A 57671-nucleotide genomic window follows, 5' to 3' on the forward strand; every position below is an offset into this window, starting at 1 on the left:
CCCCGGGGGACCCCGGGCACCGCCCCCCCACCCCCCGGGGGCGGGCGCGGCCGGGGGGGGGGGGGGGGGCCCCCCGGGGGGGGGCCCCCCCGGCCCCCCCCGCCCCCCCGCCCCCATCCCTCCACGGTCAGTCCCGCCGGATGAGCTCCGGGTCGATGCGGCGGCCTACGAGCGGGAGAGATCCCACTGCGGCCAGACCCACGACGCCCACGGCACAGGCGAGCAGCAGCGGAACTCCGTCCCCGTCCCAGAAGATGGCGCCGCCGCCGGTGACCAGATAGCTCGACTCGGCCGCCTTCCCGAAGACCACAGCCAACAAGAGCCCCGCAGCCAACGGCACGACCACCTGCGCCACCTGCACGGCCCGAAGCGTTCGGGGACGCGCACCGATCAACGCGAGCGCGGTGACCTGGGGACGGCGCTCGACGGCACGGTCGGTAGCGGCGACGAGGTAGGCGGCTACGCCGATGACGAGGCCGAGGACCATGCCCGCGCCTAGGAGCGTTTTGACGATCGTGACTTGTTTCAGGGCGTCGACATTGATGCCGGGGGTCCAGACCTTCACGGTCGGGTCGACACCTCCGATGCCGTCCATGACAGTCCGAAACGCCTCGGGGGCGGAGTTGCTCACCAGGGTGAGATTGGCATCCTCAGGCCGGAAGCCGGCAGGCACCAGGTCCGGAGGCAGGAGCACATCGCCACTTTGAACGCGAGACAAGCCGGTGTCGTCCCGAAAGGTCACGGTCTCGCGTGGCACCTTCACGGTCATCATGCGGCGTTGTCCCTCCTCATTCCTCAAGCGGAAGGGGAAGCCCGCACCCGGTTTGACTTCCTCATCCATGGCGGCATTAGCCGAATTCACCAGGAGGCTGGGTCGCCCGTCCAAGCAACGGCCGAGGTCGGGCACCAAGGCCCGAAGTTGGCCACAGGTAGCAACCACTGCGTCGATGGAAGGCGTCCACAAATCGGCATCTGTGAGATCCGTCCATGAGGTCGCCACAACTGCGTGTCCACTGACTTCCGGCACCTTTTCGAAAGCCCTCTGCTGCTCGTACGTGACGGTGCCCAGCCCGATGCGGTACGCCTGGGTGGGTCCAGTGTTCCTGGTCACTTGATCGAGTTCGATGAGCACGCCCTGCACAAGGGAGGCTCCGAAGATCAGGAGGACCAAGCCGGTTGCCACACGGAACGCACCGCCGGGCTCGACCTCGTTGCGCCGCATGGCGAGGCCGAGGGAGAGTGAACGGGTCGACTGAGCCACACGTCGCGCGAGCACCCCGGACAACAGCGGCAGCGCCATGACGAGACCGACGCCGACCAGTACGACGGCGATCGGCATGAGGACCGACGAGAGGCTCGTATCGCGCGGGGCATGGCCCGTCGCACCAGCCACACAGTATCCGGCCACGATGCCCAGGCCGGGCACCAGCGGAAGCAGCCCCCACTTGGCCGGGGCCTTGGGCACGGCCCCACGCCGGACGGCCAGCGGGTTGTCAGCCGCCCGTCGGCCACCGAAGCGTCCCACGAACCAGGCCAGCGCAGGGCATCCGACCAGACAGACGGCAACGGTGGACGCGGACAGTGAACCGTCGGACGGGTACCAGGTGAAGCCCGGCAGCCCCACTCGTGCGACGACCTGGTTGACGAGCCAGTACCCGCCGAGACCCAGGACCGCGCCGAGAAACGCGGCAGCCACGGTCTCCGCGGCGTTGACCCGCTGGACGCCCTTCCTGCTCAGTCCCAGGAGCCGCAGTGCGGCCAGCCGTCGGTCCCGTGCGGCGGCGGATAGCCGGGCGCACACGGCCAGGAAGACCGCGAGAGGGAGCAGGACCACGCCGGCGAGGGTGAAACGCACGATGTCGAGGGCGGAGTCCTCCACCGTGGGCGTGCGCACGTACTTCCCGCCAAAGCCCGTCATACGCTCGCCCTGAGCGAGGTCCTTCCGGTCGACGCCGATGTAGGCGTAGAGCTCGTCGGGGCGGGCCAGCCCTGGGGCGGCGATCCGTCCGGCCTCCTTGCCCGGGAGGAGCTGCGAGACCCCCGGCTCGTCCCGGAGGATGTCGTGGAGTCGAGGCGACACGAACACCTGACCGGCCGCGGGGAACACGTCCAGACCCGGCGGGGGTTCGACCGGAGTGCTTCCCTTCGCGAGAAAGACACGGGTCAAGGGGCGTGAGCCGTACGGATCCGTGTGGATGAGCTGGAGGGGCGCTCGGTCACCGGAATCGCAGAGTTTCCGGCCGTCTCCCACACAGATCGGCTCGCGCGCCATTTGCCGTGCGTCCTGTGTCGCGAGGATGCCAGGGATGGCCAGCACCAAGGCGAGGCAGCACACGCCGACGGCGGCGCCGAGAGTCATGAGCAGGAACCGCGCACGACTGCCCCGGCCGCTGCCCAGCAACAGGCGCAGGCCCAGTAGCAGTTCCCTCACGACGCCTCCCTGGCCCGACAGGCCAGCACACCGTCACGCATGGTGTAGTGCGTGTCCGCACGTGCGGCCACGTCGGCGTCGTGGGTGACGAGGACGACGGCGGTCCCCCGGGAGCGGGCCAGCGACAGGAACTCGTCCAGTACGGCGGCGGCGTTGGCGCTGTCCAGCGATCCCGTCGGCTCGTCGGCGAACACCACGGCCGGCCGGTGGACCAGCGCACGGGCCACGGCCACGCGTTGGCTCTGCCCACCCGAGACCTGCGAGGGCCTCCGTGTGCGCAGGTCAGCCAGACCGAGCCTGCCCAGCACCTCACCCGCGGCGGCCAGCGCCTCTGCTTTGCGCCGGCCGGCCAGACGCAGAGGCAGGGCCGTGTTCTCCTCGATCGTCAGCTCAGGCAGCAGTTCCCCGTACTGGAAGACGAACCCGAACCGTTCCCTGCGTAGCGCACTGAGTTCTTCGTCGTCCAGCTCCGAGAGAGAGCGCCCCTCGAAACGCACCTCACCTCGGGCCACGGGCAACACCCCGGCGAGGCAGTACAGCAACGAGGATTTACCCGAGCCACTCTGTCCGGTGATGGCCGCGACCTCGCCGCGACGTACCGTCAATTGCGCTCCCCTGACGGCTGGGGTCTCGCCGTAACAGAGCTCGACGCCCTCGGCCGACAGGACTTCTGACGTATTGATCTTGTTCCCCTATGGCGAGCGCAGGCCCGGGCACCCGCCCGGGCCTGAGGTTTCGAACCGGTGTCAGTTCCACTTGGGGCCGTGATAGGCCAGCGTCGGGGAACAGTTGTCGGGCCGCAGGCTGCCACGGTCACGGCACGCCCTGATCTCCGCGTCGTTGGTGTAGCGCTGCGCGCCGTCCCAGTTGGACTGGTGCATGTAGACCGTGCGCCGCTGCTTGCCGTTGTAGCGCGACCAGCCGTGCCCTTCAGCGCGCGCCAGCATGTACACGTTGTGACCGTCGTTCGGCAGGGCGTCGGTGAGCTGCCCCTTCCACTCGAAGGCGCCATGATTACGCTCCGGCGGATTGAACTGGTACTTCCCATCAGAGAAGTACACGCCTTGTGGGGCCATAGCCGGCAGATGATGCCACGCATCAGCGGCAGCAGTCCCCACCCCGGCGAAGAACAACACCGCCGCGCCCGCACCGACCAAAACCTTCTTCATCCCGCACCTCTCGGTCACCCGGAGGCTCCGTCACCCCCGGCGTGACAGAAGGTAACGGATCGACCGCAAGGAGAAACCTTAAGTCGCTGACCAGCCATCACATCAGGGGACTCGACTTCCAGCCACCCCGCCACCCCGCCACTCAGCCGCAACACAAGAGGGCGGCACCCCCGCACAGGGTGTCGCCCTCTCCTTGCGTGCCGGAGCCGCCGCGATCGGTACTGAGGGTCGGGGACCGCAGCGGCTCCGGGGTCACAGGGGGACCGGCGCCCCGGCGCCGATCACCGGAGGATCACGCGCTCACGCTCAGCGGTGATCGCTCCCCTCGGACTGCGTGGCAGCCCGCCCCGCCTCCAGTCGCGCCACCGGGATCCGGAACGGCGAGCAGGAGACGTAGTCGAGACCGACCTCGTGGAAGAAGTGCACGGACTCGGGATCGCCGCCGTGCTCGCCGCACACGCCGAGCTTCAGGTCGGGGCGGGTCCGGCGGCCGGCCTCGGCCGCGGACTTCACCAGCGAGCCGACGCCGTCCTTGTCGATCGTCTCGAAGGGGGAGACGCCGAAGATGCCCTTCTCCAGGTACGCGGTGAAGAAGGAGGCCTCCACGTCGTCCCGGCTGAAGCCCCACACCGTCTGCGTCAGGTCGTTCGTGCCGAAGGAGAAGAACTCCGCCGCCTCGGCGATCTGACCGGCGGTCAGCGCGGCCCGCGGGAGCTCGATCATCGTGCCGATCGACAGCTTCAGGGAGACGCCCGTCGCCGCCTCGACCTCCGCGACGACCTGGTCGGCCTCCTCGCGGACGATCTCCAGTTCCTGGACCGTGCCGACGAGCGGGATCATGATCTCGGGGCGCGGGTCGCCCTTGGCGTTCCTGCGCTCGGCCGCCGCCTCGGCGATGGCGCGGACCTGCATCGTGAACAGACCGGGGATCACCAGACCGAGGCGTACGCCCCGCAGACCCAGCATGGGGTTCTGCTCGTGCAGGCGGTGCACCGCCTGCAGCAGCCGCAGCTCGTTCTCGTGCGGCTCCTGCCGGGACTCCGCCAGGGCGACGCGGACGGAGAGTTCCGTGATGTCGGGGAGGAACTCGTGCAGCGGCGGGTCGAGGAGCCGGATCGTCACCGGGAGGCCGTCCATCGCCTCGAACAGCTCGACGAAGTCCTGCTTCTGGAGGGGGAGCAGTTCCTTCAGGGACTCCTCGCGCTCGGTCTCCGTGTCCGCGAGGATCAGTCGCTCGACCAGTTCCCGGCGGTCGCCGAGGAACATGTGCTCGGTGCGGCACAGGCCGATGCCCTGGGCGCCGAAGCGGCGGGCGCGCAGCGCGTCCTCGGCGTTGTCCGCGTTGGCCCGCACCCGCAGCCGGCGCTTGCGGTCCGCGAAGGCCATGATGCGGTGGACGGCCTCGACGAGCTCGTCGGCGTCGTCGGCGCCCGCGTGCATCCGGCCCTCGAAGTACTCCACCACCGGGGAGGGGACCACCGGGACCTCGCCCAGGTAGACCTTGCCGGTGGAGCCGTCGATGGAGATGAGGTCGCCCTCCTCCACCACATGGCCGCCGGGGACCGTCATCCGGCGGCGCTTGGTGTCGACCTCGAGCTCCTCCGCGCCGCAGACACAGGTCTTGCCCATGCCGCGGGCCACGACGGCGGCGTGCGAGGTCTTGCCGCCCCGGCTGGTCAGGATGCCCTCGGCCGCGATCATGCCGTCGAGGTCGTCGGGGTTGGTCTCGCGGCGGACCAGGATGACCTTCTCGCCCGAGCGCGACCACTTCACGGCCGTGTAGGAGTCGAAGACCGCCTTGCCGACGGCCGCGCCCGGCGAGGCCGCGATGCCCCGGCCGATCTGCTGGGTCTTCGCGTGCTCGTCGAAGCGGGGGAACATCAGCTGGGCGAGCTGGGCGCCGGTGACACGCTGGAGGGCCTCGGTCTCGTCGATCAGACCCTGGTCGACGAGCTGCGTGGCGATGCGGAAGGCGGCACCGGCCGTCCGCTTGCCGACGCGCGTCTGGAGCATCCACAGCTGACCGCGCTCGATCGTGAACTCGATGTCGCAGAGGTCCTTGTAGTGGTTCTCCAGCGTCTCCATGATCTGCATCAGCTGGTCGTACGACTTCTTGTCGATCTGCTCCAGCTCGGCGAGCGGGACGGTGTTGCGGATGCCCGCCACGACGTCCTCGCCCTGGGCGTTCTGGAGGTAGTCGCCGTAGACGCCCTGGTGGCCGGAGGCGGGGTCGCGCGTGAAGGCGACGCCGGTGCCCGAGTCGGGGCCGAGGTTGCCGAAGACCATCGAGCAGACGTTCACCGCCGTGCCGAGGTCGTGCGGGATGCGCTCCTGGCGGCGGTACAGCTTGGCGCGGTCGCCGTTCCAGGAGTCGAAGACGGCCTTGATCGCGAGGTCCATCTGCTCGCGCGGGTCCTGCGGGAAGTCCCGGCCGGCCTCGGTCTTGACGATCTTCTTGAACTTGGTGACCAGCTTCTTGAGGTCCGCGGCCTCCAGCTCGGTGTCGACCGTGACCTTCTTGGCGGCCTTGGCCGCCTCGAGGGCCTCCTCGAAGAGGTCGCCGTCGACGCCGAGGACCGTCTTGCCGAACATCTGGATCAGCCGGCGGTAGGAGTCCCAGGCGAAGCGGTCGTCGCCGGCCTGCTGGGCCAGGCCCTGGACCGACTTGTCGGACAGGCCGATGTTCAGGACGGTGTCCATCATGCCGGGCATCGAGAACTTGGCGCCGGAGCGGACCGAGACGAGCAGGGGGTTGTCGGCCTGGCCGAGCTTCTTGCCCATCTTCTCTTCGAGGGCGACGAGGTGCGCACTCACCTCGTCACGCAGTGCCGCCGGCTCCTCGCCGCTGTCGAGGTAGACCTTGCAGGCCTCGGTGGTGATGGTGAAGCCGGGAGGGACCGGAAGGCCGAGGTTGGTCATCTCGGCGAGGTTCGCGCCCTTGCCGCCGAGGAGGTCCTTGAGGTCCTTGTTGCCCTCGGTGAAGTCGTAAACGAACTTCACACCCTCAACGCTCGCTGTCGGCTCAGCTACGTGGGGATCTTTGTTTTCCGACACGGGTCTCGACTCCTCGAGGACGCGGTGGCTGCCCTGACGGCGAGGAACATACCCAGATCGAAGGCGTCTGGGTACGTCCACTTGTGCGTCATGCGCCTGTAACCAGTCGTCCGCCACGGGATCGAAAGTCAAGGCTTGGCAAGCGCCGAGCAGCTGATGTTTTCATTTCTTGAACACAAGGTCCCACACAAGCGTTCTTTTCCGCTCAGATGAGCGACTGTCAGCCCGTCTGATTTCGGTCGATGAACGATCAAGGGGTGGCACTGAGTGCCACCCCTTGAGGAAGTGCAGTCGCTCGCAATCCGCTCATCTGAGCGCTACCCCTATCAAGGGTGGCGAGAATCACGCTTCCACGAACGAGCCGATTTCACCATTCGGACGCGGCTCCGGGACGGGACCGAAGACGGAAACACCCTCGTCACACGCCGAGTGCCCGCAACCGCTCCTCCACCCGCTCCGGCGCGTACAGGTGCTCCACGACCAGCGCTCCGGCGCCCACCAGACCCGCCCGCTCCCCGAGCCGCGAGGTGACCACCTCGAGGCGGGCGGTCGAGCGCGGCAGCGCCCGCTGGTAGAGCAGTTCGCGCACGCCGGTGAGGAAGGAGGTGCCGGCCAGGTCCCCGGCGATCATCAGCACCCCGGGGTTGAGCAGCGTCACGACCGTCGCCAGCACGTCGCCCACCTGGCGTCCGGCCTCCCGGGCCAGCGCGGCCGCCCCCGGGTGCCCGGCGGCGAGCAGGTCGCGCACGTCCGAGCCCGACGCCGCCGGCACCCCCGTCCCGGCCAGCTTGCGGGCCACGGCGCCACCGCTCGCGACCGCCGCGAGACAGCCCTGCGACCCGCACCGGCACAGCGCCTCCGCGCCCACCCGGATGTGCCCGATGTCGCCGGCTCCGCCGTCGACGCCCCGGTAGATCGCGCCGTCGACCACGACGCCCGCGCCGATCCCGGTCGACACCTTCACCAGCACGAACGCCGAGCAGTCCGGGTGGGCGGTGCGCTGTTCGCCGTACGCCATGAGGTTGGCGTCGTTGTCGACGAGGACCGGGACGGGCGGCGCGCCGGTGTGTTCCGTGAACGCCCTGGCGAGGCGGCCGCGTATGTCGTAGCCGTCCCAGCCGGGCATCATCGGCGGCTGGACGACCCGGCCGGTCTCGCTGTCGACCGGGCCGGGGACGGCCAGGCCGATGCCGCAGGCCTCGTCCGCGGTGTGGCCGGCCTTCTCCAGCAGCTCGGCGAACCAGCGCCCCAGCTCGCCGAGGACGGCGTCCGGGCCGTCCTCGACGACCAGCGTGCCCGAGTGTTCGGCGAGGAGCTCACCGGTCAGGGAGAGCACGGCGGCGCGCGCGTGCCGGGTGTCGAGGTCGGCGGCGAGGACGACCGCGTGCGCGTCGTCGAACTCCAGTGTGATCGAGGGGCGTCCGCCCAGCGGGGAGTCGACCGGCCCGCCGGCGCCCTCGCGCAGCCAGCCCGCGCGGAACAGACGGTCCAGACGCTGGCCGACGGTGGCCCGGGAGAGGCCGGTGGCCTGCTGGAGGGCACCGCGTGTCGTCGCCCGCCCCGTGCGTACCAGTGCGAGCAGATCCCCGGCGCCGGCCTGACCGCCGCTCCTGCCGGTCCGCCCCGGCCTTCCGGTCATGCGCACCCCCTTGTGTTTCCCAACCCTGCATTACATATTGGGTTTTGCGTGTTAAATAGACGTAACCCTACGGTAGCCACTGCCGAACCGGGTCGACTGTGCCGTCGTCGTCGCTCTTCGGGGAGCCCCGCGTGGATCGCACCGCCCAGCTCATCGCCCGTCCCACGGAGTGCACCGCCGTATACGATCCCGCCACACCGGCGGGGTCGCTGCACCTCAGGGCGGTGCAGGTGCTCGAGGGCAACTGGACGGGGACGTCGACGGTGCCCTCGCGCGGGCTGTACCCCCACCAGTGGTCCTGGGACTCGGCCTTCGTCGCGATCGGGCTGCGGCACGTCTCGCCGCGCCGGGCGCAGACGGAGCTGGAGACCCTGCTGGAGGCGCAGTGGGGCGACGGGCGGATCCCGCACATCGTCTTCAACCCCTCCGTGCCGCTCGACGCGTACTTCCCGAGCCCCGACTTCTGGCGCTCCTCGACCGCGGGGCGCGCTGCGGGCGCCCCGCGCACCGTACAGACCTCCGGCATCGTGCAGCCACCGGTGCACGCGCTGGCGGCCTGGCTGGTGCACCGCGCCGACCCGGGGCTGTCCCGGGCGCGCGGCTTCCTCGCCCGGGTGTACCCCCGGCTGGCCGCCTGGCACCGCTATCTGCTGCACCGGCGGGACCTGGGCGCAGGCGGGCTGGTGTCCGTCGTCCACCCGTGGGAGCAGGGCATGGACAACGCGCCCTCCTGGGACGCCCCGCTCGCCCGGATCACCCCCGCCCCGGCCCGCTCCTTCCGCCGCGCCGACCTCGACCACGGGGCCGCCGAGGACCGGCCGACGGACCTGGACTACGGGCGGTACGTGCGGCTGGCGTCGGACTACCGGGACGGCGGGTACGCCGACGGCGCAGGTGACTTCGCCGTCGAGGACCCCGCCTTCAACGCCCTGCTCATCGCCTCCGAGCACGCGCTGGCGCGCATCGCGCAGGAGCTGGGCGCCACGGGCACCGCCCGGCACGCGCGCGCGCAGCGGCTGACGGCGGCGCTCGTCGACCGGCTGTGGGACCCGGCGGAGGGCCTGTTCCTCTGCCGGGACGTGCGCGGCGCGGGTCCGATCCCGGAGCGCGGGGTCTCCGGCCTGGTCCCGCTGCTGCTGCCCGGCCTGCCGCCCGAGGTCGCCGCCGCCCTCGTACGGACCCTGTGCGGCCCGCACTTCGGGCTGGGCACCACCACCCGTCTCGTCCCCAGCTACGACCTGCTCGGCGAGGCCTTCGACCCGCACCGCTACTGGCGCGGCCCGGCCTGGTTCAACACGAGCTGGCTGCTGGAGCGGGGGCTGCGGGCGCACGGCGAGCGGGCGCGGGCGGACGCGCTGCGCCAGGCCGTGCTGGAGGTCGCGGACACGTCGGGGTTCGCCGAGTACGTCGATCCGTACACCGGCGAGGCCTGCGGGGCGACCGGCTTCAGCTGGACCGCCGCGCTCACGCTCGACCTGCTGCACGACCCGCACGGCCCGCGCCACCCGGAGGACCCGCGCCACCGGGACGACCCGCGCCACCCGGAGGACCCGCGCCACCGGGACGACCCGCGCCCCGCGCACGTCCCGCACGACACGGACGACCCGCACGACCCGCACCACCGGGACGACCGGCACCACCCGAACGACCGGCACCCGGCGCACGACCTGCACGGCCTGCACGACTCGGACGACACCGCACTCAAGGGAGGGGACCGGGGATGACGGACCGGCATCATCTGCTCGTGTACGGCGGGACGTTCGCCGCCGTCGGTGACCGCGGGGACATCAGCGGCGTACGCGGCGCCGGCTCGCCCGACGGCCTGTTCGTCCGGGACGCGCGGCACCTCAGCCGCTGGCAGCTCACCGTCGACGGGGCCGTGCCCGAGGTGCTCGCGCCGGTCGCGGACGGGGACACCGCCCGCTGTGTGCTCGTCCCCCGCGGCGGCCGCACCGAGCCCCCGTCGTGCACGCTCTTCCGGGAACAGGCTGTCGGGGACGGCTCGTTCGTGGAGCTGCTGCGGGTCGTCAGCAACCGCCCGGAGCCGCTCACGGTCCGTCTCGCGCTCACCGTGGACGCCGACTTCACCGACCAGTTCGAACTCCGCTCCGACCACCGCACCTACGCCAAGACCGGCGCCGTACGCCGCCGCCAGGTCCTCGACCACGGGGTGGAGTTCACCTACCGGCGCGGCGAGTGGCGGTCCGTCACGACGGTGAGCGCCGACCCCGCACCGGACGGCGTCGAGGAGACCGGCACCGGCGCGCGCCGCCTGGTGTGGACGGTGGAGCTCGCCCCGCACGGCTCCGCCGAGCTGACGCTGCGGGTGATGGCCCGCCCGCACGGTGAGAAGCGGGCCCTGCGGGTGCCCAGCTCCCCGGCCGCACTGACCGGGAGCCTCCTCGTGCAGGAGGGCGAGTTCGTGGAGGGCGTGGCCTTCCCGACCGGCTGGCCCGAACTGGCCGCCGCCTGCGCGCGCGGCCTCGCGGACCTGGCCGCGCTCCAGGTCCCGGCGACCGGCCCGGACGGCGAGGAACTGCGCGTCCCGGCGGCCGGCGCCCCCTGGTTCCTGACCCTGCTGGGCCGCGACGCCCTGCTCACCTCCCTCTTCGCCCTCCCCTACCGCCCCCGTCTGGCCGCCGCCACGCTGCCGGCGCTGGCCGCGACCCAGGCCACGGAGACCGGCCCGGAGTCGGTCGCCCAGCCCGGCAAGATCGTCCACGAGGTGCGGCACGGCGAACTCGCCCACTTCCGCCAGGTCCCGTTCGGCCGCTACTACGGCTCGGTCGACGCCACCCCGCTCTTCCTCGTCCTCCTCGGCGCGTACGTCGAGCAGACCGGTGACACGGCGCTCGCCCGCCGGCTGGAGTCCCACGCCCGCGCGGCCGTCGGCTGGATGCTCGACCACGGCGGGCTCACCTCCCGCGGCTACCTGGTCTACCGGGCCGACCAGGGCGGCCTCGCCAACCAGAACTGGAAGGACTCCCCCGGCGCCATCTGCTCGGCCGACGGCACCCGCGCGAGCGGCCCGGTGATGGCGGCGGGGGCCCAGGGCTACGCGTACGACGCGCTGCGCCGCACGGCGTGGGTGGCGCGCTCGGTGTGGGCGGACGAGACCTACGCGGCCCTGCTGGAGCAGGCAGCCGCCGATCTGCGCGACCGCTTCCAGCGGGACTTCTGGATGCCGGAGCACTCCTTTCCCGCCCTCGCCCTGGACGGTCACGGCCACCGGGTCGACGCGCTGGCCTCCGACGCCGGCCACCTGCTCTGGTCGGGGCTGCTGGACAAGGAGTACGGGGAGGTGGTCGGCCGGCGGCTGCTCGAGCCGGACTTCTTCTCGGGCTGGGGGGTCCGCACGCTGGCGTCCGGGCAGCCGGCGTACCACCCGCTCTCCTACCACCGCGGCTCGGTCTGGCCGCACGACAACGCGCTGATCACGCTCGGCCTGGCCCGCTACGGCCTGCACGACGAGGCCCGTACGGTCGCCCACGGTCTGGTCGACGCGGCCACCGCGACCGGCCACCGGCTGCCCGAGGTCCTCGCCGGGTACGGCCGCGACACGCACGCCGAGCCGGTGCCGTACCCTCACGCGTGCGTACGCGAATCCCGCTCGGCGGCGGCCCCGTTGGCGCTGCTCACGGCGGTGGGCGGCGCGTAGCGGGCCGGCCGGGCGTTCGCCCGGTGTGTGCCGACCGACGGCCGGGCGGGGTGAACACCGGGCGGGAGCAAGCCGTACGACATGGCGGTGGATCCGGCGCGCCCCGTCGGATCCGCCGATCCGCCCGGCTTCGTACGGAAGGACCCTCGGGTGCCCGTCTTCACTCGCTCGCGTCAGCTGCCCGGCCCGCCGGACCTGAAGGAACCCGAGGACGCCGTGGACGCCGTGGGGGAGGCCGCGCAGCCCGGGGCCGGCGCGCGCTCCCTGCGGGAGCGGGTCGCGCACTGGCGTGCCTGGCGCACCCGTCGCCCCCGGGCCGCGCGGGTGCTGTGGTGGACGGCGACCGTGCTGTCGGTGGTGCTGGTGCTCGGGGCCATGCTGATGCCGAACCGGCTCTTCGCGCTGCAGCCCGACCGGTTCCTGCGGCTGCCCGGGGAGGCGATCATCGGGGCCGCCGTGCTGCTGGCGCTGCCCCGCCGGCCGCGGGTGGTCGTGGCGGCGCTGACCGGGGTGCTCCTCGGGGCGCTGACCGTGCTGAACCTGCTCGACATGGGGTTCGTGGAGTACCTGGGCCGGGACTTCAACCTCGTCCTGGACTGGGGCCTGCTCGACGACGCCCAGTCGTACGTCGCCGACTCGATGGGCCGGACGACGGCACTCGCCGCCACGGTCGGCGTCCTGCTGCTCGTCGCCCTGCTGTGCACGGTGATGGCCCTGGCGACGGTCCGGCTGGCCGGCCTGCTGGTGCGCGACACCCGGCTGGCGACCCGGGCCACGCTGGTCTCCGGCACGGCCTGGATCACCTGCTCCGTCCTCGGCCTGGAGTACGCCGGGCTGCCGGTCGCCTCCGACCGGGTCGCCGGCACCCTCACCTCCGAGGCCCGCCGGGTGCGCGACACCCTCCGGGACGAGGCCGCGTTCGCCGAGGAGGCCCGCACCGACACCTTCGGCGCCACCCCGCCCGCGCAGCTCGTGCCCGACCTGCGCGGCAAGGACGTGGTCTTCGCCTTCATCGAGAGCTACGGCCGCAGCGCCATCGAGGACCCGGGGATCGCGCCGGGCGTGAACAGGACCCTCGACACGAGCACGCGGGCCCTGGCGGAGGCCGGTTTCCACGCCCGGAGCGGCTGGCTGACCTCGGCGACCTTCGGCGGCAGCAGCTGGCTCGGCCACTCCACCGCCCTGTCCGGGCTGTGGGTCGACACCCAGCAGCGCTACCGCACCGTCATGGCCAGCGACCACCTCAGCCTGACCAAGGCCTTCCGCAAGACCGGCGCCTGGGACACCGTCGGCGTGATGCCGGGCGTGCAGAAGGGCTGGCCGGAGCAGGAGTTCTACGGACTCGACAAGGTCTACAACGCCTTCGAGATGGGCTACCGGGGGCCGAAGTTCAGCTGGTCGACCATGCCCGACCAGTACGCCCTGGAGGCGTTCCAGCGGCTGGAGCACGGCAAGCAGCGCGACAAGCCGCTGATGTCGGAGATCATCCTGACCTCGAGTCACCAGCCCTGGGCGCCCGTGCCGACGATGGTCGGCTGGGACGAGCTGGGCGACGGATCGGTCTTCCGGGGCATCCAGAAGGCCGGGAAGGACGCGTCCGACGTCATCAACGACTCGGCCGCCTCCCGCCGGGAGTACGGCCGGTCGATCCAGTACTCGGTGACCGCCCTCACCCAGTGGCTCGAGCGTTACGGCACCGACGACACGGTCCTGGTCTTCCTCGGCGACCACCAGCCCATCGCCCGCGTCAGCGGCGACAACGCCGGCCGGGACGTGCCGGTCTCCGTCGTCGCCAAGGACCCGAAGGTCCTCGACAAGATCGCTGGCTGGAAGTGGACGGAGGGACTGAAGCCCGCGAAGGACGCCCCGGTGTGGAAGATGAGCTCCTTCCGCGACCGCTTCCTGCTGGCGTACGGCTCGACCCCGCACCCCAGCGGGGGCTGAGCCGGCCGGGGTCAGCCCCCGGAGGTGTCCAGCTCGGCGTCCTCGCCCACGCCCGCGCAGTCGTACGGGTCCTTCAGCCAGCCGTCCGGCAGCACCACCCGGTTGTTGCCGGACGTACGGCCGCGGGGCCCGTCGGCGCCGGCGGGCCAGGGCTGGTCGAGGTCCAGTTCGTCGAGTCCGGCGCGCAGTTGCGCCAGGGACGAGGTGATCGCGAGCCGCTTGCGCATCTCGGAGCCGACCGCGAAACCCTTGAGGTACCAGGCGACGTGCTTGCGGAAGTCGACGACGCCCTTCGACTCGTCGCCGATCCACTCGCCGAGCAGGGTGGCGTGCCGGACCATGACGTCGGCGACCTCGCGGAGCGTGGGCCGCCGGAAGTCGGTGCGTCCCTCGAAGGCGGCGACCAGGTCCGCGAAGAGCCAGGGCCGGCCCAGGCAGCCGCGGCCGACCACGACCCCGTCGCAGCCGGTCTCCCGGACCATCCGCAGGGCGTCCTCGGCGGACCAGATGTCGCCGTTGCCGAGCACCGGGATCTCCGGGACGTGTTCCTTCAGGCGGGCGATCGCGTCCCAGTCGGCGGTGCCGCCGTAGTGCTGGGCGGCGGTGCGGCCGTGCAGGGCGATGGCGGTGACGCCCTCCTCGACGGCGATGCGGCCGGCGTCGAGGTAGGTGATGTGGTCGTCGTCGATGCCCTTGCGCATCTTCATGGTGACGGGGAGGTCCCCGGCGCCGCCGACGGCCTCGCGCAGGATCGCCCGCAGCAGGTTGCGCTTGTACGGGAGGGCGGAGCCGCCGCCCTTCCTGGTGACCTTCGGGACCGGGCAGCCGAAGTTCAGGTCGATGTGGTCGGCGAGGCCCTCCTCCACGATCATGCGGACGGCCTTGCCGACGGTCGCCGGGTCGACGCCGTACAGCTGGATCGAGCGGGGCTTCTCGGTCGCGTCGAAGTGGATGAGCTGCATGGTCTTCTCGTTGCGTTCGACCAGCGCCCGGGTGGTGATCATCTCGCTCACGAAGAGGCCCTTGCCGTCGCTGAACTCCCTGCACAGGGTACGGAAGGGCGCGTTGGTGATCCCCGCCATGGGGGCCAGGACGACCGGCGGGGTGACGGTGTGCGGGCCGATCTGCAGGGTCGTCGTCTTCGTGGGCGCGGTCATGGGCATTCCCCCATTGTCCCGCACGCGCAGGGGTGACCTGGCAAAGACCTCGCCAAGTCGTTAGTTAGACGCACTATCAATGTGGGTACGATGGGACCCATGCCCGAGCTCAGCCATCGCCGACGCATGCTCGTGCTCGCGATCTGCTGTATCAGTCTGCTGATCGTGAGCCTCGACACCACCGCTCTCAACGTCGCCCTGCCCGCGATGCAGCGCGACCTGCGCGCCACCACCGCCGGACTGCAGTGGACGATCGACGCCTACACGGTGGTACTGGCCGGGCTGCTGATGCTCGCGGGCTCCACGGCCGACCGGATCGGCCGCAAGAAGGTCTTCATGACCGGCCTGGTGCTGTTCTCGCTCGGCTCCCTGCTGTGCTCCCTCGCGCCGGACCTGGAACTGCTCGTCGTCTTCCGGATGGTCCAGGCGGTCGGCGGCTCCATGCTCAACCCGGTCGCCATGTCGATCATCACCAACACCTTCACCGACCCGCGTGAGCGGGCCCGCGCCATCGGCGTGTGGGGCGCGGTCGTGGGCATCTCGATGGCCGCGGGTCCGCTGGTGGGCGGCCTGCTGGTGGAGGCGGTGGACTGGCGCGCGATCTTCTGGGTCAACCTCCCGGTCGGCCTCGTGGCCCTCCTGCTGACCCTGCGCTGCGTCCCCGAGTCCCGGGCCCCGAAGGCCCGCCGCCCCGACCCCGTCGGCCAGGTGCTGGTCATCGTGCTCTTCGGCTCCCTGACGTACGCGATCATCGAGGCGCCGACGGCCGGGTTCGCCACCAGCGGGCCCTTCGCGGCGGTGGCGCTGGCCGCGCTGCTCGGACTGCTGTGGTACGAGCCCCGGCGCGACGAGCCCCTCATCGACCTGCGGTTCTTCCGGTCGGTGCCGTTCAGCGGGGCCACCGTGGTCGCGATCAGCGCCTTCGCCGCGCTCGGCGGATTCCTCTTCCTGTCCACGCTGTACCTGCAGAACGTGCGCGGTCTGGACGCCCTGCACGCCGGTCTGTGGATGCTGCCGATGGCCGTACCGACCTTCCTGTGCGCCCCCCTGTCCGGGCGGCTCGTCGGCAGCCGGGGCCCACGGCTGCCGCTGCTGATCGCCGGGGTGGCGATGACCGCGAGCGGCGTCCTCTTCGCCGTCTTCGAGGCCGAGACCTCCGACCTCACCCTCCTCATCGGCTACGTCCTCTTCGGCATCGGCTTCGGCTTCGTGAACGCCCCGATCACCAACACGGCGGTCTCGGGCATGCCCCGCGCCCAGGCCGGTGTCGCCGCCGCCGTCGCCTCCACGAGCCGCCAGCTGGGGCAGACACTCGGCGTCGCCGTGGTGGGCGCGGTCCTGGCGTCGGGCATCGGCTCCTCGCCGTACCGCGACGCCTTCGTCGCCGCCGCCGTACCGGGCTGGTGGATCCTCGCCGCCTGCGGCTTCGCGGTGCTGGTGCTGGGCGCGGTCAGCAGCGGCCGGTGGGCCCGGCGCACGGCCGAGCGGACGGCGGAGCGCCTGGAGGCGAAGGACGTACGGGAGGCGGCGGGCGTCAGCGCCTGAGCGGCCCGCCCGGTGCCGCGGCGGGGCCCGGCGCGTGCGGACACGCACGCCGCAGGACGGGCCGGCGCGAGGGGACCCCTTCCGTACGAGCGCATCCGTGAGCGGCGGGCCCGGCAGCCGGCGACAACGCCGCGTCCGGGCCCGGCGAGCCCCGCGTCCGCGGCGTGATCCGCCGCGGAGGACCTACGCGACGGCCGGTCGCGCGGCCAGTGCGTGGAGCTTCCTCAGGCGTTCCCGGGTCTCCTCGTCCACCGGGGTGTACGTCACCATGCGCGCCCCGTGTTGCGGGCCGAGCCACAGGTCCGTGTGGTGGAGGTTGAGCAGGCCCACGTGGGCGTTGCGGATCTGCTTGGTCTTGCTGCGGTGGGCGACGATCTCGTAACGCTCCCAGTTCTCGCGGAACTCCGGGGACTCCGTCTGGAGGCGCCTGACCAGCATCTTCCACGCCGGTTCGGAGAGGTGACCGGCCATGGAGGCGCGCAGCTTCGCCGCCATCAGGCGCATGGTCTCCTCCAGGTGGACGATCGCCTCCCGCCAGTCGGGGTGGGTGTGGACCAGGAGCATGCAGTTGCGGTCCTCGGGCGGGATGGCGTCGAGGTCGCACAGGAGACGGGCGTAGGTGCGGTTGTAGGCCAGGATGTCGTAGCGGCTGTTCTGGACGCAGGCGGGCAGCGGGTCGAGCTGGTCCAGCGTCTCGCGCAGGGCGTCGGTGATGCCGGTGCAGGACGCGGCCGGGGTCGGGTCGACGGCGCCGGCCAGCTGGAAGAGGTGGGCGCGTTCGCTCCCGTCGAGCATCAGCGTGCGGGCCAGGGCGTCGAGGACCTGGACGGAGACGTGGATGTCCCGGGCCTGTTCCAGCCAGGTGTACCAGGTGACGCCGACCGCGGAGAGATGGGCGACCTCCTCCCGGCGCAGGCCGGGCGTCCGGCGGCGCGTGCCGCGCGGGAGGCCCACCTGCTCGGGAGTGATCCGCTCGCGGCGGCTGCGCAGGAAGGCGGCCAGTTCGTGCCGCCTGCTGGCCGCGCCGCTGCCGGTCGTGGGGGCCGCCGTCTCCTGGACCATGGTCGTCATACCTCCAGCGTGCCCGTGCCCGGACCCTGTTGCCAGGTACTCCTTGTACCAGGACAAGAAGACTCTGGTACCCGTCTGAGGGGGCGCGCAGGCTCGACGGCGTGACTGACACCCTGACCCCGACCGCGGCGCCCACCGGCGCCGCACCCCGTGTGCTCGGCGCGCTGGGACTCCTCACCGTCCTGCTCGGCGCGGCCCTGCCCCTCATCGACTTCTTCATCGTCAACGTCGCCCTGCCCACCCTCGCCGAGGACCTCGCCGCGAGCGAGTCCGTCCTCGAACTCGTCGTCTCCGGGTACGGGGTGGCGTACGCCGTGCTCCTCGTCCTCGGCGGCCGGCTCGGCGACCTGTTCGGCCGGCGCCGGCTCTTCCTGTTCGGGATGGCCGCCTTCGGCCTGACCTCGCTGGCCTGCGGACTGGCACCCGGCGCCTGGTGGCTGGTGGCGGCGCGGGTCGCCCAGGGCGCGTCGGCCGCCGTGATGGTCCCCCAGGTGCTCGCCACCATCCAGGCCACCACCGAGGGCGCCCGCCGCGCGAGGGCGATGAGCCTGTACGGCGCCACCGCCGGCCTGTCCATGGTGGTGGGCCAGATCCTGGGCGGCGTCCTGGTCGCCGCCGACATCGCCGGCACCGGCTGGCGGTCGGTGTTCCTCGTGAACGTCCCCGTCGTGGTCGTCGGGCTCGTCCTCGCCGTCCGCAGCGTCCCGGAGACCCGCTCACAACGGCCGGAGCCGGTGGACGGTCCCGGCACGGTGCTGCTGGCGGTGGCCCTGCTGACGCTGCTCGCGCCGCTCACCGAGGGCCGGGCGGCGGGCTGGCCGCTGTGGACCTGGCTGTCGCTCGCCGCGTTCCCGCTCGCGGCGGCCGGGTTCTACGCGGTGGAGCGCCGGGCCGACCGGCTCGGCCGTACGCCGCTGGTGCCGCCGAGCCTGTTCGCCCTCACCACGCTGCGCCGCGGGCTGACCATCATGGCGCCGCTCGCCGTCGGCTTCAGCGGGTTCATGTTCGTCGTCGCGGTGGCCCTCCAGCAGGGCGCGGGGCTGGGCCCCGTCCCGGCCGGTCTGGCGCTGGCGCCGATGGCGCTCGCGTTCTTCGTCGCCTCGCTCGCCGGCCCCCGGCTCGTGGCCCGGTACGGCGCCCGGGTGGTGACCGCCGGCGCGGTGGTGCAGGGCGTGGGCGTGGCCCTGATCATGGTGGCCGTCCGGCAGGGCTGGCCGCACCTGGGCGTCGCCGAGCTGCTGCCGGGCGCGGCGGTCGCCGGCGCCGGCCAGGCGCTGCAGCTGCCCGTCGTGATGCGGATCGTGCTGTCCGAGGTGCCGCCGGCCCGGGCGGGCGTCGGCGGCGGCGTGATGGTGACGACCCAGCAGGCGTCGCTGGCGCTGGGGGTGGCCACCCTCGGAACGCTGTTCCTGTCGCTCGCGCCGGGCATGGGCATGCGGGACGCGCTGATGACGACGCTGGCCGTGCAGATCGCCGGGGTCGTCGGCACCGGCCTGCTCAGTCTGCGGCTGCCGCGCCGGGTCGTCTGAAACTCCTTTCGACCTCGGCGAACTCCGTCTCGTAGGCGTAGCCGCCCTCGGGGAGCGCGTCCCGCAGGGGGCCCAGGTCGGAGGGGCGCAGGAGACCGAAGGCGTTGTCCGGGAGCAGGACGAGGAGGTCCGCGGTGTGGGCGGCCAGCCAGTCGGCGCGGCCCAGTTCCGCGGCCAGGCGGAGCAGGTCGACGACGGCGCGGGGGTGGCGGGCTGCGGTGGTGGGGAGGTCGAGGCCGTGCAGACACTCGTCCAGGAGGTCGGGGGCGTCGTCCGGCGACCGCACCCAGCTCCAGGTACGGGCGGATCGACCGGCCCGGGACAGCTCCAGCAGCAGGGCCTCGCCGTACAGCCCGGCCCGTGGCCCCCACAGGTGGAGATTCGATGCGAGGGCCTCGAGCACCTGGCGCAGCCTGTCGTCCCCCCTGCCCGCGAGGCGCTGCAGGCAGTCGGTCAGCGACCGTCGCAGCGACTCGCCGAGGGGTGACACCGCGACGTGCACGACCAAGCGGGACAGGATCGGCCGGAGAGCGTCGTCCGGCAAGGTGGCCGCGTCGTGGACGAGCTGGCGGCTCAGGGCCTCGATGAGGACGTGCTCCTCGCGCTCCGGCAGCGCCTCGGCCGCTTTCAGGCACCTTCCGTACAGGTCGGGCAGCACATCGGGGTGGTACACGTCCCGGGCGAGCAGGGCGACCAGGGCGTGGGCCGCCGACCGGACGTGCCCGTCGCCGTCGACGGAGTGGGTGCGCAGGGAAGCGGGCAGCCGGTGCAGCAGGGGGTGGGCGGCGTGCAGCAGCAGCTCCGCGTCACGGTCACCGGCGAACAGGACCCGGCGCACCACGTTCGGCACGTCGTCGTCGGTCCCCTCGTCCAGATCGAACGTCACCCCCTGCGTCCCGCCCGCCGGGATGCCCAGCGGCCAGCTGAGCTCGTGCTGGACGAGCGGCACCCGCCGCAGGCCGATGCGCAGGTCGGGCCGCACGTCACCGAGGCCGCGCGACGGAGGCCGCCAGACCCGCTCCGGCCCGAGGGTGGACACGTACAGGTCCCAGGACTCCCTGGACATCTGCGCCCGCCACGCCATCGCCTGCCGGCGCCACTGGTCGATCAGGTCCCCGTCGGTCCCCAGGAAGTCCGACGCGTACACCTCTCCCGTCGCCAGCACCCCGATCAGCAGCAGGTTCGCGCTGTAGACGGCATCCCGGCAGGCCCTGGGCCGACGGACGGGCGCGTGCGCGTGGTTACCGCGGTGGGCGGTCTCCCACGGCACCTCCCGGAACAGCTCGGCGAGCAGCCCCGGCAGCACCTCCCGCTCCGCGTCCGGCGGCCGGGCGGACAGCATGTCGGCCAGGTTCTGCACGATCTGCGCCCGGTCGCTGAGCGGGGTGTAGGACAGCAGGGCGTACAGCTCCCCGTCGTCGGGGAGCCGGTGGCCCTCGCGGACCCGGGTCGGCAGCAGGCGCAGCGCCCGTGCGACCAGCCGCGCGGCAAGGTGCTCGCCGAAGGTCGCGTGCATGAACTCGTAGCTGCGCAACGACTGCTCCGCGATCACGGCCTGCGCCTCGTGGACGAAGAAGAAGCGCCCGAAGAGCAGATCGCCGTCCGTCGTCCCGCCCGCCAGGGTGCGCAGGTCGTCCTCTGCCTGCCCGCCCGTGATGGCCTGGGCGCCGCGCTGGAACATCCCGAAGGCGATCACCGACAGACGGTGGAGTTCACGGTCGATCGCGGCCTGTTCCCCGGACGCGGGAAGTGGGCCGTCCTTGACGAGCTGCCGGCGGACGAACGTCGTGAGGAGCCGTTCGTACAGTTCGGTGCGGCTGATGTCCTCGTCCCGCAGCCGGTGCAGCGCGTTGTCGTCCGCGTCGTACAGGGCGAGCATGAGCAGCAGCAGGGGCTGGGCAGCGAGGTGGCGGTGCGGGGCGAGGGCCTCCGGGGTGAGCGGCCGTAGTCCGCGCCGCTCCAGGTGGACCCGGTTCGTGGTGTTCCAGACGGAGAGCCACTGCTCGGTCTCCGGTTCGTCGAACGGCTCCAGGCGCAGCACCTGGCTGTCCGGGGGGATCTCCGCACGGTCGGCCACCACCGTACGGCTCGTCACCAGCACGGCCAGCGGGCGGCCGAGCTCCGCCTCGCGGCGCTGGAACCGCTCGATGTCCCGCAGGTAGGTCCACTGCCGTGCGGAGTCGAGCTTCTGGGCGCCCGCTTGGAGGAGTTCGTCGAAACCGTCCAGGAGGACGACCGGGAGCAGGTCCGGCTCGGCCTCCGTCCAGTCCGGCCAGCTCACCGACCGCCCGGTGGCGTGACGCAGCGCGTGCTCCAGCTGTGTCTGGAGGTCGTCGTCGGCGGGCGTGTGCCGCAGTTCCACGCGCAGGGGGCGGAACTCGCGGGCCGGGAGCCTGGCCGTCAGCAGCTTGGTGAGCAGCGACTTGCCCGCGCCGGGGTGGCCCAGCACGAGCAGCGGGCTCAGGAGGGCGGGAAGGCTGAGCAGGTGGGCGGCGAGGAAGCACTCCAGGTCCTCGTGCAGCGGCCGCTCCTGCCACCACTTGTCGGAGGCGGCGCCCTGCTGGACGCCCTCGGCGCCCGGTCCGGTCAGCCGGTAGCGGGGGTTGACGTACCCGTCCGCCAGGCTCGGCAGGCGGGGGCCGCGGACCTCGAAGGTGGCGATCGGCGCGTCCAGCAGGGCGCGGGCGGAGGGCGGGAGTGCATGGTCCTGGCCGGTGAAGCCGGCGAGCAGTGAGTGCAGGCCGGCCAGTCCCGTCCTGAGGGGGCCGGGCGTCCTGGCTCCGTCACGGCCCGGTGGCAGTCCGGCCGACAGCCCGAACTCGGGGCAGGTCTCGGCGAGGGGTGCGGCGAGGGCCAGGTAGTGGTCGAGCAACTCCTGGCCGACCGGGGCGCTGAGTCCGGCCCGCTCCGTCCCCTCCCGCAGCGCCGGGTCGGCGGGCCCGCCACAGCCGGCCGACGGCTCGTCCTCCGGGGGCCATCCGTACGCCCGCGCCGCGCCGTTCACCAGTGTCCGGGTGCCGCCCCGGCTGACGTGGTCCGCCCCGCACCCGGCCAGTGCCACGCCCGCGAGGACCACCCGGGCGGCCTGCAGCAGCACGGCCCGGCACACGCCGCGTGCCGCCCGCACCCGGCCCGGGAACCCCTCCAGCAGGGCGGCGAGGACCCGGGACCGGCTCTCCTCCCTGTACAGCAGCTCGTCGAGGCAGTACGCGAGTTCCTCGCGCCCGGCCGCCAGGACGCGCACTGCCGCCGAGAGGTCCATGCCGGTGGCGGCGAAGACGTCGATCGCCTCCGCGGGGTCCCGCACAGGCGGCGCCGAGTCCGCCACCCCGTGGCCGCGGACGGAGGACGCCTCGACGGTGCGCACCAGCTCCGCGTGGCGCCCCCTCCACCACTGCTCGTCCCACCGCACGTCCGGGGGCGCGGAGCCGGGCGGGCTCCCGCAGCGCCCCGCGCACAGGTCCAGGATCCGGCGCACCACGTCCCAGTCCGGAGGCGTCACACGCCGGCCGTTGAGCAGCTCCGAGACCGCGGCCCCGCTCATGAACAGCGAGGCGGCGATCTCCTTCTGGGGCACACCGCACGCCCGCACGAGCCGCCGCAGCGCGGCGCAGAAGTCCGCGACAGGTCCCGTCGGTGGTGCGGCCAACTCCCAGCCCCTTCGGCGCGGTTCGGCGAACTCTTCCGAAGCGTACGGGTCCACCTGCGGTTTCCGCCGGGAGTTCGCCGTGCGTCGGGAGCGGCCCGCACGGGGCCCGGCGCGGGCGATCGTCGTTGCCGACCAGTCGGACACCGCTCCCGGAGGAAGCCGCATGACACTCCCGACGCCCCATCTGCCCGCCGCGCCCGCCCTGTTCGGTCTCCTCGTCTTCGTCGCGCTCTACGCCGGGGTGGTCCTGCCCGCCGTCTGGTCCCGCAAGCCGGCCCGCCGGCAGGCGGCGCTGAAGGTGCTGGTCCACCTGCTCGGCGCCCTGCGCCTGCGAGGTCGAGGCCGCTGACCGGGCCGCGGGAGGGATGGGCCGCGCGGCGACCGGGCGCCGTTCTCGCCGAGGCTGTGGGACCGGGTCGAGCACGTGGAGGTGGAGCGGCGGGGCACTTGGGAACCCGGCGCCTCCACGTCCTTCCCGACGGTGACCTCCCGGGCCACCCGGGCATCGGACCACGCGGCGCTGTACGCGGACCTGGCCCGTGAAACGGACAGTTCCCCGGGCCCGGTCGGGGGCGCGGGGAACTGAGCGACAGCCACGACGACGCCGCGGCCGGCGGACCGCCGGGCCGGACGGACGCCGGCCCGGAGGCGAAGGAGCTAGCAGCCGATCAGACGTCCGGCCAGGTAGCCCTCGATCTGGTCCAGCGACACGCGCTCCTGCTTCATCGAGTCACGCTCACGCACCGTCACCGCGTTGTCCTCGAGCGTGTCGAAGTCGACGGTCACGCAGTACGGCGTGCCGATCTCGTCCTGGCGCCGGTAGCGGCGGCCGATCGCGCCCGCGTCGTCGAACTCGATGTTCCAGTTCTGGCGCAGCGTCTGGGCGAGGCCCTTGGCCTTGGGCGACAGCTCGGGGTTGCGGGACAGCGGGAGCACCGCGACCTTCACCGGGGCGAGACGGTGGTCGAGGCGCAGCACCGTGCGCTTCTCCAGCTTGCCCTTGGCGTTGGGCGCCTCGTCCTCGACGTAGGCGTCGAGCAGGAAGGCGAGCATCGCGCGGCCGACACCGGCCGCCGGCTCGATGACGTACGGCGTCCAGCGCTCGCCGGCCTCCTGGTCGAAGTAGGAGAGGTCCTGGCCGGAGGCCTTGGCGTGGGCCGAGAGGTCGTAGTCGGTGCGGTTGGCGACACCCTCCAGCTCGCCCCACTCGTTGCCGCCGAACTGGAAGCGGTACTCGATGTCGGCGGTGCGCTTGGAGTAGTGGGAGAGCTTCTCCTTGGGGTGCTCGTACCAGCGCATGTTCTCCTCACGGAGACCCAGGCCGGTGTACCAGTTCCAGCGCTGCTCCATCCAGTACTCCTGCCACTTCTCGTCCTCGCCCGGCTTGACGAAGAACTCCATCTCCATCTGCTCGAACTCGCGGGTGCGGAAGATGAAGTTGCCGGGCGTGATCTCGTTGCGGAAGGACTTGCCCATCTGGGCGATGCCGAACGGCGGCTTGCGGCGCGAAGTGGTCTGCACCTGGGCGAAGTTGGTGAAGATGCCCTGGGCGGTCTCGGGACGCAGGTAGGCGATGGAGCCGCTGTCCTGGGTCGGGCCGAGGTGGGTGGAGAGCAGGCCCGAGAACTGCTTGGGCTCGGTGAACTGGCCCTTGTTGCCGCAGTTGGGGCAGTTCACGTCCGCCAGGCCGTTCTCCGGCAGGCGCTTGTGCTTGGCCTCGTAGGCCTCCTCCAGGTGGTCCGCGCGGAACCGCTTGTGGCAGGAGGTGCACTCGGTGAGCGGGTCGGTGAAGGTGGCGACGTGACCGGAGGCGACCCAGACCTCGGAGGCCAGGATGACGGACGAGTCGATGCCGACCACGTCCTCGCGCGACGTCACCATGTAGCGCCACCACTGGCGCTTCAGGTTCTCCTTGAGCTCGACACCCAGCGGTCCGTAGTCCCAGGCGGCGCGCTGGCCGCCGTAGATCTCACTACAGGGGAATACGAAGCCACGGCGCTTGCTCAGGCTGACGATGGTGTCGATCTTGTCGGCGGCCACGGTGCTCTCTTCATAACGACGACGGGCGACGAAGCGAGATGCTTCCAGCGAATGCTTCAGGGTACCGGCGGGGGCTCCCCCTCGGCCAAATCGGTACCGCTCACAGCCCTTACCCGGGCCTTACCCCCGCCATTGTTGACAACGGTTTCCATATTTGTTGAAAATGACTGTCATGAACGTACGACGACTCATACCGGGCACCGCGGTCGCGGCGGCCACCGCCCTCGGCCTCTCCGTCCTCACCGCCTGCTCCGGCGAGAGCGCCGCGGCCGGCGATTCGGACCAGTTCGACGTCGTCGCGTCGTTCTACCCGATGGCCTTCCTCGCCGAGCAGATAGGCGGCGACCACGTGAAGGTCAGCAGCCTCACCCAGCCCGGCCAGGAACCCCACGACCTGGAGATCAGCGCCCAGCAGCGCGTCCAGGTCGAGAAGGCCGACGCGGTCCTCTACCTCAAGAACCTCCAGCCCTCCGTCGACGACACCGTGGCCCAGTCCGGGGTCAAGACGAAGATCGACGCCGCGACGCTCACCTCGCTCGAGGAGCACGGCACCGAGGTCGGCGGCCACGCCGACGAGCACGAGGAGGAGCACGGCCACGAGGAGGAGGGCGGCAAGGACCCCCACATCTGGCTCGACCCGGTCAAGTACGCCGAGGTCGCCAAGGGCGTCGGCGCCGCCTTCGAGAAGGCAGACCCGGACCACGCGGCCGACTACAAGAAGAACACCGCCGCCCTCGTCGCCAAGCTCGACGCCCTGAACACGCAGTTCGAGACAGGTCTGGCGAACACGAGGACCAAGGTCTTCATCACCACCCACGCCGCCTTCGGCTACCTCGCCGAGCGCTACGGGCTGACCGAGGAGGCCATCAGCGGCCTCGACCCCGAGTCGGAGCCCAGCGCCGCGCGCGTCAAGGACCTTGAGAAGATGGCCAAGGCCGACGGTGTCACGACCGTGTTCTACGAGACGCTCGTCAGCGACAAGACCGCCAAGACCATCGCCAAGGACGCCGGCCTGAGGACGGACGTCCTCGACCCGATCGAGGGCATCACCGACAAGTCCCGCGGCACGGACTACTTCGCGGTCCAGGAAGCCAACCTCAAGGCGCTGCAGACGGCCCTGGGAACCAAGTGATCGTCACGGAGGGCGTCATGGACACCAAGCCCGAACCCGTCATATCGCTGCGCGGTGTCCGCGCGGAGCTGGGTTCGCGCCCCGTCCTGCGCGGCATCGACCTCACCGTGCACCGCGGTGAGGTCGTCGCCCTGCTCGGCGCGAACGGCTCCGGCAAGTCCACGGCCGTACGCAGCGTCATCGGCCAGGTTCCGGTCACCGCCGGGACGATCGAGCTGTTCGGCACGGACCGCCGGCGCTTCAGGGACTGGCGCCGCGTGGGCTACGTACCGCAGCGCACCACCGCCGCCGGGGGCGTCCCGGCGACCGTCACCGAGGTCGTCTCCTCCGGGCGCCTGTCCCGGGCCCGTTTCGGCGTCCTGCGCAAGGCCGACCACGAAGCCGTACGGCGCGCCCTGGACCTCGTCGGCATGGCCGACCGGGCCAAGGACTCCGTCAACGCCCTCTCCGGCGGCCAGCACCAGCGGGTGCTCATCGCCCGCGCCCTCGCCGCCGATCCCGAGCTGCTGATCATGGACGAGCCGATGGCCGGCGTCGACCTGGCCAGCCAGGAGGTCCTGGCGCGGACCCTGCGGGAGCAGGTCGCGCAGGGCGCCACGGTCCTGGTCGTCCTGCACGAACTGGGCCCCCTGGAGCCCCTCATCGACCGGGCGGTCGTCCTGCGCGACGGCTGTGTCACGCACGACGGCCCGCCCCCGCGCGCGGTCGGCCAGCACGCGCTGCCCGGCCACGACCACGTACACCCGCACGCACCGGCGGGCGCCGAACCGATCCGCACGGGACTGCTGAGCTGATGGACTTCCTGAACTACGCCTTCATGCAGCGGGCGCTGCTCGCCGCGGTCCTGGTCGGCATCACGGCCCCGGCCGTCGGCATCTACCTCGTGCAGCGCCGCCAGGCCCTCATGGGCGACGGCATCGGCCACGTCGCGATGACCGGCGTCGGCCTCGGCTTCCTGCTGTCCTGGTCCCCGGTGTGGATGGCGACGGCCGTCTCCGTCCTCGGCGCGGTCCTGATGGAACTGATCCGCTGGTACGGCCGCACCCGCGGCGACATCGCCCTGGCGATGCTCTTCTACGGCGGCATGGCCGGCGGCGTGATGTTCATCAACCTCGCGCCGACGGGCTCCAACGCCAACCTGAACTCGTACCTGTTCGGCTCGCTGTCGACGGTGTCGGAGTCGGACGTGACGGCGATCTGCGTGCTCGCGGCCTTCGTGGTCCTCGTCACCCTGGGGCTGCGCCGGCAGCTGTTCGCGGTCAGCCAGGACGAGGAGTTCGCGCGCGTCACCGGGCTGCCGGTGCGCGCCCTGAACCTGCTGACGGCGGTCACGGCGGCGGTCACGGTGACCGTGGCGATGCGCGTGGTCGGCCTGCTGCTCGTCTCCGCGCTGATGGTGGTGCCGGTGGCGGCGGCCCAGCAGCTCAGCCGCAGCTTCGCGGCGACCTTCGCGATCGCGGTCGCCATCGGCATCACCGTGACCATCGGCGGCACGGTCACCTCGTACTACCAGGACGTCCCGCCCGGCGCGACGATCGTGCTGCTGACCATCGCCGCCTTCGTCGCGCTGACCGCGCTGGCGGCCCCGCTGGCCCGGCGGCGCGCCCGCGCGCTCGCCGCCGCGCATCCCGCCGGGGATCCCGCGGAGTGCGCGATTCCGGCCACGCGGAAGGCGGACGACGGGGTCGGCGTCTGACCGCGCACAGTCCGGGCTGGCACAATGGCCCGGCAAGCGCAGACGTGAGGAGGCAACGGTGACGACCGCTGGATCGCCCGTGAAGGGCCGCGCCACGCGGCAGCGTGCCGCCGTGGCGGCGGCGCTCGACGAGGTCGACGAGTTCCGCAGCGCTCAGGAACTCCACGACATGCTCAAGCACAAGGGTGACTCCGTCGGGCTGACCACCGTCTACCGCACCCTCCAGTCCCTCGCCGACGCCGGCGAGGTCGACGTCCTGCGCACCTCCGACGGCGAGTCCGTCTACCGCCGCTGCTCCAGCGGCGAACACCACCACCACCTCGTCTGCCGGGCCTGCGGCAAGGCGGTCGAGGTCGAGGGCCCGGCCGTGGAGAAGTGGGCCGAGGCCATCGCCGCCGAGCACGGCTTCGTGAACGTGGCGCACACGGTGGAGATCTTCGGCACCTGCTCGGACTGCGCGGCGGCCGGCACCTGACCGGCCCGGGGCGCGGCGCGCCCCCCGAGCCCGCCCCTTCTACTCCTGCCCGCCCTCCATGGCCAGCAGCTCCTCGTTCGGGATCGCGCCGCCGAAGCGCCGGTCCCGCGAGGCGAACTCCACGCACGCCCGCCACAGGTCGCGCCGGTCGAAGTCCGGCCACAGGACGTCCTGGAAGACCATCTCGGCGTAGGCGCTCTGCCAGAGCAGGTAGTTGGAGGTGCGCTGCTCGCCGCTGGGCCGCAGGAACAGGTCGACGTCCGGCATGTCCGGGTAGTACAGGTACTTCGCGAACGTCTTCTCCGACACCTTCGACGGGTCGAGCCGCCCGGCCTTCACGTCCTCCGCCATCGCCTGCGCCGCGTCGGCGATCTCCGCGCGGCCGCCGTAGTTCATGCAGAAGTACAGCGTGAGCCGGTCGTTGTCCTTGGTCTGCTCCTGCGCGATCTGGAGCTCCTTGGCGACCGACTTCCACAGCTTGGGCATACGGCCCACCCAGCGCACCCGGATGCCGAGCTCGTCGAGCTGGTCACGGGTCTTGCGGATGAAGTCGCGGTTGAAGTTCATCAGGAAGCGCACCTCGTCGGGCGAGCGCTTCCAGTTCTCGGTGGAGAAGGCGTACAGGGAGATGTTCCGCACACCGATCTCGACCGCGCCCTGGAGCACGTCGAGGACGCGCTCGGCGCCGACCTTGTGCCCCTCGGTGCGCGGCAGGCCGCGCTCCTTGGCCCAGCGGCCGTTGCCGTCCATGACGATCGCCACGTGCTCGGGGACCAGTTCACCGGGGAGCTTGGGCGCGCGGGCCCCGGACGGGTGCGGTTCCGGTGCCTTGTACTCCCGACGCTGCCGCCCCAGGAACCCGCGTACGACCATGTGCCTCTCGTCTCCTCTACTGCTTACTTTTCCACGTACCGAAGGGAGCGCAGGCCGCGCTCCAGATGCCAGTGCAGGTAGGCGGACACCAGTCCGCTGCCCTCCCGGACGTACCGCGCCTCGCACGCGTCCGCGGTCTCCCAGTCTCCCGTGAGCAGCGCGCCGAGGAGTTCCAGGCTCTGCGGCGAGGGTACGACGCTGCCGGGCACCCGGCAGTCGACGCAGACGGATCCGCCGGAGGCCACCGAGAAGAACCTGTTCGGCCCGGGCATGCCGCACTTCGCGCAGTCGCCGAAGCTGGGCGCGTAGCCGTTGACGGCGAGCGAGCGCAGCAGGAAGGCGTCGAGGACGAGGTGGGGCGCGTGCTCGCCGCGGGCGAGGGTCCTGAGCGCCCCGACGAGCAGCAGGTACTGCTGCACCGCCGGCTCACCCTCGTGGTCGGTGAACCGCTCGGCGGTCTCCAGCATGGCCGTGCCCGCGGTGTAGCGGGCGTAGTCGCTGACGATCCCGCCGCCGTACGGCGCGATGGTCTCGCTCTGGGTGCACAGCGGCAGCCCCCGCCCGACCAGCTCGCTCCCCCGCGCGAAGAACTGCACGTCGACGTGGGAGAAGGGCTCGAGCCGGGCCCCGAACTTGGACTTCGTCCGCCGCACCCCCCGCGCCACGGCCCGCACCCGCCCGTGACCCCGCGTGAGCAGCGTGATGATGCGGTCCGCCTCGCCCAGTTTCTGGGTGCGCAGCACGACACCATCGTCACGGAACAGGCTCATGGGGCCATTCTCGCCTACGCCGGAGCCGTGTGCGGCACCCCCACGAGCGCCGGCCCGACGGGGCCCGGCCGGCCGGAGGTCCGTTCGCGACGATCGCGTCCTGCGGCGGCACCGGCGCCTCCGGGAAGGCGCCGGTGCCGCCGCCGTGTGATGTCGGCCGCGGCCGGCGAGCCGCCCGAACGTCCCGGCCCCCGCGCCGCCACCACGCCTCCTCCCGGCTGCCTCGGTCCCGGGGGAAGCGGGCGGTCGTGGACCGCCACGGCCCTCGCCGGCCCGCTCCCGCGGGCGACGCCGCCCGCTGCTGCTCGCAACCGGGCGCGGGGAGGGGGCGTCCGTCACCGAGGGGACACGGAAGATCGCCCCGCAGACGACGCGGACCACCTTCCCCGACCGAAGGAGAGAACGATCTTGGGCTTCACGCACACTCCGACGACCCGCCGCACCCTCCTCACCGCCGGTACCGCCACCGCGGCCACCGTGCTGACCGGGCTCGCGGGCGGCGCCGCCCATGCCGCCGAGGACGACGTCACCGTCCGCCTGCGCGCGCTGGAGGAGCGGCACGGCGCCCGCCTCGGGGTCTTCGCCCACAACGTCCGTACCCGGCGCTCGGTGCGCCACCGGGCCGACGAACGCTTCCCGGTCTGCTCGCTGTTCAAGGTCCTCGCGGCGGCCGCCGTCCTGCGCGACCTGGACGGGGACGGCGAGGTGCTGGCCCGCCGCGTCCACTACACGGCCGACGACGTGGTGGACAACTCCCCCGTCACCGAGGTGCGCGTGGCCGACGGCATGACGGTCGCCGAGCTGTGCGAGGCGGCCATCTGCCGCAGCGACAACACGGCCGCCAACCTGCTCCTGCGGGAGCTGGGCGGCCCGGCGGCGATCACCCGCTTCGCCCGCTCGATCGGCGACCGGGTCACCCGTCTGGACCGCTGGGAGCCGGAGCTGAACTCGGCCGAGCCGTGGCGGGTGACGGACACCACGAGCCCGTACGCCATCGGCCGCTCCTACGCCCGGCTGGTGCTCGGCGGCGCGCTGGAGGCCGGCGACCGGCGGCGGCTGACGCAGTGGATGCTCGCCAACCAGACGAGCTTCAACCGCTTCCGCAAGGGGCTGCCGCCCACCTGGACGGTCGCCGACAAGACCGGCGGCGGCTGGTACGGCGCGAACAACGACGCCGGGATCGCCTGGACGCCGGACGGCGCCCCGGTCGTACTGGTGGTCCAGCTCACCAAGCCGGACCGGGACGCCGCCTACGACCACGACCTGATCGTCGAGACGGCCGCGCTGCTGGCGGCCACGCTCGGCTGAGCGACCGGGGGGCGGGGCCGGCCCGGACACCTCACGCGGCGTCCGGGTCGGTGCCGTTGGTCCCGTTGGTCCCGTTGGTGAGCACGGGGACGCCGTCGGGCAGGCCGTCCGGCAGACCGTTCAGAGCGGGCTCGTCGTTCGGGTCCTTGGCGGCGTCCCAGATCATGCTGAACCGGCGGATCAGGGTCTGGACGTCGCTCACGCCGGCGTTCACCGTCGTCGACGAGATTCCCCCGTCCAGGTCCGCCTTGATCTCGTAGGACATCGCCCGGTCGAACAGGATGAAGTCGATCATCTTGCCCCGGCCGATCCGGCGGGCGATCCTCTCCTGGGGCACCACCCGGACCTGGATGCCCATCTCCCCCTGCTCCTTGCAGATCGCGGCCAGGGCCTCGAGCGAGTCACGGTCCTGGCCCTCCTTCATGATGAACACGCGTCGGACCATGACGTGCCGTTCGTCGATCGCCTCGCGCTGCGCGGTGATGTAGCGGCCCGCCGGTTCGCTGTTCCAGAAGCCGTCGTCGACGACGGTGGTGCTGACGGCGTCGATGCTGCTCCTGGTGCCCTTGGTGAGGTTGATGAGCCAGTCGTGGTTCTCCCCGGCGCAGTCGGCGCTGAGGTTGGTCAGCTTCTCCATCTGGCCGGCGAGGCGGTTGATCTCCTCGTGCGCGAACTCGTGCAGGATCTCGGGTCCCATGGAGACGACCTTGGTGGCGTGCTCGGCGAGCCGCGGCACCCCGTCGCCGCGCAGCTTCTCCACCTCGTTGAAGAGCTTGGTGGCCTCGCCTATGTCGGCGAAGCGCTTCTCCACGACGTCCTTCAACTCGCTGAGCTGGTTCACGAAGGAGGCCATGAACTGCACGATCAGCACCGTGCCGCCGCACAGCACCGACAGCAGCAGCTCCCACGGCCCCTCCTCCTCCCGCAGCAGGACGTTGGTGAGGACGTAGACGACCCCACCCACCACCACGGTGACCAGGAGCTTCAGGGTCAACTGCCGTGCGCTGTCACCGTTGGATCGCGTCGGTGCGCTCATCTCTCTTTCTCCCCCCGTCGGGATCGTGCGCGGACCTTTGGTCGTACGGATTGCTCGACGACGTCGTCAGGACGTCGTCAGCGAGGCGCCGAGGGCGTCCCGCTGGGTGAGGATGGCCTGGAGCAGCAGCTGGTCCCGGACGCGTCGCACCAGGGTCTCCCACTGGCGGCTGAACCCGGGCTCCTTCTCCAGCGCGTCCCACAGGGGCTCCAGCAAGGGCTCGACGCGGGCCTTGGGCAGCCACAGGTGCAGCAGGTGGTCGACGAGCGGGCGCAGGACCTTCAGGACGGCCCTGCCGTCCGCGGAGCCGAGCCGGAGGCCGTCGAGCTTGTCGACGACGTTGGTCAGCAGCCAGTCGTGCAGGGCGAGGTCCTCGCACAGCGCGGCCGCCGCGGCCGGTTCGATGCCGGGCGGCAGCCGCAGGGCGAGGGTGCGCAGGCCGTCGTCGGCGACGGTGAAGCGCAGTCGCGGCTCCTCGCCGGCCGGGTCGGGCGAGGCGGCCCAGCGGACCCGGGTGTCGATCGTGGTGAGCGGCGGGTCGAAGGAGTCCAGCAGCAGGCGCGAGATGCGTGACAGCTGGCCCTCGGCGATCGAGCCGACGTCCAGCTCGTCGTGCCGGTGTCCGGCCAGGAAGCCCTCCGCGAGGGCCTTGTGGGACACGGAGCCGACCGGGACCAGGACGCCGGGCCGGACCAGGTAGTAGCCCCAGGGCCGGCGCCGGTCGGGGCCGGTGGCGGGGGCGGAGAAGTGGGCGGTGGCCTGGAGCACCCGGCCCTCGACGAGGGCCGCCCGGGTGGTCACCGTGCCGACCGCGCGGGTCCTGGAGCCGCCCGCGGTGGGCAGGCGGCAGTCGACGCCGGTGAGGACGTCCGGGGAGACGGCGTACCGGTTGGGGCGCCGGGAGAGCCGGACGCGTTCGTCGGCGCGCAGCCGCAGCAGCCGTTCGGCGGCCTGCTCGTCCACCGCGTCCCGGGTGGGCAGCAGGCACGTGCGGACCTCCCCGCAGGCGAGGAGGGCGTCGCTGGTCTTCCCCGGGGCGTCCATGTCACAGCCCCGGCGGGAACACGTAGGAGGTGCGGTCCACGACGCCCGCGGGGACGGGGAAACCCTCGCCTGAGGAGCGCTCGGCGACCTGGCGTAACGCCTCGGCCTCGACGTGGACCTGGTCGAGGATGACGCGTACGGCGTGCTCCACGGGCAGGAACCGGGCCGGGAGGATGCTGCACGTGGCGTACGCGGTGAAGGGGGCCGCCAGCGGGTTGAGGCGGACGACGGGCGGCAGGGCGTCCCACTCGGCGGGGAACTCCTTGGCGTCCCACGGGGCCGGGGTGAGCACCGCGCGGCCGTTGTCGCGCAGCAGCCCGAGCCGGACCAGTTGCCACACGGAGGCGAGGAAGGCGCAGGACCAGGTGCGCTCGTCCTCGGGTCCGCTCCACAGTTCGACGTCCATGAAGACGGAGTGGCCGCGGGCACCGGTCTCGCTGGGCGGTTCCCAGACGGTGCCGGTGGAGTCCAGGGCGGCGGAGCGGCGGTGGGTGGGGGCGCGCCGGCCGTTGGTGAGCCAGCCGGTGCGGCTGACGGGCGGGCGGAAGCCGTTGCTTCCGGGCGGCGGGGACTCCACCAGCCGGTGCAGGACGGACTCGGCGGGTTCGGCGCGGTCCCGGCGGCCCGGCTCGGCGACGGCGCAGCCGGACTCACGGGCCAGGTAGTCGATGGTGAGGCCGGCCGCGGCGGCGGCCTCCAGCAGCGGGGGTATCAGCTCGGCGGGGGTGGACAGGCGGCTGAAGTAGTCGTCGATCAGGAAGCAGGTGCTGATCCGGGGCCGCTTGCCCGCCGGCAGCGGGCCGACGCCGGCCCGGGCGGCCTCCACCCAGGGCCGTACGGCGGCGAAGTGGCGGCGCAGCCGGTCGGAGCCCTCGGCGAAGTCCTCCATGTACAAGTGGCCGAGTTCCAGGGAGAGATGGGAGAAGGGAACGGATTCGGTGCGCGGCTGTGCGCTGGTCTCCCGGAAGACGGTGTCCGGTCCGCTCACAACTGCCCCCAGTACTTGTCGTCGGTGAGGCGTTGTGCGAGCTCGCCCATCTTCTGCCAGGTCTCGACATGGGCGATCCGGCGGTCGTGCACGTCCTCGTCGGTGATGAGCCGTTCCTGCCACTGCAGGACGGGTTCCAGGGGAATGGCCGACAGCACCCGGGTCTTGCCGATCCCGCGGCCGGCCGCGATTTCCTCGAGTTGTGTGTCGCACTGCCGCATCCACGCGTACTGCGCGGGTGAGACCTGCGACCACAGGGGCGACTCGAGATTCGGTACGGCGGCCCGGACGAAGCGGATCGCGGCGGAAAGCGCGTCGGAGTCGTGGCCCATGGAGATGCCGGCCTGCACGATGCCCTGTTTCCCGTACACGAGTTCGGCGGCCGCCATCACATGCTGACGGGTCCAGCGGTGATAGACGAGCCAACGGGTTTTCAGGCGTCCGAGTCCCCCGCGCGGTGAGGTGGCGGCGAGTGCGAGGTCCATCGCATAACTGCGTCCGGCGCTCAGGTCGACGATGATGACGTCGAATTCGCGTTTCAGTCGCAGCACGAGGTCCACGCACCGGTGCAGGTTCTCGTCGTCGGTGACGAATTCACCGCCGGTGCGGTCTCCGGGCAGCAGCACCAGCCGCCCGGATCCGCCGGGCCTGCTGCGCAGGTGGGGGTGTTCGGTGCGGGCCCAGACGTCGACCCGGAGGGGTTCGCCGGTCTTGCCCTTCAGGTAGGAGTGCAGGCCGCGGCCCTCGGCCTCGGAGAGGACGTCGGGGAGGTCGAACACGGCGGCGGCGGTGGGTGAGCCGAAGTCGAAGTCCAGGTAGCAGACGTCGTCCCCGTCCAGCGCGCGGTGGTAGGCGAGGTTGGCGCTGGTGACGGACCGCCCGGTGCCCCCCTTGTCGGAGGCGGCGAAGACGAGCACCCCTCACACCCCCTGGGGGCCGGAGTCGCCCCGGGCGCGGGCGAGGGTGTCCAGCCGGGACAGGACGCCGAGCGCCAGCGCGTAGGCGGTGCCGGGCTGTTCGTCGACGAGAAGGCGGGCGCGGCGCAGATCCGCCTCGATTCCCTTGATCTCCTCGCCCTGGGGGCTCTTGGGGGCGGGGGCGGCCTGTTCCATCTGCTCCTTGCCGAAGAGGTGGGCCGCCTCACTGAGCAACGCCCGGGCCAGCAGGGAGAGTTCGGCGCTGCGGATCGGCGGCTGGCCGTAGAGGGCGTGCGCGGCGACCATGCACTCGGTGACGCGCTCGGTGATGCTCCAGGACAAGGGGCCCTGGCGGACGGGTGCTTCGGGGTAGACGGCGTGCACGTTGTCCCACAGGCCGACGCCGGTGCCCTCGCTGATGCGGCGCTGCCAGAGGTGGTCGAGGATGTCCTCGGCGAGCACCCGCAGCCGGTCCTGGGACGTCATGTTCCTGGACAACGCGGACAGTTGGATGGTCCGCTTGAGCAGTTGCGCGGAGAAGTCCGCCATCGTCCACTTCATGGCGGGGCCGAGGGCCTCGCTGCCCAGCAGGGGCAGGGTGACACCGGGGTTGTGCAGGCCGATCGCCGGGTCGTCGCGGGTCATGCCGCTGGTGATGCGGCCGCGTTCGGCGAGGCGTTCCATGACCCGGACGGTGCGGGTGAGGTCGTCGTCGGTGGCGCGGCGGCGGACCAGGTCGTGGACGAGGATGGAGGCGACGCAGAGGGAGAAGTACTCCGACTCCAGTTGCTGGAGCGTGGTGCGCCAGGGGATGTCCTCCAGCGGCCAGGTGCCGTCGCCGAAGCGGGCGATGGCCGACCAGTACTGCTGGGTGATCTCCCAGCGCAGGCGCAGCGCGTCGGCGAGCTTCTGCTGCTCGGCATTGAGCAGGCCGAGGACGAGGGTGCGCTCGGAGAACAGGTCGGGGATGCCGTCGAGGGCGACGACGGTGAAGTACAGGTAGGGCGTGGGGTGGGCGATGCCCGCGGGCTGCTTGCCGATGCTCTCGGCGGTCTGCGGCTCCACCTCGATCTCGGGGGCGCCCTTCACCAGGCTCCATGCCCAGCCGCACTCGAAGAGACGGTTCTCGTTGCGCAGTTCGTCGGTGACGTCGCTGTCGAGACCGAGGGTGACGCTCTCGCTGATGACGGCGCGCAGGGCCTTGAAGCGCTCCTGGAAGCGGTGCAGGACCTGCCGTTCGGAGAGCCGGCCCTGGCCGAGGAGGCGGGTGAGGGCCTGTCCCTGGTCGGAGGAGACGTCGACGACGTTGACGGTGAAGGAGCGCAGCAGACTCACCATGGCGGCGGTCAGCCGGGCGCTGGTGGCCTCCCGGAGCCGGTCGATCCGGGCGAGGGTGGCGGCCCGCTGGGTCTTGCCCCGGTAGACCTTGAGGAAGCCGAGGGTGGCGAGGCACAGGGTGACCGACATGGAGTAGGAGTCGACCACCCCCGCTTCCCGCTGCTCTTCGGAGAGGTGCTCCTCGGGGTTCTCGGGGGCGAAGTAGTAGCCGCCGGCGAAGGTGGGGCCACCCTCGCCGCGGTGCTGGTCCATGAAGTCGGAGAGGACCTTGACGAGGTTTCCGGGAATCTCGCTGGAGTCGCCCGCGCTGCGCAGCGACCTCTCCACGTCCCGCTGGGTGGTGTCGGGGTCGTCGAGCCGGAACGCGGTGATTTCGGTGGCGGGGTACAGCAGGCACAGCAGCCGCTCCGCGTCGGCGACGCTGCTGCGGCCGCCCCATTCACCCCAGTCCCATTCACCGCCGTCGAAGGAATGGCGGGCGATGGCCTGCCACACTTCGAGCAGATTCTGTCTCGGCTTGATCTGCATGCCCATTCCCCTCGCACCGGCCCGTCACCATGGGACAGAACGGACCGGAAGTCAGCCTTTCCGTCGCCCGCAGGCCAGGATCATTCCCGTGTATCCGGTGCGCACCAGCTGCTTGGGATTGGCCATGCGGTGGATTTTCACATCCTCCGCGTGATCCTTCAGCACGGCCCTCACATCACCCTCGTCGATATCCCGGGCGGGGAATTCCTGGGAGCCGACCTGATACCCCTCGGAATGTTCCATGAACGCGGCGGCGAAAGGCGCCCCGGGTTTCAGGGCGCTCAGGAAGCAGCCCACGCCGCGACGGAATTCAGTGAGCGAGGTGGTGATGGATTCCGCGACGAAGAACATGGTGCCGAGATCCCAGCGGGTTTCTTCTTCGCAGAGTTCGAAGAGGCTGCCCCGCACGGGCTCGACCGCCTCCTCGAAGCGGGCCCTGGGGTCGCCGATCGCGGCGTATGCGGGCTTTTCGCGCAGGACGTCCCAGAACTGGTCCCAGTTCGCGTCGTACCCGGAGAGCTGACCGCCGAGGTAGGTGATGTTGCTCGTGGACCGCTCCAACAGCGTGACCTCGTCGCACCAGGGCAGCATGGCGAGGGCCGGATAGAGATTGGGGCCCGCGCCGACGTCGATACCGGAAGCGACACGGTCGCCGCCGTCCCCGAAATGATCACTGAAGTGATCGCGCACCCGGGACAGGATCCGCCTGTCCACCGCCTGGATCGCGAGGTAATTACGCTTGATGTACTCGTCGGGATCGAAGGCGTCCCAGGGCACATCGGCATTCTTTACGTCGGCTGTGGGCGATCCCGAGGTCATTGGTTCAGCCTAGCAGGACGCGGAGGTCTTGAAGGCGCGGATGCACCGGGCAATGATGGACGATCAGGTATGGATATCGCACAAGAGCCAGCGCGCGAACCATTCACTTTGTCGATCCTTCACAAGGGGACGGTATGACTCCTCTTCCCGGAGATCGTTTTCCGTCGGTCGCCGGTTCGACGGTGCGCCAGGTGTCCGCAGAAAGGCGCTTACGGATCAGAGCGGCGACGGAGGAGGATCTCCCCCATATCGTCGCCCTCGACGCGGAGGCCTTCCCGGCCGACCCGTACCCCTACTTCGTGCTGCGCCAGCTCCTCGCCTCCTTCCCGGACTTCGTCCTCGTGGTGGAGGACGGCGGGAATCTGGGCGGCTATGTGCTGTCCACCCCGCCGAACGCGTCGCGGAGCTGGATCCTCAGCCTCGGCATCGCCCCCGACCTGCGCGGACAGGGCCTCGGCCGGCAGCTGATGACACAGATCCTGGGCCGTCTTGGCACCGAGGGGGTCCACTCCGTCTCGCTCTCCGTGGAACCGGGCAACGACTCGGCCGTCGCGCTCTACCGGTCCCTGGGTTTCGTCCCGGACCCCGGCGGACCCCGCAAGGACTACTTCGGCCCCGGCGCGCACCGCCTCCTGATGACCCTCAGCCTGTGAGACCGGCGGGGTCGGCGCCCTCCCGGGTGAACTTCCGTACGTAGCGCCGCTGCCAGGGCGTCTCCACGGCGTGCCGGTCGTAGTGCCGGCGCACGAACGCGACCGCCTCCTCGGCCGGTACGCCGTCCAGCACCGCCAGACACGCCAGCGCCGTCCCCGTACGGCCGCGTCCGCCGCCGCAGGCGATCTCCACCCGCTCCCACGCTCGCACGCCTTCACGCGGGGTGCCCTCCGTGCCGCCCGCCCGCCGCCACGCCTCGACGAGCGCGGCACGCGCGTCCGCGCGGTCGGCGGGGAGCCGGAAGTCGGGCCACCGGATCCAGCGTGACTCCCAGGGCACCTCCGGCGGCCGGGAACCGAGCAGGTAGAGGCCGTACGTGGGGCTGGGCTGCGCCGGGTCGAGGGGCCGGCGCAGTCCGCGTCCGCGCACCAGCCGCCCGGACGGCAGCGCGAGGACACCGGGCGCGCCGGACCACCGGGCCCACGCCTCCCGCTCCGTACGCTCCGCCCGCTCTTCCCCCGGTGCGCCCTCCGGCTCCCTGTCCATGGCCTCATTCGAACCCGTCCGCGAATCCCGGGCAACCGATTCCGTCCGACCGGTGGTCTGGAGGGCGAGGAGGGAGCTTGATGCAGGCCGAACTTGAGGCCCAGTTCCAGGAGTTCGTCAGGGCGCGATGGTCGGGGCTGGTCCGTACCGCGTATCTGCTCACGGGCGACGCCCACCACGCGGAGGACCTGACGCAGACGGCGCTGGCCAAGGCGTACCGGTCCTGGCGGCGGATCGCGCGCAGCGACAGTCCCGAGGCGTACGTCCGCCGGATGCTGGTCAGCTGCAACAGCGACCGGTTCCGCAAGCGCCGGGTCACCGAGTCCCTGACCGCCGCGCCGCCCGAGACAGCGGGGCGGGACGAGGCGGCCGGGCAGGTGGAGGAACGCGGCTCCCTGCTCGCCGGGCTGGCCCTGCTGCCCGCCAAACAGCGGGCGGTGGTGGTTCTGCGGTACTGGGAGGACCTGTCCGAGGCGGAGGTGGCCGAGGTGCTCGGCTGCTCGCCCGGCACGGTCAAGAGCCAGGCGTCGAAGGGGCTGGCCAAGCTGCGCACGTACCCGGGACTGGCCCGCGAGGGCCGGGCCGTGTCCGGGCGAGGAGGCGAAAAGTGAACCACCAGGCGGACGACGAGCGGCACTTCGAGGAACTAGTGAGGGAACTGATGACGGAAGACGCCTACACGATCCAGCCCTCCGCCGCGCCCTACCCGGCGATCCGGCGGCGGGGCGTGGTGGAGCGGCGGCGGCGTGTCGCGGTGACGGGGGCGGCACTGGTGGCACTGGCCGCCGTGCCGGCGGGGGCGTACGCCGTGGCCGGGGGGAACGGGGGAGGGGGCGCTGACACGGCGACACCCATGTCGTCGGTCAGCGCCCCCCACAGCCCCGCCGCGCAGGCCTCCGAGCAGGCGGGCGCCGGGGGGCTGCTGCTGGACGGGGTGACCGCCGGGCAGGCCGCGGACGGGCTGGAGAAGTGCCTCGCCTACGACAACGCCAAGCCCGGCGGCGGCCTCGAGGAGGACTACCTCGGCAAGGCCGGGGACTACCGGATCCTGCTGGCGATGCGCAGCACCGGCGACAGCAACGCGCCCGGCGACGGCCACTACGTCGTCGCGGTCAAGGAGAAGACCGACGTCCGGCTGATCTGCAACGTCAAGGGCGGGGAGGTGACCGGCATCAACATCAGCTCGCCCGACGCCGGTCCGACCGGCCCGGTCGTGGCCGACATCAACGCCGGCAAGCTGTACCAGCAGTCGGTCCTGGACAAGGGCAACTGGACGTTGCCGTTCAGGTGGGGGGTCATCGGCACGGTCGAGCCGTCCGTGGCCAAGGTGACCGTCAGCTACGGCGGCGGCGACACCACGGCCACGCTGGACGGACGCTGGTTCGTCGCGGCGGGCGTCCTCGACCGGCAGGTCACGCTGGCCCCGCACATCAAGGGCTACGACGACGCCGGCAGGCTGGTCTACGACTCCGACCACGACGAGACGTACGAGAAGACCCTTCCGTAGGACGGGTGGGGGACGCGCGGGGGGAACACTTCCCTGGTCGCCGCAGATCACAGCCACCAGGGAGTCCCCATGCCGTTCCCCACCCCGCTGACCGGTGTCGTCCCGCCCCTGTGCACGCCCCTGACCCCGGAGCGCGAGGTGGACGTGGACTCGCTGCTGCGGCTGGTCGACCATCTCGTGGCGGCCGGGGCGCACGGGCTGTTCGTCCTCGGTACGACCTCGGAGGCGGCGTATCTGACGGACCGGCAGCGCCGGCTGGTCGTGGAGACGACCGTGGCGCACGTCGGCGGACAGCTCCCGGTGCTGGCCGGGGCGATCGACATGACGACCCCGCGGGTGCTCGACCAGGTCGCGTCCGTCACGGGGGCGGGCGCGGACGCGGTGGTGGTGATCTCCCCCTTCTACACCCGCACCCACCCGGCGGAGATCGCCCGCCACTACCGTCTGGTCGCCGACGCGAGCCCGGTCCCCGTCCTGGCCTACGACCTGCCGGTCGCCGTCCACACCAAGCTCCCCGCGGACGTCGTGCTGGAGCTGGCCGCGGACGGGGTGCTGGCCGGGCTGAAGGACTCCAGCGGTGACCTGGCCGCGTTCCGGGAGGTGGTCGCCGGGGCCCGGGCGCATCCCGGGTTCAGCGTCCTGACCGGCTCCGAGCTGATCACCGACGCGGCGCTGGCGCTGGGCGCGCACGGGGCGGTGCCCGGCCTCGCCAACGTCGACCCGCACGGCTACGTCCGCCTCGACCGTCTGTGCCGGAGCGGCGCGGGGGAACTCGCGCGGGCCGAACAGGAGCGGCTGTGCGCCCTCTTCGGCATCGTGCGGGCCGGCGATCCGGCCCGGATGGGCGCGAGTTCGGCGGCGATCGGCGCGTTCAAGGCGGCGCTGCACCTCCAGGGGGTGATTGCCTGCCCGGCGACGGCGGAGCCCCAGGTGCCCCTGTCCCCGGCCGAGGTGGAGCGGGTGCAGGGGCACCTCGTCGAGGCCGGACTCCTGTGAGCCGCCCCCGCCGCGCCGGGCGGGATCAGTCGGCCCGGCCCGCCCCCGTCGCCCCCGGAGCCACCAGCCCCGACTCGTAGGCCACGATGACGAGTTGCGCGTGGCCCCGGCGCCCAGCTTGCCCATGATGCGGCTGACGTGGGTCTTCGCGGTGAGCGGGCTGAGGCCGAGGGTCTCGGCGATCTCGGTGTTGGTGAGGCCGCGGGCGACCAGGGCGAGCACCTCGCGTTCCCGTTCCGACAGGCACTCGGGTCCGCCCGTGGCGGGCGGTGCGGCGGGGCTGCGCAGGAACCGGGCGATCAGTCGGGCGGTCGGCCCCGGCGACAGCAGCGCCTCGCCGGCGGCGACCGTGCGGATGGCGTCCAGGAGGTCGGCGGGCCGGGTGTCCTTCACCAGGAACCCGGAGGCGCCCGCGCGCAGCGCCTCGACGAGATTCTCGTCGGTGTCGTAGGTGGTCAGCACCAGCACCCGCACCCCGGCGAGGTCCTCGTCGGCGGCGATCAGCCGGGTCGCCTGGATGCCGTCGAGATCGGGCATGCGCAGGTCCATCACGACCAGGTCGGGGCGCCCGCCGCGGGCCAGCTCGACGGCCTCCCGGCCGGTGCCGGCCTGCCCGACGACCTCCATGTCCGGCGCCGATTCCACCAGCATCGCGAACGCGGCCCGCACCAGCGTCTGGTCGTCGGCGAGCAGCACCCGGACCGCACTCATCGTTCCTCCCCCGTCCGCATGGGCAGTACGGCACTCACCTCGAAGCCCTGCACCACCCAGGGGATGGCGCGCTTGCCCTTCGTTGTCCCGGCCCCCATGAGTCGGGCCCTCCCTTCGGCACGGATGTCCGGTTGCGGCTTCCAGACTTCCGGGACGCAAGGGCTCGATCGTCGCGCGGGAGGGCGAGTTCGGTTGTACTGCGGCGTGCGGCGACGGGGGCCGGTTACTCCCGGGGGCGTATCAGGACGGTGTGCGCGCCGCCGCCAGCAGCCGGGTCACGTCGTCCGCGCAGATCGTCAGGGCCGCGCCGACGGTGGCCAGGACCTCCCGCTCGGCGGGGGTGTACGGCCCGTCGGCGAGCGCGATCCGGGCGCCCTGCAGCAGGATCGATTCGCGGCCGACCGGCGCGAGGTGCGGGGCCAGCGGGTCGAGGGCCTCGTGGAGCTCTATGGCGAGCCCGGGAGTGCAGGGTTCGCCGCAGGCGCGGCCGGTGTCGGCGGCGAGGGCGTCGACGAGGGCGGCGAGCTGTTCCCGGGTGCAGTCCGGGAAGCCGGCCGCGCGTACCGCCTGGGCCGCCGTCTCCAGGGACGTGGGGGCGCAGGTGCCGCCCGCGGACAGGACCGCGAGGGCGACGGTGTGGACGGCGTCGCGGAGCATCGCGGAGAAGCGGGTGGTGGTGGGGTGGTCAAGGGCGTCGGTGCCGAAGTGGCGCAGGCAGGCCGCGCACTCGACGACCGGCCCGCTCGCGCCGCGCGGCAGCACCGGCACGCCCAGCAGGGTGAAGCGGCGGTGGCCGGTCAGCCGCTGGTAGTTGCGGTCGCCGCCGCAGCCGGGGCAGAAGAACTCGCCGTCCCCGACGGGTGTCCACGCGGTGCGGGTGCCCAGGATGCGGGCAAGCCCGGTGGCACGGCCGTCTCGTCCCCGTCCTGGCAGCACGTCGCACCTCCGTAACGCCGCGGCAACATCGCCACGTCTGCGTGATGTTAGCCACACGGATGAGGTGGAGTCAGCACCCAGGACGAGACCTTTCCGTGACCTCCCCGTCGGGATGGCCGAGAAACGACGGAACCCCGACCGCCGTGATCGGCGCTCGGGGCCCCAAACCGCCGGTCGGAGGGATCAGCGCGCCGCGCGGTTGACGGCCGACACGACCGCCTTCAGCGACGCACGCGTCGTGTTCGCGTCGATGCCGATGCCCCACAGGACCTTGCCGTCGATGGCGCACTCGATGTACGAGGCGGCCTGCGCGGAGGCGCCCTCGCTCATCGTGTGCTCCTGGTAGTCCAGCAGGCGTACGTCGATGCCGATGGACTCCAGGGCGTTGAAGAAGGCCGAGATCGGACCGTTGCCGGAGCCGGTCAGGACGGTGTCCTCGCCGTCGACGGTCGCTTCCACGGTCAGCGTGTCCACGCCGTCCGTGTCGGTCGTCGACTGGCCCGTGCGGACCTGGATGCGGCCCCAGGGGTTCTCCGGGTTCGGCAGGTACTCGTCCTGGAAGACGGCCCAGATGTCCTTCGGCGTGATCTCGCCGCCCTCGGCGTCCGTCTTGGCCTGGATGAGCTTCGAGAACTCGATCTGCATCCGGCGCGGCAGGTCCAGCTTGTGGTCGTTCTTCAGGACGTACGCGATACCGCCCTTGCCGGACTGCGAGTTGACGCGGATGACGGCCTCGTAGGAGCGGCCGACGTCCTTCGGGTCGATCGGCAGGTACGGCACCGCCCATTCGATGTCGTCGACGGTGACGCCCCGGGCGGCCGCGTCGGCCTCCATCGCGTCGAAGCCCTTCTTGATGGCGTCCTGGTGGGAGCCGGAGAAGGACGTGTAGACCAGGTCGCCCACGTACGGGTGGCGCGGGTGGACCTCCATCTGGTTGCAGTACTCCCACACGCGGCGGATCTCGTCGATGTCGGAGAAGTCGATCTGCGGGTCGACGCCCTGGGAGAACAGGTTCATGCCCAGGGTGACCAGGTCGACGTTGCCGGTGCGCTCGCCCTGGCCGAACAGGCAGCCCTCGACACGGTCGGCGCCTGCCATCAGCGCCAGCTCGGCGGCGGCGACGGCGGTGCCGCGGTCGTTGTGCGGGTGGACGGATAGGCAGACGTGCTCGCGGCGGGAGAGGTTGCGGCCCATCCACTCGAAGCGGTCGGCGTGGGTGGAGGGCGTGGAGCGCTCGACGGTGGCCGGCAGGTTCAGGATGATCTCGCGGCCCGGGCCGGGCTGCCAGACGTCCATGACCGCCTCGCAGACCTCGAGCGCGAAGTCCAGCTCGGTGTCGGTGAAGATCTCGGGGCTGTACTGGTAGCCGAACTCGGTCTCCGGGCCCAGCAGTTTCTCCGCGTACTCCATGACCAGCCGCGTGCCGTCGACGGCGATCTGCTTGATGTCGTCCCTGGAGCCGCGGAAGACGACGCGGCGGAAGACCGGGGCGGTGGCGTTGTACAGGTGGACCGTGGCGCGCTTGGCGCCCTTCAGGGACTCCACGGTCCGCTCGATCAGGTCCTCGCGGGCCTGGGTCAGCACGGAGATCGTGACGTCGTCCGGGATCGCGCCCTCTTCCTCGATGATCGAGCGCACGAAGTCGAAGTCGGTCTGGCCGGAGGCCGGGAAGCCGACCTCGATCTCCTTGTAGCCCATCTTGACCAGCTGGTCGAACATCCGGCGCTTGCGCTCGGGCGACATGGGGTCGATCAGGGCCTGGTTGCCGTCACGCAGGTCGGTGGAGAGCCAGCGGGGAGCGGTGGTGATCCGCTGGTCGGGCCAGGTGCGGTCGGGGATCTCGACCTGCTCGTACCGGCCGTACTTGTGGATCGGCATGGGGCTGGGCTGCTGGCGGTTCGCCATGATGCGGTGGCTCCTCAGGATGTCCGGAAGGACGGCCGACAACGCAACGCCAAGCTCCGCGGGGAGGGAGTCGGCCTCGACTACAGGCCCTCGCCGCGGCAGCTAAGGAGAAGCAGCCCGAAACGCATAGTGCTCCGCACTCTAGCCGAGCCGCATCGGGCAGGCGGGCCTGTTCCAGTATGCGGGACCGGTGGGATGAACCGGGCAAAACGTGCGGTATACCACTCGCGGCCGCAGCCCAGGACCCTTTGTCACCGTTTTTCACCAATCATGGTTGCCGCTCGTGACAGAGACGTCACGCAGTGCAAGGGTGCCGGGCATGACGACTCACGGGGGCTTCGAGCCCGTCTTCTGCACCGTCGTACCGCCCCACGTCCTCGACCGGCTGGCGCGCCACGACGACCCCGCACTCTCCGGCCCCGCCCGGCGCACCCTGGTGCGCGACGGCGAACTGCGCTCCCGGCGCCGGGTGACCACCGAGTTCCGCCTGGCGGCGGCGCCGACGGCGAAGGCACCGTCGGACCAGCCGCTGCGCACCGTCTACGACGCCGGGCACCGCACCGGCCTGCCCGGCACCAAGGTCCGCGGCGAGGGTGAGGCCCCGGGCCGGGACGCCACCGTCAACCGCGCCTACTCCGGGCTCGGCGCCACCTTCGAGCTCTTCCTCAAGGCCTACGGCCGCCACTCCATCGACGGCGACGGCCTGCCCCTGGACGCCACGGTCCACTACGACGAGGACTACAACAACGCCTTCTGGAACGGCGAGCAGATGGTGTTCGGCGACGGCGACGGCGAGATCTTCGTCGACTTCACCCACTCCGTCGACGTGATCGGCCACGAGCTGGCCCACGGCGTCACCCAGTACACGGCGAACCTCACGTACTACGGCCAGCCGGGCGCCCTCAACGAGTCGATGTCCGACGTCTTCGGCTCGCTCGTCAAGCAGTACACGCTGCGCCAGACGGCCGCCGAGGCCGACTGGCTCATCGGCGCCGAGCTGCTCGCCCCGAGCGTGACCGGCCAGGCCCTGCGCTCGATGAAGGCCCCGGGCACCGCGTACGACGACGACGTCCTCGGCAAGGACCCGCAGCCGGCGACGATGGACGACTACGTGCGCACCGGCCGCGACAACGGCGGCGTCCACATCAACTCCGGCATCCCCAACCACGCGTTCTACCTGGCCGCCACCGCCCTCGGTGGCTTCGCCTGGGAGAAGGCCGGACAGATCTGGTACGACGTGCTGACCGGAGGCGAGCTGCCGGAGCGGGCCCTGTTCACCGACTTCGCGGGGCTGACCGTCAAGGCCGCGCGGGAGCGCTTCGGCGACGGCGGGGAGGAGCTCCTGGCCGTGGAGAAGGCCTGGGAGCGGGTGGGGGTGCGGATCCTCTGAGCCCGGGGCGGATGCTCCGAGCGCGTGGCGGATTCTCCGGCCGCGTAATAGACAGGGAGTCATGCGTATTCAGGTGAGGCGCACGGGCGGGTTCGCGGGTATCGAGCGCCGTGCCGAGGTGGACACCTCGGGGCGGCCGGACGCCCAGGAGTGGCACGCCCTGGCCGAGGAGGCGCTCGCCGCCGGCCGGGGCGCGCCCCTCGTCGGTGTTCCCGACGGCTTCAGCTACCAGATCACCGTGGACGGGCGGACGGTGTACGCGGCCGACCCGCGGCTCACGGAGGAGCAGCGGAGGCTGATCTCCCGGGTGCTGAAGGAGGGGGCGTGAAACGGCGGTTGCGGTACGGGCGTTGACTTCCGTTACCAGCGGTAAGGATGATCCCGCCCATGGCGACTGATCCGCGTGACGCGGCGACCCCGACACCCCCGTTCCCGGCCGGCTTCCTGTGGGGCGTGTCCACCTCCGCCCACCAGATCGAGGGCGCGGCGGACGAGCGGGAACCGTCCGTGTGGGACGCCTTCACGGCCGAGCCGGGACGGGTGAAGGACGGCTCCACGGCCGCGGTGGCCTGCGACCACTACCACCGCTACCGCGAGGACGTGGCGCTCCTCGCGGACCTGGGCGTGGACGCCTACCGCTTCTCGATCTCGTGGCCGAGGGTGAACACGCCGTCCGGCCTGGACTTCTACGACCGGCTGGTGGACGAGCTGTGCGCGGCCGGGGTCCGTCCGGTCCCCACCCTCTTCCACTGGGACCTGCCGGCCGGCCTGGACTGGCTGGAGCGGGACACGGCGTCACGGTTCGCCGAGTACGTGTCGGTGGTGGCCGAGCGGCTGGGCGACCGGGTGCGGAAGTGGATCACCCTCAACGAGCCCGCCGAGCACACGCTGCTGGGACACGCCCTCGGCACCCACGCCCCCGGCAGGCGGCTGCTCTTCGACGCGCTCCCGGTCGCCCACCACCAACTGCTGGCCCACGGCCTGGCGGTACGCGCCCTGCGCGCGGCCGGCGCCACGGACATCGGCATCGCCAACTCCCACGGCCCGACCTGGCCGGCCTCCCGGGAACCGGCCGACCTGGAGGCGGCGGCCTTCTACGACGTCCTGCTCAACCGGCTGTTCGCGGAGCCGGTCCTGCTGGGCGCGTACCCGGAGGGACTCGGCGACCTGATGCCCGGGGACGTGCGCTCCGACCTGGAGGTGATCGCGGAACCCCTCGACTGGTACGGCGTCAACTACTACGCCCCGACCAGGGTCGGCGCCCCGCAGAACACCGAAACCGACTTCGGCGGGGTGCGGATGCCGGCCGGACTCCCCTTCTCGGTGCGGGAGATCGAGGGCGTCCCGGTCACCGACTTCGGCTGGCCGGTGGTCCCGGAGGGCCTGACGGAGCTGCTCACCACCTTCCACGAGCGCTACGGCGACCGCCTCCCCCCGGTCGTCATCACCGAGAACGGATGCAGCTACGAGGGCATCGACGACCAGGAACGGATCGCCTTCCTCGACGGCCACATCCGCGCCCTGCACCGGGCGGTGGAGGCGGGCGTGGACGTGCGCGGCTACTTCGTGTGGTCCCTGCTGGACAACTTCGAGTGGGCGGAGGGCTACGCGCGCCGCTTCGGCCTCGTCCACGTCGACCACGACACGCTGGCCAGGACCCCCAAGGCCTCGTACGCCTGGCTGCGCGACGTCCTGGCCTCCTACAGGGCGCCCGCCTCCCGCGCCGCCCGGACGCTGGGGCAGAGCGGGCGGTAGCCGAGTTCCCGGCGGATGTGTCCGCTGGAGGTCAGCTGCGACCACGGGTCGGGATCGGTCCGGGTGTGGAGTTCGGCGGGCACGGCCAGGCCGTTGAGCCGGTGGCATGTCCCCGTGGGAAGCGGTCCCCGGGCGGTGACGGGACCGCTCAGAAGCCCAGTTTGCGCAGCTGCTTCGGGTCCCGCTGCCAGTCCTTGGCCACCTTCACGTGCAGGTCGAGGAAGACCGGGGTGCCGAGCAGGGCCTCGATCTGCTTGCGGGACTTGATGCCGACGTCCTTCAGGCGGCGGCCCTTCGGCCCGATGATGATGCCCTTCTGGCTGGGGCGCTCGATGTAGATGTTGGCGTGGATGTCGAGCAGCGGCCGGTCCGCCGGGCGGTCCTCGCGCGGGAGCATCTCCTCCACGACCACCGCGATGGAGTGCGGCAGCTCGTCCCGTACGCCCTCCAGCGCCGCCTCGCGGATCAGCTCGGCGACCATCACCTGCTCGGGTTCGTCCGTCAGGTCGCCCTCGGGGTAGAGGGCGGGCCCCTCCGGCAGCATCGGGACGAGCAGGTCGGCCAGCAGGTCCACCTGCTTGTCCCCGACCGCGGAGACGGGGACGATCTCCGCCCACTCGAACCCCAGCTCCTTGCCGAGCTGGTCGATGGCGATGAGCTGCTCGGCGAGCGCCTTGGAGTCCACGAGGTCGGTCTTGGTCACGACCGCGACCTTCGGCGTCCGCTTGATCCCCGCCAGCTCCTTGGCGATGAAGCGGTCACCGGGGCCCAGCTTCTCGTTCGCCGGAAGGCAGAAGCCGATCACGTCCACCTCGGCCCACGTCGCCCGGACGACGTCGTTGAGCCGCTCGCCCAGCAGCGTGCGCGGCTTGTGCAGCCCCGGGGTGTCCACCAGGATCAGCTGCGCGTCGGGCCGGTGCACGATGCCCCGCACGGTGTGCCGGGTGGTCTGGGGCCGGTTCGAGGTGATCGCCACCTTCTTCCCGACCAGAGCGTTCGTGAGGGTGGACTTGCCCGCGTTGGGGCGTCCCACGAAGCAGGCGAAGCCGGCCCGGTGAACGGCCTCGGCCGACTGTTCGGATGACTGGGTACGAACGCTCATGCCGCCATTCTCCCTGATGCGGGAAGCCCCGCCGCACAACCGTCCGGGAACACGCCCGCCACCACCCCGCGCGGCACCTGCGACGTGAGCCTCCGGAAACCTCCGCGCAACGAAACGTCACGGAAACACACCCGTGCACAACCGGAAACGCACGCCGGTGACCCTCTGACGAGCCCCGACCCCGTTGGAGACGACCGTGACTTTCGCCGCGCCCCTCGCCGCCGCGCAGATCGACACCGGTGACACCGCCTGGCTGCTCGCCGCCACCGCCCTCGTCCTGCTGATGACCCCGGGTCTGGCCCTGTTCTACGGCGGCATGGTCCGCACGAAGAGCGTCCTCAACATGCTGATGATGAGCTTCGTGTCGATCGCCCTGGTCACCGTGGTCTGGCTGGCCGCCGGATACTCCCTCGCCTTCGGCGACGACGCCGGCGGCGGCCTCATCGGCGGTCTGGAGCACGCCGGGATGGCCGGTCTCGGCCCGGACAGCGTCCAGGGCACGGTCCCCACCCTCCTCTTCGCCACCTTCCAGCTCACCTTCGCGATCATCACGGCGGCCCTGGTCAGCGGTGCTATCGCGGACCGCGCGAAGTTCGCGGCCTGGCTGGTCTTCGTCCCGGTCTGGGCGCTGCTCGTATACGTTCCCGTCGCCCACTGGGTGTGGGGCCCCGGTGGCTGGATCCTGGAGGGCCTCGGCGCCCTCGACTTCGCCGGCGGCCTGCCCGTGGAGATCACCTCAGGCGCCTCCGGGCTGGCGTTGTGCCTGGTTCTCGGCCCGCGCCTGGGCTTCAAGAAGGACGCGATGCGCCCGCACAACCTGCCCATGGTGATGCTGGGCGCGGGTCTGCTCTGGTTCGGCTGGTTCGGCTTCAACGCGGGCTCGGCCCTCGGCGCGAACGGTCTCGCGGCCGCCGCCTTCCTCAACACCCTCGCCGCCGGCTGCACCGGTCTGCTCGGCTGGCTCTTCGTCGAGCAGAAGCGCGACGGTCACCCCACCACGCTGGGCGCGGCCTCCGGCGCCGTCGCGGGCCTGGTCGCCATCACCCCGTCCTGCGGCTCGGTCTCCCTGCTCGGCGCCCTGGTCGTCGGCCTCGTCGCCGGTGTCGTCTGCTCGTACGCCGTGGGCTGGAAGTTCAAACTCGACTACGACGACTCCCTGGACGTCGTCGGCGTCCACCTGGTCGGCGGTGTCGTGGGCACCCTCCTCATCGGGGTCTTCGCGGTCGAGTCGATGACGGGCGGCACCGAGGGCCTCCTCCACGGCGGCGGACTCGCCCAGCTCGGCAAGCAGCTGGTGGCCGTGGTCACGGTGGGGGCGTACGCCTTCCTCGTGACGTACGGCATCGGCAAGCTGCTGGACCGGACGATGGGCTTCCGGGCGGACGAGGAGCAGGAGCACACCGGCCTGGACCTTACGGTGCACGCCGAGACCGCATACGATCACGGCGTCCTGGGCCACGGCGCCCCGGTCACCGCGCACTCCGTCCCCTCCGTCCAGAAGGCCAAGACCCAGGCATGAAGCTCATCACCGCGATCGTCAAGCCGTACCGCCTCGACGAGGTCAAGAACGCCCTGCAGGAGCTCGGCGTACACGGCCTGACCGTCACCGAGGCCAGCGGCTACGGCCGTCAGCGCGGCCACACCGAGGTGTACCGCGGCGCCGAGTACCAGGTCGACCTGGTCCCCAAGGTCCGTATCGAGGTCGTCGTCGAGGACGCCGACGCGGAGGCCGTCATCGAGGCGATCGTCAGGGCCGCGCAGACGGGGAAGATCGGGGACGGGAAGGTGTGGGCGCTGCCGGTCGAGACGGTCGTACGGGTCCGGACGGGCGAGCGCGGCCCCGACGCGCTCTGACCACCAGCGCACCCGCCGCAATTCCGGCGGTGAAGGCCACCGCCACCACCAGCCACGGCAGCGCCAGGAACGACGCGCTCGCCGACTCGCGGGTGTCGCGGGCGCTCGCCGTCACCGTGACGTCGCCCCGGTCGAGGTGAGGGGCGTCCCGCCAGGGCTCGGTGAGGCGGACGCGCTGGCCGGGCAGCAGCTCGGCCGGGACGCGGGTCAGGTCGCGGGCGAGGAGCGTCCGCCCGAACAGCCCGCGGGCCCGCAGCTGAACCCTCGGGTCGAGGGTGACGTTGCCGGTGTTGTGCAGGGTGTAGGAGATCGTCGCGGTGCTCTCACCGAACCCGGGGACGAGCGGCTGGTGGTGCCCGACGCGGACGTCCTCGACGGCGAGCGCGGGCAGCCTGGGCCCGCTGACCCGGAGGTAGACGCGGGCGCCGACGGCCCGCCGGATCCCGAGGGCGACCCCGCCGTCGCCCTTCTCTACGCGTTCGTCGAGGGCCACGACCGCCCCCGCGTGGTCGCCGGGCTCGGCGTCGGCGGGCACCCGGAGGGTGAACGGCACGGTCACGGACGTGCGGCCGGGCACGGTGACCCGGTCCTTCGCCGGCTTCGTCCACGCCCCCACGCCCCGCATCCGCTCCCCCACCGTCCGCACGGCGAACCCGCCGTCGCGCGCGGTGTTGTAGGCGTCGGCCCCGTAGAGCCGGAAGGTCAGGGGCCGGTCCGTCCTGTTGGCGACGACGACCTTGTCCTCGATCGTCTGCCCGGGATCGGCGGACACGTGGAAGTACGGCCGTGCGGCGGCGGCCGAGGAGACGGGGTGCACGGACCAGCTGCCGTTGTCGGCGGCGCGGGCGGGGGCGGCGACCAGCAGGGACAGCAACAGGGGCAGGAGGAGGACGTACGGCGTGCGCATGGGTGCGGACCCCCCACGGGCGCTGGACGGGCGGGGTGGACGACGGGTGGACGGGCGGGTGCGGACCTGTGGGGCGGGCGCCCGGCCACCGGGGGCGTGGGTCAGGTGAGGGTCAGGGTCAGGACGCCGGAGTACGTGCCCGGAGGCGTGAACGCCGGTACGTCGAGGGAGAGGCGGGCGTCGGCGGTGAACTCGCCGCCGGTGAGCGTGGCGTCGGGGGCGGAGGCCAGGGTCGCCCCGGCGCTGCCCACCACGCCCGCCGAACCGGCCCGGCAGGTGCTGGGGCTGCCCGCCTCGGTGGCGCACGCGGGCGTCCAGCTCAGCTTCCCGGCGTCGATCCTGGCGCCGGGACCGGTGAAGTCGGTGACCTTGCCGGTCAGGGACCAGCCCGCGGGGCCGCCGCGGAAGTCCTTGACGGTCACCGTCCGCAGATCCCCGGTCGAGGCCCCGCCGGTGCCGAAGTCGACCGCCGACAGCCGGACGGCGTCCCCGGCCTGGGACATCGACAGGGTGCCCGCCCTCACGGTCGTCGTCAGCTTCTGACTCCCGTCCGGTACGGGCGTGTCGTCGACGACGGCGTACGCGACCGGCCCGGCGCCCCTCTCCGCGCTCCACGCGCCGCCCTCGTAGGCGACGATCCCGGTCGTGGTCCGGTCGCTGACGACGAGGGAGCCGCTGAAGCCGCCCTGGGCGTTCGCCGTCACGGTCGCCGTGTCCGCGGTCTGGGCGGCACCGGACCGCCCGGCCAGGGTGACACTCGCGCCCGGCGTGAAGTGCGTGCCGGTGACGGTGACCGCGGCGCCCGGCGCGCCGGAGGCCGAACCCAGTGCGAGGGCGCGGGTGTTGGCGGGCGGGTCGTCGGTCGCCGTGACCGTCTCCGAGACCGGGGCGGGCGGATCGGTCACCGTGCAGGGGGTGTCCAGCTCCAGGATGTAGCTGGTGTGGATGTTGTAGTCGCCGGGCGAGAGGGTGATCGCGCCGGGCGCGGTGACCGTGAAGGTGCCGGTCATGGAGAACGCCGGGAAGGGGCCCTTGCCGGGCACCGGGTCGTTCTTCCTCGGCCCCGTGACCGTGACGCTGCCGGTCTGCGCCCCGCCGAGGGTCACCTTGCCGGTCGGCGTCATGATGTCGGCCGGCAGGGCGAGGTCGGTGGGGTTGCTCGCGGCGGGCTTGATCACCGTGTAGGTCACGGTGACGGTGTCGCCGACCTCGGGGGCGGCGTTGTCCACGGTGATCCTGCCGGTGGTGGTGCCGTCGATCGGCGGGATGCCCGCGATGGGCGGCGGGACGCAGTGGGTGGGGTAGTCCACGTCGACGGGAGCGGCCGTGGCGGGCGCAGCCAGCGCCCCGCCGGCGGTGACCGCGAGAGCGGCGGCGCCGAGCAGCGCGGTCCAGTGCCGTTTTCGGGTTCTTCGGATTCTCTGGGGTGTGGCACCCATGGTTGCCCCCTCCTGAGGGATGCGGGCGCGGCGGCTCTTCTGCGCCGACAGGGGGCATTGAGCGGGGGATGGCGTGAGAAGTCAATGGAGACGCCGCACGGAAGTGACGGACCGTCAGATCTGCTCGGTTCTGCTCGGGGGAGCGGGACTGACGGTCCGTTGCGCACTTCTCAGTCGAACACGAACGGCCCCGGCGACTGCGGCCCGGCCGCCGTGCACGTGACGGTGATCCCGAAGACGACCATCTTCAGGGAGCCCTGGTGGAGGTCCAGGCTGTCACCGGAGGCCACGGTCCCGCCGAGCGGACCGACCACGATCGGGGCGCCGGTGGCCATGGCGGGGTTCACGGTGCCGGTGAAGACCCTGGTGGTACCGGTCGAGTTCGCCATGGTGAGCGTGGAGTTGATGCTGTTCGCGCCGATCGGGATCGGCGCGGTGATCGCGCTGGACGAGAGGGTGAGGGTGGCCGAGGTGCCGCTCTGGGTGGCCGTGAGGGTGGCGGCTCCGCCGCCGAACAGACCGCAGCCGGCGGTGACGGTCGCCGACGCCGGGGCGACGGCGGCGGCGGACGGAGCGAACACCAGCCCGGTGACCGCGAGGGCCCCGGCCAGCAGTGCCGCACCTGATCCGGTTCGCTTGCGCATGGGGATTCCGGCTCCTTCCCGGATTCTTTCGCGAAGACGGACGGTCGGACGGGACGGCGGGTGCGGACACCGGGCCCGGTGGGGAATGGATCTGACGGTCCGTCGCAGACAATGGCTCCATTGACGCGGCGGGAACGACAGGACGGCAAGGTGGAAAACCGGCCTAACTCGGGCCGGTGACCTCGCGTCCGGGCGAAACCGGTGGGCGGCCCGGGAAACCGGGGGCCCAGGGGACACAGCCCCCTGGTACGTCAGCCCGCTGGTACGTCAGCCCGCCGAGACGGTCAGCCGCACGGTCCCGTCGGGCCCGGCCAGCAGGACGGGGGTGCCCGGACCACCCAGGTCCGCGACGACCGTCCGGTCCTCCTCCGAGACGCCCTCCGCCTCCGTGACCACCGCGGCCGCCTCCAGCGACGTCGCCCCCGAGGCCACCGCCATCGCCACCGCCGTCTGGAGCGCGCTCAGCCGCAGCGACGGCAGGCCGACCGTCCCGGCGACATAGGTCCGCCCGGTCTCGTCCCGTACGGCCGCCCCCTCGGGCACGCCGTTGCGGGCCCGGGCGGAACGGGCCAGGGTGACGATCTTGCGGTCCTCGGGGTCGAGCGCGGTGCTGTCGGTCATGCCCCGAGCATACGTAGCCGCACCCCGTCCGACCGGCCACGGGGTACGCCCGGGGGTCAGTGCCGGTCGAGGCGGAGGCGCTCGGCGCGCGGCAGGCCGGCGACGACGAGGTCGTACGAGTCCTCGATCAGCTCCCGGGCCAGGCGGTCCGGGAGGTCTCCGTCGACGGTCACCGTGTTCCAGTGGCGCTTGTTCATGTGCCAGCCGGGGACGATCAGGCCGGGATGCTCGGCGCGCAGCCGGACCGCGTCCTCGGGGTCGCACTTCAGGTTGACGGTCAGGGGCCGCGCGTCGAGGGCCGTCAGGGCGAAGAGCTTCCCCGCGACCTTGAAGACCGAGAACTCCGGCCCGAAGGGGAAGTCCTCCACGGCCGCGTTGAAGGACAGGCAGAAGGCACGCAGCCTCTGAGGGGTCACTTCGGCACTCCCGTCACTCCAGTCACTCCGGTCACCCGGTCGGTCCGTCGCTCCCTCGGTCCGGTCACTGCGCCGGTCCGTCGGTCCGGTGCCTCCGTCGGCCAGGTCGCTCCGCCGCTCCGGTCACTCCGGCTTCTCGTCCTCGGCGGTCTCCGCCGGGCCCACCGGCTCGACCAGCACCGTCACGATCTTGTTCCGGCGGCCGGCCGCGGCTTCCGCCGTCAGCCGCAGCTCGCGCCCGTCGGGCAGCTCCACGGCGCTCGACGCCCCGGCGATCGGCACCCGGCCCAGCGCCTTCGCGAGGAGACCGCCGACGGTCTCCACGTCCTCGTCGTCGTACTCCTCCAGGCCGTACAGCTCGCCCAGGTCGGTGATGTCGAGACGGGCGGTCACCCGGTAGCGGTCCTCGCCGAGCTCCTCCACCGGGGGCAGCTCCCGGTCGTACTCGTCGGTGATCTCGCCGACGATCTCCTCGAGGATGTCCTCGATGGTGACGATGCCCGCCGTGCCGCCGTACTCGTCGATGACCACGGCGACGTGGTTGCGTTCCTGCTGCATCTCGCGGAGCAGGTCGCCGGCGTTCTTGGTGTCGGGCACGAAGGCGGCGGGCCGCATCGCCGTCGAGACGAGTTCGCTCTCCGCTTCGCGGCTGATGTGCGTCTTGCGGACCAGGTCCTTCAGGTACACGATCCCGACGATGTCGTCCTCGCTCTCCCCGGTGACGGGTATCCGCGAGAAGCCGGAGCGCAGGGCCAGGGTGAGGGCCTGGCGGATCGTCTTGTAGCGCTCGATGACGACGAGGTCGGTGCGCGGCACCATGACCTCGCGGACGAGCGTGTCGCCCAGTTCGAAGACCGAGTGCACCATGCGCCGCTCGTCGTCCTCGATCAGCGACTCCTTCTCGGCGAGGTCGACCAGCGCGCGCAGCTCCGCCTCGGAGGCGAAGGGGCCGCGCCGGAAGCCCTTGCCGGGCGTGAGCGCGTTGCCGATGAGGATCAGCAGCGACGGGATCGGGCCCATGATCCGGGCCAGCGGCAGCAGGACGTACGCGGCGGCCGTCGCCGTGTTCAGCGGGTGCTGACGGCCGATCGTGCGCGGGGAGACACCGACGGCGACGTACGACACGAGGACCATCACGCCGATCGCGGCGAGCAGGGCCGTGGCCGTGCCGTCGAACTGCCGGAGGCAGGCGTAGGTGACCAGCGCGGCCGCCGCCATCTCGCAGGCGACGCGGACCAGCAGCGCCACGTTGAGGTAGCGGGTGGGGTCGGCGGCGATCTGGGCGAGTTTCCCGCTGCCGCGCCGGCCCGAGCGGACGGCCTCCTCGGCGCGGAAGCTGGAGACGCGCGCGAGGCCCGCCTCCGCGCAGGCGGCGAGCCACGCGACGACGACCAGGGCGATCGCGCCGGACACGAGGGACGGGCTCATGACACGGTCGGGGCCGGGGACGGGCCGGTCAGGCCCTTCTCCGCACGCCAGCCGTCCACGATGGCCGCCTGCAGGCCGAACATCTCGGCCTTCTCGTCGGGCTCCTCGTGGTCGTAGCCCAGCAGGTGCAGCACACCGTGGACGGTGAGCAGCTGGAGCTCCTCGTCCATGGAGTGCTGCGTGGGCGCCTCCGCGCCCTGCCGGGCCGCGACCTCCGGACACAGCACGATGTCGCCGAGGAGCCCCTGCGGGGGCTCGTCGTCGTCCTTCGACGGCGGCCGCAGCTCGTCCATCGGGAACGACATGACGTCGGTCGGCCCCGGCAGGTCCATCCACTGGACGTGGAGCTGCTCCATGGCGTCGGCGTCCACGACGATCACCGAGAGCTCGGAGAGCGGGTGGATGCGCATCCGTGCGAGCGCGTAGCGGGCGATGTCGAGGATCGCCTGCTCGTCGACCTCGGTTCCGGACTCGTTGTTGACGTCGATCGACATGGTCGTGCTCGGCTACTTCCCCTTGTGCCCGGACTTCCCCCGGCCGCCCTTGTGCGTGCCGTTCTCCGTGCCGTGCTTGTCGTCGTACTTCTCGTACGCGTCGACGATACGGCCCACCAGCTTGTGCCGTACGACGTCGTGGGACGACAACCGGGCGAAGTGGACGTCGTCGACGCCCTCCAGGATGTCCTGCACCTGACGCAGGCCCGACTTGGTGCCGGTGGGCAGGTCGACCTGGGTCACGTCACCCGTGATCACGATCTTCGAGTCGAAGCCGAGGCGGGTGAGGAACATCTTCATCTGCTCGGGGCTCGTGTTCTGGGCCTCGTCCAGGATGATGAAGGCGTCGTTGAGCGTCCTGCCCCTCATGTAGGCGAGCGGCGCCACCTCGATGGTCCCCGCCGCCATCAGACGCGGGATCGAGTCCGGGTCCAGCATGTCGTGCAGCGCGTCGTACAGCGGGCGCAGATAGGGGTCGATCTTCTCGTAGAGCGTGCCGGGCAGGAAGCCCAGACGCTCGCCCGCTTCGACCGCGGGGCGGGTCAGGATGATGCGG

At 71.9% G+C, this 57671-nt stretch carries 49 protein-coding genes and 1 pseudogene (1 of these 50 cut by a window edge); 20 read left to right on the forward strand and 30 right to left on the reverse strand.

Annotated elements, in window-relative coordinates:
- Positions 1-127: 127 nt before the first annotated feature.
- From ACIBBD_RS03075 to ACIBBD_RS03095, 5 genes are all read right to left on the reverse strand, one after another.
- A complete protein-coding gene (locus ACIBBD_RS03075; protein ID WP_399417510.1) occupies positions 128-2431 on the reverse strand; it encodes an FtsX-like permease family protein in 2304 nt (767 codons plus the stop codon).
- Positions 2428-3114, reverse strand: coding sequence for an ABC transporter ATP-binding protein (locus ACIBBD_RS03080; protein ID WP_399417578.1), 687 nt, complete (start codon positions 3112-3114; stop codon positions 2428-2430). The genes ACIBBD_RS03075 and ACIBBD_RS03080 overlap by 4 nt, the downstream gene beginning before the upstream one ends.
- A 63-nt stretch (positions 3115-3177) precedes the next feature.
- The gene (locus ACIBBD_RS03085; protein WP_399417511.1) at positions 3178-3600 is read right to left on the reverse strand and encodes a hypothetical protein; all 423 of its coding nucleotides are present in this window, start codon (positions 3598-3600) and stop codon (positions 3178-3180) included.
- 306 nt (positions 3601-3906) lie between these two features.
- Complete coding sequence (gene ppdK / locus ACIBBD_RS03090; RefSeq protein WP_399417512.1) at positions 3907-6654, reverse strand: pyruvate, phosphate dikinase; 2748 nt, start codon at positions 6652-6654, stop codon at positions 3907-3909.
- 418 nt (positions 6655-7072) lie between these two features.
- On the reverse strand, positions 7073-8293 hold the full coding sequence (locus tag ACIBBD_RS03095) for an ROK family protein (protein WP_399417513.1): 1221 nt from the start codon (positions 8291-8293) through the stop codon (positions 7073-7075).
- A 131-nt stretch (positions 8294-8424) separates the two neighbouring features.
- Here ACIBBD_RS03095 and ACIBBD_RS03100 point away from each other — a divergent pair, with 131 nt between their 5' ends.
- The 3 genes from ACIBBD_RS03100 (at position 8425) to ACIBBD_RS03110 (ending at position 13895) form a co-directional block, all read left to right on the forward strand.
- Entirely contained in the window at positions 8425-10017 is a 1593-nt protein-coding gene (locus ACIBBD_RS03100) for an MGH1-like glycoside hydrolase domain-containing protein (RefSeq protein ID WP_399417514.1), read from the forward strand.
- A complete protein-coding gene (locus tag ACIBBD_RS03105; RefSeq protein ID WP_399417515.1) occupies positions 10014-11951 on the forward strand; it encodes a glycogen debranching N-terminal domain-containing protein in 1938 nt (645 codons plus the stop codon). The genes ACIBBD_RS03100 and ACIBBD_RS03105 overlap by 4 nt, the downstream gene beginning before the upstream one ends.
- 150 nt (positions 11952-12101) lie before the next feature.
- A complete protein-coding gene (locus tag ACIBBD_RS03110; RefSeq protein WP_399417516.1) occupies positions 12102-13895 on the forward strand; it encodes a CDP-alcohol phosphatidyltransferase in 1794 nt (597 codons plus the stop codon).
- Between the two features lie 11 nt (positions 13896-13906).
- On the opposite strand, the gene dusB is transcribed toward ACIBBD_RS03110, so the two are convergent.
- On the reverse strand, positions 13907-15052 hold the full coding sequence (dusB, locus tag ACIBBD_RS03115) for a tRNA dihydrouridine synthase DusB (protein ID WP_399417517.1): 1146 nt from the start codon (positions 15050-15052) through the stop codon (positions 13907-13909).
- 99 nt (positions 15053-15151) lie between these two features.
- Here dusB and ACIBBD_RS03120 point away from each other — a divergent pair, with 99 nt between their 5' ends.
- Positions 15152-16597 (forward strand): MFS transporter, encoded by a 1446-nt coding sequence (locus ACIBBD_RS03120; protein WP_399417519.1) that lies wholly within the window; start codon positions 15152-15154, stop codon positions 16595-16597.
- Between the two features lie 183 nt (positions 16598-16780).
- Here ACIBBD_RS03120 and ACIBBD_RS03125 read toward each other — a convergent pair whose 3' ends face one another.
- Complete coding sequence (locus tag ACIBBD_RS03125) at positions 16781-17668, reverse strand: helix-turn-helix transcriptional regulator (RefSeq protein ID WP_399417520.1); 888 nt, start codon at positions 17666-17668, stop codon at positions 16781-16783.
- A 101-nt stretch (positions 17669-17769) separates the two neighbouring features.
- Here ACIBBD_RS03125 and ACIBBD_RS03130 point away from each other — a divergent pair, with 101 nt between their 5' ends.
- Positions 17770-19197 carry an MFS transporter gene (locus tag ACIBBD_RS03130; protein WP_399417521.1) on the forward strand — a complete coding sequence of 476 codons (1428 nt, stop codon included), beginning with the start codon at positions 17770-17772 and terminating at the stop codon, positions 19195-19197.
- Here the strand turns inward: ACIBBD_RS03130 and ACIBBD_RS03135 are convergent.
- Entirely contained in the window at positions 19166-22846 is a 3681-nt protein-coding gene (locus ACIBBD_RS03135) for a helix-turn-helix domain-containing protein (RefSeq protein WP_399417522.1), read from the reverse strand. The two genes, ACIBBD_RS03130 and ACIBBD_RS03135, sit on opposite strands and share 32 nt — an antisense overlap.
- Positions 22847-23009: 163 nt before the next feature.
- Here ACIBBD_RS03135 and ACIBBD_RS03140 point away from each other — a divergent pair, with 163 nt between their 5' ends.
- The gene (locus ACIBBD_RS03140; protein WP_399417523.1) at positions 23010-23195 is read left to right on the forward strand and encodes a hypothetical protein; all 186 of its coding nucleotides are present in this window, start codon (positions 23010-23012) and stop codon (positions 23193-23195) included.
- Positions 23196-23503: 308 nt separating this feature from the next.
- Here the strand turns inward: ACIBBD_RS03140 and ACIBBD_RS03145 are convergent, their stop codons facing one another.
- A complete protein-coding gene (locus tag ACIBBD_RS03145) occupies positions 23504-24886 on the reverse strand; it encodes a glycine--tRNA ligase (protein ID WP_399417524.1) in 1383 nt (460 codons plus the stop codon).
- A 172-nt stretch (positions 24887-25058) separates the two neighbouring features.
- On the opposite strand from ACIBBD_RS03145, the gene ACIBBD_RS03150 reads away from it, so the two are divergent.
- Genes ACIBBD_RS03150 through ACIBBD_RS03165 form a run of 4 tightly spaced genes read left to right on the forward strand, consistent with a single transcriptional unit; the run spans position 25059 to position 28189 of the window.
- Complete coding sequence (locus ACIBBD_RS03150; protein WP_399417525.1) at positions 25059-26018, forward strand: metal ABC transporter substrate-binding protein; 960 nt, start codon at positions 25059-25061, stop codon at positions 26016-26018.
- Positions 26019-26035: 17 nt separating this feature from the next.
- A complete protein-coding gene (locus ACIBBD_RS03155; RefSeq protein ID WP_399417526.1) occupies positions 26036-26812 on the forward strand; it encodes a metal ABC transporter ATP-binding protein in 777 nt (258 codons plus the stop codon).
- Positions 26812-27714 carry a metal ABC transporter permease gene (locus tag ACIBBD_RS03160; RefSeq protein ID WP_399417527.1) on the forward strand — a complete coding sequence of 301 codons (903 nt, stop codon included), beginning with the start codon at positions 26812-26814 and terminating at the stop codon, positions 27712-27714. The genes ACIBBD_RS03155 and ACIBBD_RS03160 overlap by 1 nt, the downstream gene beginning before the upstream one ends.
- Positions 27715-27772: 58 nt before the next feature.
- A complete protein-coding gene (locus ACIBBD_RS03165; RefSeq protein WP_399417528.1) occupies positions 27773-28189 on the forward strand; it encodes a Fur family transcriptional regulator in 417 nt (138 codons plus the stop codon).
- Positions 28190-28228: 39 nt separating this feature from the next.
- Here the strand turns inward: ACIBBD_RS03165 and ACIBBD_RS03170 are convergent, their stop codons facing one another.
- Both ACIBBD_RS03170 and recO read right to left on the reverse strand, forming a co-directional pair.
- On the reverse strand, positions 28229-29062 hold the full coding sequence (locus tag ACIBBD_RS03170; protein WP_399417529.1) for an isoprenyl transferase: 834 nt from the start codon (positions 29060-29062) through the stop codon (positions 28229-28231).
- Positions 29063-29085: 23 nt separating this feature from the next.
- Positions 29086-29832: a DNA repair protein RecO gene (recO, locus tag ACIBBD_RS03175; RefSeq protein ID WP_399417530.1), complete on the reverse strand. Its 747-nt coding sequence runs from the start codon at positions 29830-29832 to the stop codon at positions 29086-29088.
- A 408-nt stretch (positions 29833-30240) separates the two neighbouring features.
- Between recO and bla the strand changes: the two genes are divergently transcribed.
- Positions 30241-31140 carry a class A beta-lactamase gene (gene bla, locus ACIBBD_RS03180; RefSeq protein WP_399417531.1) on the forward strand — a complete coding sequence of 300 codons (900 nt, stop codon included), beginning with the start codon at positions 30241-30243 and terminating at the stop codon, positions 31138-31140.
- A 31-nt stretch (positions 31141-31171) separates the two neighbouring features.
- Here the strand turns inward: bla and ACIBBD_RS03185 are convergent, their stop codons facing one another.
- From ACIBBD_RS03185 to ACIBBD_RS03210, 6 genes are all read right to left on the reverse strand, one after another.
- Positions 31172-32176 carry a hypothetical protein gene (locus ACIBBD_RS03185; RefSeq protein WP_399417532.1) on the reverse strand — a complete coding sequence of 335 codons (1005 nt, stop codon included), beginning with the start codon at positions 32174-32176 and terminating at the stop codon, positions 31172-31174.
- Between the two features lie 66 nt (positions 32177-32242).
- Positions 32243-33220 carry an SCO2521 family protein gene (locus ACIBBD_RS03190; protein WP_399417533.1) on the reverse strand — a complete coding sequence of 326 codons (978 nt, stop codon included), beginning with the start codon at positions 33218-33220 and terminating at the stop codon, positions 32243-32245.
- Position 33221: 1 nt separating this feature from the next.
- Complete coding sequence (locus ACIBBD_RS03195) at positions 33222-34208, reverse strand: SCO2522 family protein (protein WP_399417534.1); 987 nt, start codon at positions 34206-34208, stop codon at positions 33222-33224.
- Positions 34205-35125: an SCO2523 family variant P-loop protein gene (locus tag ACIBBD_RS03200; protein WP_399417535.1), complete on the reverse strand. Its 921-nt coding sequence runs from the start codon at positions 35123-35125 to the stop codon at positions 34205-34207. The genes ACIBBD_RS03195 and ACIBBD_RS03200 overlap by 4 nt, the downstream gene beginning before the upstream one ends.
- A 3-nt stretch (positions 35126-35128) precedes the next feature.
- Complete coding sequence (locus ACIBBD_RS03205; RefSeq protein WP_399417536.1) at positions 35129-36991, reverse strand: SCO2524 family protein; 1863 nt, start codon at positions 36989-36991, stop codon at positions 35129-35131.
- 51 nt (positions 36992-37042) lie between these two features.
- Positions 37043-37810, reverse strand: coding sequence for an SCO2525 family SAM-dependent methyltransferase (locus tag ACIBBD_RS03210; RefSeq protein WP_399417537.1), 768 nt, complete (start codon positions 37808-37810; stop codon positions 37043-37045).
- A gap of 191 nt (positions 37811-38001) precedes the next feature.
- On the opposite strand from ACIBBD_RS03210, the gene ACIBBD_RS03215 reads away from it, so the two are divergent.
- Complete coding sequence (locus ACIBBD_RS03215) at positions 38002-38463, forward strand: GNAT family N-acetyltransferase (RefSeq protein WP_399417538.1); 462 nt, start codon at positions 38002-38004, stop codon at positions 38461-38463.
- Here the strand turns inward: ACIBBD_RS03215 and ACIBBD_RS03220 are convergent.
- A complete protein-coding gene (locus ACIBBD_RS03220; protein WP_399417539.1) occupies positions 38453-39010 on the reverse strand; it encodes a protein phosphatase in 558 nt (185 codons plus the stop codon). The two genes, ACIBBD_RS03215 and ACIBBD_RS03220, sit on opposite strands and share 11 nt — an antisense overlap.
- 80 nt (positions 39011-39090) lie before the next feature.
- Between ACIBBD_RS03220 and ACIBBD_RS03225 the strand changes: the two genes are divergently transcribed.
- From ACIBBD_RS03225 to ACIBBD_RS03235, 3 genes are all read left to right on the forward strand, one after another.
- Positions 39091-39621 (forward strand): SigE family RNA polymerase sigma factor, encoded by a 531-nt coding sequence (locus tag ACIBBD_RS03225; RefSeq protein WP_399417540.1) that lies wholly within the window; start codon positions 39091-39093, stop codon positions 39619-39621.
- Complete coding sequence (locus ACIBBD_RS03230; RefSeq protein WP_399417541.1) at positions 39618-40517, forward strand: hypothetical protein; 900 nt, start codon at positions 39618-39620, stop codon at positions 40515-40517. The genes ACIBBD_RS03225 and ACIBBD_RS03230 overlap by 4 nt, the downstream gene beginning before the upstream one ends.
- A gap of 69 nt (positions 40518-40586) precedes the next feature.
- On the forward strand, positions 40587-41513 hold the full coding sequence (locus ACIBBD_RS03235; RefSeq protein WP_399417542.1) for a dihydrodipicolinate synthase family protein: 927 nt from the start codon (positions 40587-40589) through the stop codon (positions 41511-41513).
- A gap of 25 nt (positions 41514-41538) precedes the next feature.
- Here ACIBBD_RS03235 and ACIBBD_RS03240 read toward each other — a convergent pair.
- The 3 genes and pseudogenes from ACIBBD_RS03240 to leuA form a co-directional block, all read right to left on the reverse strand.
- Positions 41539-42224, reverse strand: a pseudogene (locus ACIBBD_RS03240) (response regulator).
- A 240-nt stretch (positions 42225-42464) separates the two neighbouring features.
- Positions 42465-43160: a TerB family tellurite resistance protein gene (locus tag ACIBBD_RS03245; protein WP_399417543.1), complete on the reverse strand. Its 696-nt coding sequence runs from the start codon at positions 43158-43160 to the stop codon at positions 42465-42467.
- 183 nt (positions 43161-43343) lie between these two features.
- On the reverse strand, positions 43344-45065 hold the full coding sequence (gene leuA / locus ACIBBD_RS03250) for a 2-isopropylmalate synthase (protein WP_399417544.1): 1722 nt from the start codon (positions 45063-45065) through the stop codon (positions 43344-43346).
- 319 nt (positions 45066-45384) lie between these two features.
- Here leuA and ACIBBD_RS03255 point away from each other — a divergent pair, with 319 nt between their 5' ends.
- The 3 genes from ACIBBD_RS03255 (at position 45385) to ACIBBD_RS03265 (ending at position 48210) form a co-directional block, all read left to right on the forward strand.
- A complete protein-coding gene (locus ACIBBD_RS03255) occupies positions 45385-46455 on the forward strand; it encodes a M4 family metallopeptidase (protein WP_399417545.1) in 1071 nt (356 codons plus the stop codon).
- Positions 46456-46516: 61 nt separating this feature from the next.
- On the forward strand, positions 46517-46783 hold the full coding sequence (locus ACIBBD_RS03260; RefSeq protein ID WP_399417546.1) for a protealysin inhibitor emfourin: 267 nt from the start codon (positions 46517-46519) through the stop codon (positions 46781-46783).
- A gap of 59 nt (positions 46784-46842) precedes the next feature.
- Entirely contained in the window at positions 46843-48210 is a 1368-nt protein-coding gene (locus ACIBBD_RS03265) for a GH1 family beta-glucosidase (RefSeq protein ID WP_399417547.1), read from the forward strand.
- A 148-nt stretch (positions 48211-48358) separates the two neighbouring features.
- Here ACIBBD_RS03265 and era read toward each other — a convergent pair whose 3' ends face one another.
- Entirely contained in the window at positions 48359-49312 is a 954-nt protein-coding gene (gene era, locus ACIBBD_RS03270; RefSeq protein ID WP_399417548.1) for a GTPase Era, read from the reverse strand.
- Positions 49313-49496: 184 nt separating this feature from the next.
- Here era and ACIBBD_RS03275 point away from each other — a divergent pair, with 184 nt between their 5' ends.
- Together ACIBBD_RS03275 and ACIBBD_RS03280 are read left to right on the forward strand one after the other, a co-directional pair.
- The gene (locus ACIBBD_RS03275) at positions 49497-50831 is read left to right on the forward strand and encodes an ammonium transporter (protein WP_399417549.1); all 1335 of its coding nucleotides are present in this window, start codon (positions 49497-49499) and stop codon (positions 50829-50831) included.
- Positions 50828-51166: a P-II family nitrogen regulator gene (locus ACIBBD_RS03280; protein WP_399417550.1), complete on the forward strand. Its 339-nt coding sequence runs from the start codon at positions 50828-50830 to the stop codon at positions 51164-51166. The genes ACIBBD_RS03275 and ACIBBD_RS03280 overlap by 4 nt, the downstream gene beginning before the upstream one ends.
- Here the strand turns inward: ACIBBD_RS03280 and ACIBBD_RS03285 are convergent.
- From ACIBBD_RS03285 to ACIBBD_RS03320, 8 genes are all read right to left on the reverse strand, one after another.
- Positions 51060-52073 carry a WxL protein peptidoglycan domain-containing protein gene (locus tag ACIBBD_RS03285; protein WP_399417551.1) on the reverse strand — a complete coding sequence of 338 codons (1014 nt, stop codon included), beginning with the start codon at positions 52071-52073 and terminating at the stop codon, positions 51060-51062. The two genes, ACIBBD_RS03280 and ACIBBD_RS03285, sit on opposite strands and share 107 nt — an antisense overlap.
- A 101-nt stretch (positions 52074-52174) precedes the next feature.
- Positions 52175-53512 carry a beta-xylosidase gene (locus tag ACIBBD_RS03290; protein ID WP_399417552.1) on the reverse strand — a complete coding sequence of 446 codons (1338 nt, stop codon included), beginning with the start codon at positions 53510-53512 and terminating at the stop codon, positions 52175-52177.
- Between the two features lie 170 nt (positions 53513-53682).
- Positions 53683-54156 carry a hypothetical protein gene (locus tag ACIBBD_RS03295; RefSeq protein ID WP_399417553.1) on the reverse strand — a complete coding sequence of 158 codons (474 nt, stop codon included), beginning with the start codon at positions 54154-54156 and terminating at the stop codon, positions 53683-53685.
- Between the two features lie 267 nt (positions 54157-54423).
- Positions 54424-54777, reverse strand: a complete 354-nt coding sequence (locus ACIBBD_RS03300; RefSeq protein ID WP_399417554.1) for a cytidine deaminase — start codon at positions 54775-54777, stop codon at positions 54424-54426.
- 56 nt (positions 54778-54833) lie between these two features.
- Entirely contained in the window at positions 54834-55193 is a 360-nt protein-coding gene (locus tag ACIBBD_RS03305; RefSeq protein WP_399417555.1) for an MmcQ/YjbR family DNA-binding protein, read from the reverse strand.
- A 123-nt stretch (positions 55194-55316) separates the two neighbouring features.
- Positions 55317-56621 (reverse strand): hemolysin family protein, encoded by a 1305-nt coding sequence (locus ACIBBD_RS03310; RefSeq protein WP_399417556.1) that lies wholly within the window; start codon positions 56619-56621, stop codon positions 55317-55319.
- Complete coding sequence (ybeY, locus tag ACIBBD_RS03315; RefSeq protein WP_399417557.1) at positions 56618-57115, reverse strand: rRNA maturation RNase YbeY; 498 nt, start codon at positions 57113-57115, stop codon at positions 56618-56620. The genes ACIBBD_RS03310 and ybeY overlap by 4 nt, the downstream gene beginning before the upstream one ends.
- Positions 57116-57127: 12 nt before the next feature.
- Positions 57128-57671, reverse strand: the 3' portion of a protein-coding gene (locus ACIBBD_RS03320; protein ID WP_399417558.1) for a PhoH family protein. Its footprint extends 527 nt past the window's final position; 544 of the gene's 1071 nt are visible here — the last part of the coding sequence; the start codon falls outside the window, past its right edge; the stop codon is at positions 57128-57130.

It is taken from the genome of Streptomyces sp. NPDC051315 (genome assembly GCF_044455165.1).
Classification (GTDB): Bacteria; Actinomycetota; Actinomycetes; order Streptomycetales; family Streptomycetaceae; genus Streptomyces.

Coding starts and splice junctions, on each gene's coding strand:
- ACIBBD_RS03235 (WP_399417542.1), top strand. CDS start 40,587: ATGCCGTTCCCCACCCCGCTGACCGGTGTCGTCCCGCCCCTGTGCACG.
- ACIBBD_RS03220 (WP_399417539.1), bottom strand. CDS start 39,010: ATGGACAGGGAGCCGGAGGGCGCACCGGGGGAAGAGCGGGCGGAGCGT.
- ACIBBD_RS03280 (WP_399417550.1), top strand. CDS start 50,828: ATGAAGCTCATCACCGCGATCGTCAAGCCGTACCGCCTCGACGAGGTC.
- ACIBBD_RS03125 (WP_399417520.1), bottom strand. CDS start 17,668: ATGACGACCATGGTCCAGGAGACGGCGGCCCCCACGACCGGCAGCGGC.
- ACIBBD_RS03150 (WP_399417525.1), top strand. CDS start 25,059: ATGAACGTACGACGACTCATACCGGGCACCGCGGTCGCGGCGGCCACC.
- ACIBBD_RS03205 (WP_399417536.1), bottom strand. CDS start 36,991: ATGCAGATCAAGCCGAGACAGAATCTGCTCGAAGTGTGGCAGGCCATC.
- ACIBBD_RS03285 (WP_399417551.1), bottom strand. CDS start 52,073: ATGCGCACGCCGTACGTCCTCCTCCTGCCCCTGTTGCTGTCCCTGCTG.
- ACIBBD_RS03300 (WP_399417554.1), bottom strand. CDS start 54,777: ATGACCGACAGCACCGCGCTCGACCCCGAGGACCGCAAGATCGTCACC.
- ACIBBD_RS03255 (WP_399417545.1), top strand. CDS start 45,385: ATGACGACTCACGGGGGCTTCGAGCCCGTCTTCTGCACCGTCGTACCG.
- ACIBBD_RS03085 (WP_399417511.1), bottom strand. CDS start 3,600: ATGAAGAAGGTTTTGGTCGGTGCGGGCGCGGCGGTGTTGTTCTTCGCC.
- ACIBBD_RS03160 (WP_399417527.1), top strand. CDS start 26,812: ATGGACTTCCTGAACTACGCCTTCATGCAGCGGGCGCTGCTCGCCGCG.
- ACIBBD_RS03120 (WP_399417519.1), top strand. CDS start 15,152: ATGCCCGAGCTCAGCCATCGCCGACGCATGCTCGTGCTCGCGATCTGC.
- ACIBBD_RS03105 (WP_399417515.1), top strand. CDS start 10,014: ATGACGGACCGGCATCATCTGCTCGTGTACGGCGGGACGTTCGCCGCC.
- ACIBBD_RS03190 (WP_399417533.1), bottom strand. CDS start 33,220: ATGGACGCCCCGGGGAAGACCAGCGACGCCCTCCTCGCCTGCGGGGAG.
- ybeY (WP_399417557.1), bottom strand. CDS start 57,115: ATGTCGATCGACGTCAACAACGAGTCCGGAACCGAGGTCGACGAGCAG.
- ACIBBD_RS03225 (WP_399417540.1), top strand. CDS start 39,091: ATGCAGGCCGAACTTGAGGCCCAGTTCCAGGAGTTCGTCAGGGCGCGA.
- dusB (WP_399417517.1), bottom strand. CDS start 15,052: ATGACCGCGCCCACGAAGACGACGACCCTGCAGATCGGCCCGCACACC.
- ACIBBD_RS03155 (WP_399417526.1), top strand. CDS start 26,036: ATGGACACCAAGCCCGAACCCGTCATATCGCTGCGCGGTGTCCGCGCG.
- ACIBBD_RS03170 (WP_399417529.1), bottom strand. CDS start 29,062: ATGGTCGTACGCGGGTTCCTGGGGCGGCAGCGTCGGGAGTACAAGGCA.
- ACIBBD_RS03295 (WP_399417553.1), bottom strand. CDS start 54,156: ATGCGCAAGCGAACCGGATCAGGTGCGGCACTGCTGGCCGGGGCCCTC.
- ACIBBD_RS03290 (WP_399417552.1), bottom strand. CDS start 53,512: ATGGGTGCCACACCCCAGAGAATCCGAAGAACCCGAAAACGGCACTGG.
- ACIBBD_RS03210 (WP_399417537.1), bottom strand. CDS start 37,810: ATGACCTCGGGATCGCCCACAGCCGACGTAAAGAATGCCGATGTGCCC.
- leuA (WP_399417544.1), bottom strand. CDS start 45,065: ATGGCGAACCGCCAGCAGCCCAGCCCCATGCCGATCCACAAGTACGGC.
- ACIBBD_RS03095 (WP_399417513.1), bottom strand. CDS start 8,293: ATGACCGGAAGGCCGGGGCGGACCGGCAGGAGCGGCGGTCAGGCCGGC.
- ACIBBD_RS03310 (WP_399417556.1), bottom strand. CDS start 56,621: ATGAGCCCGTCCCTCGTGTCCGGCGCGATCGCCCTGGTCGTCGTCGCG.
- ACIBBD_RS03140 (WP_399417523.1), top strand. CDS start 23,010: ATGACACTCCCGACGCCCCATCTGCCCGCCGCGCCCGCCCTGTTCGGT.
- ACIBBD_RS03265 (WP_399417547.1), top strand. CDS start 46,843: ATGGCGACTGATCCGCGTGACGCGGCGACCCCGACACCCCCGTTCCCG.
- ACIBBD_RS03185 (WP_399417532.1), bottom strand. CDS start 32,176: ATGAGCGCACCGACGCGATCCAACGGTGACAGCGCACGGCAGTTGACC.
- era (WP_399417548.1), bottom strand. CDS start 49,312: ATGAGCGTTCGTACCCAGTCATCCGAACAGTCGGCCGAGGCCGTTCAC.
- recO (WP_399417530.1), bottom strand. CDS start 29,832: ATGAGCCTGTTCCGTGACGATGGTGTCGTGCTGCGCACCCAGAAACTG.
- ACIBBD_RS03260 (WP_399417546.1), top strand. CDS start 46,517: ATGCGTATTCAGGTGAGGCGCACGGGCGGGTTCGCGGGTATCGAGCGC.